Raw genomic sequence first — 50730 nt, 5'->3', positions numbered from 1 at the left:
GACCCCCATGCGGATCACCACAGGACAGCGATCACCATGTTGATCAGGGCGGATCCGCCCACGCCGTGGGCGATGCCGGCGGAGATCTCCTCGCCCTTGGCGATCTTGCGGCGCCCGATCAGGGCGGCGGCGAAGACCGCGATGGCGATGATCAGCTTCACGGTGAGCTTGACGTGATTGACGGGGCCGTCACCCATCTCGAGCAGGCCCATCAGGAGCAGGCCGGACAGCAGCATGGCCACGGAGGCCCAGAACTGCCAGCCGGTCACCGTGGGCGTGCGGAACGTGGCGATCCAGGTGCCGATGATCACGGCGGCGCCGAAGAGATGGACGAGGACCAGAAGAGAATGCACGAATACCATGGAGAACAGACTATCGGCCCTGTGGTGAGACCCTGTCACCGCTGTGGTGCGGCCCGCGGTGATCTCAGCCACCGGCGCAGCCACCCGTGCACCGCGCCAGCAGGTCCGCTCGCCTGGACATGAGCAGAGCGGACGGAGTGAGCGCAGCCCAGGGGAGAGGGCCAGCCGGCATGGGGAAGGCCCCGCACCGGCGTACGGTGCGGGGCCTTCGAAGCGGCGCCGACTCGGCCTGAAACCGAGCGGGGCAGCTCAGCTCACAGGCCGAGGGAGCCCTCGAAGCGGCCCTCCTCCAGGCGTGCCTTCAGGCCCTTGAGGAAACGACCGGCGTCGGCCCCGTCCACGATGCGGTGATCGTAGGTCAGCGACAGGTAGCACATGTGGCGGATGGCCACGACGTCATTGCCGTCGGCGTCCTGGATGACCATGGGGCGCTTCACGATCGTGCCCGTGCCCAGGATGGCGACCTGGGGCTGGTTGATGATCGGGGTGTCGAACAGGGCGCCGAAGGAGCCGATGTTCGTGATCGTGAACGTGCCGCCGGTCAGCTCGTCCGGGGAGATCGAGCCGTCGCGGCCGCGGGCGCCGAGGTCGGCGATGCCCTGAGCCAGGCCCGGCAGCTCCATATCGCCGGCCTCCTTGAGGACCGGGACCAGCAGACCGCGCGGGGTGTCCACGGCGATCGCCAGATTCTCGGAGCCGTTGTAGATGATCTCCTTCTCGTCCTCCTTGAACGTGGCGTTCAGGGCCGGGTTGGCCTTGAGCCCCTCGGCCACGGCCTGGGCGAAGAACGGGAGGAAGGTCAGCTTGGCGCCGTGCTTGTCCTGGAACTGGTTCTTGGCCTTGTTCCGCAGAGCGGCCACGCGGGTCATGTCGACCTCGGTGACCTGCGTGAGCTGGGCCGACTGCTGCAGCGACTCGCGCATGCGCTTGGCGATCGTCATGCGGATGCGCGGAGCCTTCTCCGTGGTGCCGCGCTTGTCCGAGACCGGCTGGATGGTGGTCGGCTCGCCGTTGTCGGCGATCGGCGCACCACCCTGCTGGGCCGAACCGGAGGAGGCCGGAGCCTCGGCCTTGGCGCCGGACTCAGCGGCAGCCACCACATCCTGCTTGCGGATGCGCCCGCCCACGCCGGTGCCCTTCACGGAGGAGAGGTCGACGCCCTTCTCGCGAGCGAGCTTGCGCACGAGCGGGGTGACGTAGCCGGAGGCCTCTGCCGAGCCGGAGGCGGACGAGGACTCCTGCTGGGGAGCCTTCTGCTGCGCCGACTCGGTCTTGGCCGACTGCGCCTTCTGAGACGTCGCGTCCTGCGCCGACTTCTGCTCCTGCTTGGCCTCGCCGGAGGTCTTGTCCTCGGCGGCCTCGTCCGTGGCCTCGGGGGTCGACGACGACGTGGCTGCGTCCTCGATCTCCTCGTCCGCGTCCTTCGCCGAGGAGTCTGCGGAGTCATCCGCGGAGTCGCTGGAGTCGTCGGAGGACTCGGCGGCGTCAGCGTCGCCGATCACGGCCAGGACCTGGCCGACCTCGGCGTCCTCGTCCTCCTGGACGCGGATCTCGAGCAGGGTGCCGGCCACCGGGGAGGGGACCTCGGTGTCGACCTTGTCGGTGGAGACCTCGAGCAGGGGCTCGTCGACGGAGATCTCCTCGCCGATCTCCTTGAGCCAGCGGGTCACGGTGCCCTCGGTCACCGACTCGCCCAGGGCGGGCAGGGTGACCTCGGTGCCGGAGCCGCCGGAGGACTTCTTGGTCTCGGCCTTCGGAGCCTCCTCGGCGGGCTTCTCCTCGGACTTCTCCTCGGACTTCTCCTCGGACTTCTCCTCAGCCTTCGGCTCCTCCTCCTCAGCGGAATCATCCGCGGAGTCGTCGGAGGAGTCGTCGGAGCTGCCGGAGCCGGAGCCGTCGCCGATGACGACCAGCGGGGCGCCGACCTCGACGTCCTCGTCCTCCTGGACCAGGATCTCCTCGATCACACCGGCGACCGGGGAGGGGACCTCGGTGTCCACCTTGTCGGTCGAGATCTCGACGATGGCCTCGTCGACGGCCACCTCGTCGCCGACCTCCTTGAGCCAGCGGGTCACGGTGCCTTCGGTGACGGACTCACCGAGTGCAGGAAGGTTCACGGTTTCAGACATGTTCAGATTCTCTTTCTGACGTCAGGTCGATGCAGTGCTGGTGATCGGCCGGCGACACTGTCAGCAGCGTCGCCGGCCGAGGTGGCCTGATCAGCCGTGCAGCGGGATGCCCGCCAGGCCCATGGCGGCCTCGCCGAGGGCCTCGTTCTGGGTGGGGTGCGCGTGGATGAACTGCGCGACGTCCTCCGGGTAGGCCTCCCAGTTGACGATGAGCTGGCCCTCGCCGATCTGCTCCGAGATGCGCTTGCCGATCGCGTGGAAGCCGACGATCGGGCCGTCCTTCTCGCGGACCAGCTTGATGATGCCGCCGGTGCCCAGGATCGAGGACTTGCCGTTGCCGAGCAGGTTGTACTCGAAGGTCTCGATGTTCTCCTTGCCGAACTTCTCCTCGGCCTTGGGCTGGGTGTAGCCCACCGACGAGATCTCCGGCTCGGTGAAAGTGACCTTGGGGACGTTGATGTCCTCGACGGGGATCGGGTTCAGGCCCGCGATCTCCTCGGCCACGAAGCGGCCCTGCTGGTAGCCGCGGTGGGCCAGCTGCACGCCCGGGACGATGTCGCCGATCGCGTAGATGCTGCCCACGCCGGTGTGCAGGCGCTCGTTCGGGGTGACGAAGCCGCGGTCCATGGGGATCCCGAGGTCCTCGTAGCCCATGTCCTCGGTGCGCGGGGCACGGCCCACGGCGACCAGGACGACGTCGGCCTCGAAGACCTTGCCGTCGGCGAGGGTGACCTTGGCGCCGTTGTCGTCCTGCTCGACCTTCTCGAAGAAGGTGCCCAGGTTGGTCTTGATGCCCTTCTTCTTGAACTCCTTCTCGAGGTTCTTGATGATGGCGGGGTCCTCGTTGGGGACCAGGTGATCCAGGCCCTCGATGACGGTGACGTCCACGCCGAAGGAGTTCCACATGGAGGCGAACTCGGAGCCGATGACGCCGCCGCCCAGCACGATCGCGGACTTGGGGGTCCAATCGATCTCGAGGGCCTCGGTGGAGGTCATGACCCGATCGCGGATCTCGATGCCCATGGTCTTCGAGTAGGAGCCCGAGGCCAGGATGATGTGCTTGCCGGTGTAGGTGGTGCCGTCGACGTCGATGGTGTTCTCACCGGTGAGCTTGCCGAAGCCGTCCACGACGGTGACCTTCTTGGACTTCATGAGTCCCTGCAGGCCCTTGAACTTGCCGGCGACGATGCTGTCCTTGTACTCGCGCACCTTGGCCATGTCCACGGAGACCTCGCCGATGCTCACGCCGTACTTCTCCGAGTTCTGGGCCTCGGTGGCCAGCTCGGCGGAGTGCAGGTACGCCTTGGTGGGGATGCAGCCCCAGTGCAGGCAGGTGCCGCCCAGCTTGGACTTCTCGATCAGCGCGACGCTGAAGCCCAGCTGGACTCCGCGAAGAGCTGCGGCGTAGCCGGCGGAGCCTCCGCCGAGCACCAGGATGTCGAATTCGTTGTCTGCCACGGATGACGCTCCCTTGCGATCTGTTCCACGTGCGCCCGGCGTCGTCGCCGTGCGTGCCCCTGATATGCCGTGCAGAGGCCTCGGTTCTGTTCGTCAGTCTAGCCCCGTCGCACGCGCGCGCCATGCGGGTGACGACCGTGCCGCACGGCCTGCCCGGAGGCCGGCCGTGCGGCATTGCTCACACGGCGAGCGTGCTCGAGTCTGCTCAGACCGGTCGTCCGGCCACGAGCTCGAGGGTCCGGAACAGGGTCAGGAGGCCCATGCCCGTGCCCTGGCGAGGGGTATAGCCCCACGGGGAGTCCTCGTTGAACGACGGTCCGGCGATGTCCAGGTGCGCCCAGGGGCCGGCAGGGCCCTCGGGGCGCAGATCATCGGCCGAGTCGGTGTGCTCGGCGCCGCCGAACTCCTGCAGGAACAGCCCGGCCACCAGCATCCCGCCCTCGCGGTCGCCGATGTTCTTCAGATCGGCCACGTGCGAGTCCAGCGAGGCGCGCAGGTGATGCGGCAGCGGCATGGGCCACAGGGACTCGCCCGAGTCGACCGAGGCCGACAGCAGCGCCTCGACGGCATCGTCATCGCCCATGACTCCCGCGGTGCGCTTGCCGAGGGCGATCATCTGAGCACCCGTCAGCGTGGCGACGTCGATGAGCAGGCCCGGATCCTCCTCGCGGGCGGCGACGAGGCCGTCGGCCAGCACCAGCCGGCCCTCGGCGTCGGTGTTCAGGACCTCGACGGTGCGCCCTCCGCGGATGCGCAGGACGTCGCCGGGGCGGGTTGCGGTGCCCGAGGGCATGTTCTCGGCCAGGCACAGCCAGCCCGTGGTGGCCACGGGAAGCCCTGCCTCGGCGGCGGCCAGCACCGTGGCCAGCACGGTGGCGGCCCCTGACATGTCCGACTTCATGGTCATCATGGACGCCCCGGGCTTCAGCGACAGGCCGCCGGAGTCGAACGTGATGCCCTTGCCCACCAGCGCCACGTGGTCCACCGGCTTGGCCGGCTCCCAGCCGATGCGCACCAGGCGCGGCGGGTGCGCCGCTCCCTGGCCCACGCCCATCAGGCCGCCGTAGCCGCCGGCGGCGAGCTCGTCCTCGGCCAGGACCTCGACCGAGAGCCGGCCCTTGGCCCCGGTGGAGGTCGCGGCCGCGAGATCGCGAGCCAGCTCGGCGAAGCTGTGCGGATACACCGTGTCCGGGGACAGATCGGTCAGTGTGCGCGACAGTGCCACGGCCCGCCCCAGGTTCTCCGCGCGGGTCAGAACGGGAGCGAGCTCGTCCGCGGGAAGGCTTGCCGCGGCGATCGTGGCTCGGCGCAGCGGGGCATCTCCGGGCGTGCGGGTCGAGTGCTTCTGCGCGGTGAAGGCGAACGCACCGAGAGCGGCGCCCTCGGCCACAGCGGCTGCTTCGGCGAGGTCCTGGGCGGGCAGGGCCAGCACGGCGTGCTCGCGCCCGGCCAGGGCGCGGGCGGCAGCACCGGCGGCGCGACGCAGCGACTCGGCGCGCGAGTCGGTCTCGCGGCCGTCGCCCAGTCCGCTCAGCACAATGACCGGCCAGGCGGAGCCCGATGGCGCGGGCAGGGTGCGGACCTCATCGGCGGCCCCGGAGATCCGCAGCGCCTCCGCCTGCAGCTGCAGATCGGCAGGAAGGCCCTTGGCCTCCAGCGGAAGGGCCACGACGGGGCCGTCGGGGGTCTTCTCCACGCCGAGCACGAGGGCGTCGGCGGACACGGAGGAGAGCTTCTTGGTGCTGCTGCTCAGGCTCAGCCCGCTCGTGGGCACGAGATCGATGAGCGCGGGCGGGGTCTCGGCGCCTACGCGGCGGCGAGCGGGGGAGCTGGACGGGGTGCGGGCCATGGGCTGTCCTCTTCCTCGGTGAGATGATCGGCGTCCTCGCGCGATCAGGGCGTGCATCGGTCCTGCAGCGGAGCCGCTGGCCGGTCGTGCTGAAGTCCCAGCGGCTCGCCGCGTCATGTGCTCGAGGGTAGCCGGGGTCTCGGACAGGGCACGGCGAGTCGGCACCGGCTAGGGGCGGGTGCGAGACTGAGGACCTGCCGCCGCTGCGGAGGCGGGCGCGGAATAGAACGCTGCCGTCGGGCCGTTGCCTTGAGCTGAGGCGTCGGCCCCGGAAGATCGGGGCGGCGCACGGCACGTCGATGGAGGAGCAACTGTGGCTGATGCATCCGAGCTGTACCTGGCGAACCGGAGCCTGCTCGATGACCCCCGGCTGCACGGCGCTCCCATGATCGTGGCCCTGTCCGGCTACGCCGATGCCGGTCATCTTGCGGAGCAGGTGCGCGAGACCCTGCTGGGGCAGCTGCCCTCGGAGGTCCTCGCCAGCTTCGACACCGATCAGCTGCACGACTACCGGGCCCGGCGGCCGCACGTGCGCTTCGTCGAGGACCACTTCGAGCGCGTCGAGAGTCCGGAGCTGGCCCTGCATCTGGTGACGGACCCTCTGGGCCAGCACTTCACGGTGCTGTGCGGGCCGGAGCCGGACCTGCTGTGGGAGCGCTTCCTGGATGCGGTCATGGAGCTGGTGCAGCGCTTGGACACCTCGATCGTCACCGATGTCACGGGATTCCCCATGCCCGTGCCGCACACCCGACCCTTCCTGGTGACCCCGCACGGCTCGCGCACGGATCTGGTGAGCTCGGGCTTCTCCAAGCTGCCGATCATCGAGATGAGCTCCTCGGTGGCCCAGCAGCTCGAGATCCGCCTGGCCGAGGCCGGGATCGATCACGTGGGCTTCTCCGTGCACGTTCCGCAGTACATGGCCGAGGCCACGCTGCCGCAGATCGCGGTGACCGCCTTCGAGCACTTCTCCGCCGCCACGGCCCTGACCCTGCCCACCGATGCTCTGCGCGATGACAGCCGCGAGGCCCTGCAGCGCATCGAGGAGCAGGTGGCGGAATCCCCGGAGATCCAGGCTGTGATCTCCCAGCTCGAGCAGCGCTATGACGAGGCGGTCGACGGGGCGCGGCCGCGCTCCCTGCTGGCCGGCGATGCCGACGAGCTGCCCGACGCCGATGAGATCGGCGCTGCCGCCGAGGCCTTCCTGGCGCAGCGCTCGGAGACCGACGACCTGTGACGGGGGCTGCATCTGGCCGTCCCGTCCCGTTGCGCGACTCGCCCACCGCCTTCCTCGTGATGGGGGTGGGCGTCTTCGCCTACATGATCGCGGTGGCCCAGCGCACGAGCTTCGGCGTGGCCTCGACCGAGGCGGCGGATCGCTTCGGCGCCGCGGCCTCCGAGCTGTCCCTGTTCACGATGCTGCAGGTACTGATCTACGCCGGCATGCAGATCCCCGTCGGCGTGCTGGTCGACCGGCTGGGGACCCGGCGGATGGTCTCCATCGGCGCCGGGCTGATGATCATCGGGCAGCTGATCCTGGCATTCGCGGAGTCGATCGGCGCGGGGGTCGCCGCCCGCGTGTTCGTCGGCGCCGGCGATGCCATGACCTTCGTGTGCGTGCTGAAGATCGTCCCGGCCTGGTTCTCCCTGCGCTATTCGCCCATGGTGACCATGGCGGTCGGCGCGGTCGGCAATCTGGGCCAGCTGCTGTCGGTCGTGCCCTTCAGCCTCCTGCTCTCGGCCGCCGGCTGGGTACCGTCCTTCCTGTCCATGGCCGGGCTGTCCGTGCTGACCCTGGTGCTCGTGCTGGCCTTCCTGCGCGACACGCCGCAGGGCTCTGCTCGCAGCGATCGGCCCACGACCCTGCGGCGAGTGCGCATCCAGGTGCAGCGCTGCCTGCGCGACCCCTCGATCGGACTGGCGTTCTGGCTGCACTTCACCATCCAGTTCACCGGCAACGTCTTCGGTCTGATGTGGGGCTACCCCTACCTGGAGTACGCACAGGGCCTCTCCTTGGGGGAGGCCTCGTTCGTGATGACGTTCTTCGTGCTGGCCAACATCGTGGTGGGCCTGGTGCTCGGGGGGATCGTCTCGCGCGCCCCGCAGCGTCGGATGCGCCTGTCGTTCACCATCATCGGACTGGGTGCGGCTGCATGGCTCGTGCTGCTGCTGTGGCCCGGCATGGCACCGCTGCCCGTGGTGGTCGCGGCCGTCGTGCTGATCGCGATCTCGCTGCCTGCCTCCATGCTCGCCTTCAACGTGATCCAGTCGTTCACGCCTGTGCGCCGGGCCGGCACCGCGACCGGGGTCGCCAATGTCGGAGGCTTTGTGGCCGCCCTGATCGCGATCTTCCTCATCGGCGCCGCGCTGGATCTGCAGCTGGGCCTGGGGTTGAGCGAGGAGCTGTATTCGCCGATGTCGTTCCGCGTGGCCATGGCCACGCAGCTGCTGGTCACGGCCGTGGGATCGGGCTTCTGCCTGGTCTTCGCCCGACGGGTTCGCAGCAAGTACGGCGCCAACGCAGTCTGAGGGCTCCACAGCCGCCGTCCCCGCCTCCGCCCGGGCAGAGGCCTCCACGGATCTGTGCCACCGACGGCGGCGGATGGCCGCGACGGCGAGGCTCCAGTGCATGAGCACCGATGCCGCGCACAGCGATTCCACCCACCCCGTCCGCACCGGCTCCGATCGGGAGCCCGACCATGACCCGTTCACACCCGTGGCACGCACAGCCGCAGACGTTCTGGCGATCATGCCGCACACGCTCGGGCAGTGGCCCAGGCGCTCCGTGGTGCTGCTGACCTGCACCGACACCGAGCCCGGCCCGTGCCTGCGCGTGGATCTGCCCACGGAGGCAGTGCTGGCCGATGAGCTGGCGCTGCTCGAGTGGATTGCCGAGCTGTGCGATCTGCTCGAGCGGGTTCCCGCGGGCGAGCTCGTCTACCTGGCCCTGTTCACCGACGGATCGCCGCTGAGCACGCTGCAGCACGATCAGGTCGTCGACGCCGTGGGGGAGGCCGCGGCGCTGTCCGGCTACGGCATGGCCGGATGCTGGGAGGTGGGGCAGGAGCAGTGGTCGGACCTGAGCGAAGCGCAGCCGCGGATCGCCCGAGACATGCAGGAGATCCGCTCGAGCGCGGTGTGGGCGGCGCTGGTGGTCACCGGCAGCAGCGTGGACGCATCGGCTGCGGAGGTGCGGCCCGCCCGCGCCGAGCCGGGGCGCAGCGAGCTGCGGGTCGAGGACTGCCGCGCACTGGTGCGCGAGTTCGAGCAGCGGTGGAGCCTTCGCCCCGGGGCGGCCGGGCCCCAGGCAGCCCACTGCCTCCACCGCGACGTCGCCGTCCCGGTGGCCGAGTCCCTGGAGGCCTGGCAGCGCCTGCTCAGCGCCTCCTCCTCGCGCTCGGCCGCCGAGCGGGTCGCCTCCTCGGACGCCGGCGCCCAGGCGCAGCTGCTGGTCTGCCTGACGGATCCGCTGGGTTCGGACGCGCTCGCGGTATCGGTGCTGAGCGGTGAGCACGACCGCTGCCTCCGGGCCTGGTGCCAGCTGCAGGCCATGGCACATGGTGCGGGGCATGGCGCGGATCTCGGCTGGATGCTCGAAGTCCTCAAGGGCGAATGGGAGGGCACGCCAGACTGGGAGCGGGTGCAGCAGTGCGAAGGCGTGCTCGAACTGCTGCTGGACCTGCTGCACGGCGCCGACGAGGAGGGACGGCGCTCGGCGCCCGGCGCAGATGCCGAGGCCTGGCTATGGGTGGCCACCGCGCACCTCGAGCGCTTCCGGGCCCGGGGGACACGGGCCACGCAGTGGCTCGAGCTGGCCGCTGATGCCGTGCCGGGGCATCTGGGCGTGGCGCGACTTCACGCGCTGGCGACTCGCTATCCGCTGCCGCGATGGGCGGGCGATCCGCAGCGCAGCTGGCATCGTCGCAGGTGAAGCAGGGGCTGCCGGCAGCGCCGCGGGAAGGCCGCGAGGTCCGGATCCGCACGGCTGAGAAAAAAGATCCGCGACATCGCAGAATCACGGAACAAATGGCGGCGGCCTCTGGTTGGATCCCTCAGTGGGCCCTTCAGGCCCCTCGGATGCGCGTGTGCGCAAGCTGAGGGCTTGACAGGGTCATAGGCGTTCTGACGGTGAGTCGGGCGCTTCGTCTAGTGAGGAAAGGTCAACAGTGTCACCTGCTGCCCAGAACAAGTCGGCTGCCGCTGCGAGCGCGAGCGACCCCGCTGAGGTCGCCACCGCAGGCGAGGAGTCCACGGGCGCAGCCCCGGCCAAGGCCGCCGCCAAGAAGACGACTGCGGCCAAGAAGACCACCGCCGCGCGCAAGTCGACCTCGTCCGCGGCCAAGACCACCGCGTCGAAGACCACCGCCGCCAAGTCAGCCGCGAGCAAGTCGACGGCGAGCAAGTCGGCCGTGACGAAGACTGCGGCCACCAAGTCGACTGCCACCAAGGCCTCGGTTCCGGAGACCGGCGCAGAGGCTGAGGCCAAGACCGAGGCGCTGGAGGAGGCCGAGAAGGCCCCGGCCAAGAAGACGCCGGCCAAGAAGACCGCCGCCAAGAAGCCGGCGTCCCGCAGGACGACCGCGAAGACCGCGGCGGCGGGCGATGCCGCCGAGACGGACGGGCCCGCGGCCAAGACCGCGCTCAAGACGACCCGTCGCAAGGCCGTCCAGGCCGAGCCGGAGGAGACCCCGGAGGACTTCGAGGACGCCTCGAGCGAGGATCTGGACTCGGCCGATGAGGCCGATGACTCGGCGGAGGAGATCGAGGAGGTCGTCGTCCAGGGCGACGACGCCGAGAAGGCTCGCTCTGGCACAGAGGTCATCGCCAAGCCCACGGGCAAGGAGACCGAGTCCAAGTCGGAGAAGGTCCGCGGCTTCGTGCTGTCGAACAACGACGATGACGACGCCCCCGCTCAGCAGGTCGTCTCCGCCGGCGCCACCGCCGACCCCGTCAAGGACTACCTGAAGCAGATCGGCAAGGTCGCGCTGCTCAACGCCGAGCAGGAGGTCGATCTCGCCCTGCGGATCGAGGCCGGTCTGTTCGCTGAGCACAAGTACAAGGGCGAGGACGCGGACAAGCTGTCCAAGGAGGACCGCAAGGCCCTGCGCTGGGTCATCCACGACGGCAAGCGCGCCAAGAACCACCTGCTCGAGGCCAACCTGCGCCTGGTGGTGTCCCTGGCCAAGCGCTACACGGGCCGCGGCATGCTCTTCCTGGATCTGATCCAGGAGGGCAACCTGGGTCTGATCCGTGCGGTCGAGAAGTTCGACTACACCAAGGGCTTCAAGTTCTCGACCTACGCCACCTGGTGGATCCGCCAGGCGATCACCCGCGCCATGGCCGATCAGGCCCGCACCATCCGCATCCCGGTGCACATGGTCGAGGTCATCAACAAGCTGGCCCGCGTCCAGCGCCAGATGCTCCAGGACCTGGGCCGCGAGCCCACCCCGGAGGAGCTGGCCAAGGAGCTGGACATGACGCCGGAGAAGGTCGTCGAGGTCCAGAAGTACGGCCGCGAGCCCATCTCCCTGCACACCCCGCTGGGCGAGGACGGAGACTCCGAGTTCGGCGACCTGATCGAGGACTCGGAGGCTGTGGTGCCCGCCGACGCCGTGAGCTTCACGCTGCTGCAGGAGCAGCTGCACTCGGTGCTCGACACCCTCTCCGAGCGAGAGGCAGGCGTGGTGGCCATGCGCTTCGGGCTCACCGACGGCCAGCCCAAGACCCTGGACGAGATCGGCAAGGTCTACGGCGTGACCCGCGAGCGCATCCGCCAGATAGAGTCCAAGACCATGTCCAAGCTGCGTCACCCGTCGCGTTCGCAGGTCCTGCGCGACTACCTGGACTGATCCGCAGCGCGCCTGCGCGCACCTCGAGCGACGGCCCCCGTCCCGACTGCCTGAACGGCAGCGGCGGGGGCCGTCGTCGTCGCGGGGGCTCCGGGCACGAGCCGCTGCACGCGGGGATGGTCGGGCGCGGCATGCTGGACGTGGCCGTTGCGGGCGCCGTGTTCACGAGCCCCACCGCGCTGCAGGTCCTGGAGGCCACGCGCGCCGCCGATTCGGGCCGCGGCGTCGTCCAGATCGTCAAGAACTACACCGGCGACGTCCTGAACTTCCGGATCGCGGACGAGATCACCGGCGACGATGACATCGAGACCGAGATCGTGCTGGTCGACGACGACCTGGCCACCGACTCCTCGGACGGCGGACCGGGCCGCCGGGGGACCGCCGCCACCCTGATCGTGGAGAAGCTGTGCGGGGCCGCAGCCGAGCAGGGAGCCGAGCTGAGCGAGGTCGCCGAGATCGGCCGCCGCGCCGCAGCCTCGGCGCGGACCATGAGCCTGGCGCTGTCCGCGGGCACCCCGCCGGGGGACGGGCGCCCCCAGTTCGAGCTCGAGGACCACGAGGTCGAGCTCGGCGTCGGCATCCACGGCGAGCGCGCGGCCCGCCGTGGCGAGTTCACCGACGCCGACGGGCTGACGGATCATCTGCTCGACCCGCTGCTCGAGCAGATGGGCCTGGAACAGGGGCAGGAGCTGCTCGTGGTGGTCAATGGCCTCGGCTCGGCCACGCAGCTCGAGCTGAGCCTCGTGGCGCGAGCGGCGCACCATCGCCTCCGCGGCGAAGGACTGTCCGTCGGGCGCTGGCTCGTGGGCTCGTACGTCACGAGCCTGGACATGCACGGCGTGTCGATCACGCTGATGCCGCTGGATCCGCAGACCCGTCAGCTGTGGGACGCCCCCGTGCGCACCCCCGCCCTGACCTGGTGAGGAGCAGAAGATGACCGAGCAGGAGAGTTCCGGGACGGCTCAGGGCCTGGGCGAGGACTTCGGGCGCCGATTCGTGCAGGGCGTGCAGCGGCTGCTGGGCGAGAACGCCGAAGCCCTGGGCGAGCTGGACCGTCGAGCAGGCGACGGTGACTTCGGCACCAGTGTGCGCACCGCGCTGTCGCAGCTGGACAGGGAGATCGAGCAGGAGCAGCCGAGCACCTACCGGCAGTGGCTGAGTGCGCTGTATCGCGGCTGGCTCGCCGTGGGCGGCACCAGCGGTCCGCTGTTCGGCGTGTTCTTCCGAGAGCTGGCCAAGGCTGGTGAGGCGGACGGCACTCTGCAGGTGGAGGAGCTCGTCGAGGCCCTGGCTGCGGGGCAGGCGATCGTGCAGCGCTACGGCGAGGCCGAGGTCGGGGACAAGACGATGGTCGATGCCCTGGCTCCCGCAGTGGAGGCCATGCGCCGGAGCCTGCACGACGGCGAGCCTTCGCAGCACATCCTCGAAGCCGGCGAGGCCGCAGCGGTCGAGGGCGCTCGCAGCAGTGCTGAGAGCCTCGCCCGACGCGGTCGAGCCAGCTATGTGGGAGAGGCTTCGCAGGGGGTGGTCGACCCGGGCGCCGCGGCCATGGCACTGGTGCTGGGCGCGGCTCGTGCCGCCGCTGACGCCGGTCGGGGCGAGCAGCACCCGCGGGAGGTCGACACCGCCTGGCTCGTCTGAGGGACGGGCCTTCCGGCGCAGACGCAGGGGGAGGGCCCTCTCCTGCGACACCGGGACGACGACCTAGCATGAGCCCAGAACCCCGCCGCGTCCGGGAGCCGCCTGCGCTGCGGGGGCACGAGATGCAGGAGAGACCCATGACGCAGGAATCCACCCCCTCCGGATCGCCCATGGGCCTGAGCCAGGAGCCCGTGAGCAGCCTCGAGGTCTTCGAGGCCCAGCAGGTCCCCACGCTGGTGCTGAAGGTCCACGGCCAGCCGATGGACCGGATGCCGGAGGTCTTCGACACCGCCTTCCGCGCGATCTTCCCGGCCATGGCGCAGCACGGGCTGACCCCCAGCGGACCGGCCTTCGCCCTGTACCACCGCGCCCCGGACGAGACCGCGGATTTCGAAGTCGGCATGCCCCTGACCGAGCCGAGCGAGTCCGTGATCGAGGCCGCGGACGGAGTACGGCTGGAGCCGTCGTGGCTGCCGGGAGGACGAGCGGCGCGGATCTCCCACCTGGGCGGGTTCGACCAGCTGTCGGCCGCCTGGGCCGGGTTCATGGGTCAGGTCGCCTCCGCCGGTGAGACCCCCGAGCTGCCGTTCTGGGAGGTCTACGTCACCGAGCCGAGCCCGGAGATGGATCCGGCGGACCTGCGCACCGACCTGTTCACGCGGCTGGGCTGAGCCCGAGGCCTCCGGCACAGCCGAGGGCCCCGTTCACCGATCGGTGAACGGGGCCCTCGTGCCGGCTCAGCGCCCGCGCTGCAGGGGATCCTGAGTGTTCAGGAGATGCGCTCGGTCTCGTCCTGCCACTGGGCGGCCATGGGGCGCAGCTTGTCCTCGTTGGCACGGGCGTGGTGAGCGCAGAAGAGCAGCTCGCCGCCGGTGGACTCGAGGACCACGCGGACGTAGGCCTGGGCGCCGCAGGCGTCGCAGCGGTGGGTGGCGTTCAGTTCTGGGGTCTCAAGTGTGGTGTTCACGATTCCTCCTCGTGCTCGGAGCCCGTCGGATCGTGCGATGTCCGCGACGGATTCGTCTGGTCCAGCATCGACGCTGGGCCGATACCGCGCATCCGATGCGCTCGGTCCTCCGAGGCAGGGGGTGCGGCGGTTCGGACTATAGAACCACGCCGAGCCCCCGGAAGCTTCCCCGCGGCACGCGATTTCGCCCACCGCGCATCCGGTGAGCGCCGCGTCACGGTGGGGACCCGTCGTCGATCGCAACGGGCTGCGGCCCGCGCGGTGTCGCCGAGCCGGTCTAGAGTGGTCTGGCCCGCGCGCCGCCGGGCGGCCGTGCCGCGTGCGGCCACCGCCGGCAGCCGCACGCACGATCGACATCAGCGAACCGCAGGAGCGCCCCCGCCGTGACCCCCTCGACCTCCGAGTACAACGCCCGCCACCTCTCGGTGCTGGAGGGCCTCGAGGCTGTGCGCAAGCGCCCCGGCATGTACATCGGCTCCACCGACGGCCGCGGGCTCATGCACTGCCTCTGGGAGATCATCGACAACTCGGTGGATGAGGCCCTGGCCGGCTACGGCCAGCAGATCACGGTGATCCTGCAAAAGGACGGCTGCGTGGAGGTCCACGACGACGGCCGCGGCGTGCCGATCGACAAGGAGCCGCGCACCGGGCTGTCCGGGGTGGAGGTCGTGTTCACCAAGCTGCATGCCGGCGGCAAGTTCGGCGGCGGGTCCTACACGGCCTCCGGCGGCCTGCACGGCGTGGGCGCCTCGGTGGTCAACGCTCTGTCCTCGCGCCTGGACGTCCAGGTGGATCGCGGCGGCAAGACCTACCAGATGTCCTTCCGCCACGGGGAGCCGGGCCGATTCGAGGACAAGGGCGCTCCGAGCCCGCGGGCGGCCTTCGAGCCGTTCGTCTCAGGATCGGAGCTCGACGTCGTCGGCAAGGCCAAGCGCGGCGTCACCGGCACCCGCGTGCGGTACTGGGCGGACCAGCAGATCTTCACCCCGGACGCGCAGTTCTCCTACCAGGAGCTGGTCCAGCGCGCCCGCACGACCGCTTTCCTGATCCCGGGGCTGCGCATCACCGTGCGCGACGAGCGGCGCCTGCCGGGCACCGCCGGCGAGCTGGGCCCCCACGAGGAGGTCTTCCAGCACGACGGCGGCATCTCCGAGTTCGCCGAGTTCCTGGCCTCGGACGAATCCGTGACCGATGTCTGGCGCTTCCAGGGCGAGGGCACCTTCACGGAGACGGTTCCCGTGCTCGATGACTCCGGGCAGTCGCGGCTGCAGGACGTCGAGCGCACGTGCGAGGTCGATGTGGCTCTGCGGTGGGGGATCGGCTACGACACCGAGATCCGCAGCTTCGTGAACATCATCGCCACGCCCAAGGGCGGAACCCACCTCAGCGGCTTCGAGCAGGCGCTGGTCAAGGTCTTCCGCAAGCAGGTCGCCGCGAATGCGCGCAAGCTCAAGGCCGGCAACGACAAGATCGAGAAGGACGACATCATGGCCGGGCTCACGGCCGTGCTGACCGTGCGCCTTGCGGAGCCGCAGTTCGAGGGCCAGACCAAGGAGGTGCTCGGCACGCCGGCGGTGCGCCAGATCGTCTCCAAGGTCGTGGAGAAGGAGCTCACGGCCGCGCTGACCTCGGGCAAGCGGGAGCAGAAGAACCAGGCCGGACAGGTCCTGGAGAAGGTCGTCGGCGAGATGAAGTCCCGGATCTCGGCGCGCCTGCACAAGGAGACCCAGCGGCGCAAGAACGCCCTGGAGACCTCGTCCATGCCGGCCAAGCTGGTCGAGTGCCGCTCGACCGACGTGCAGCGCTCCGAGGTCTTCATCGTGGAGGGCGATTCCGCGCTGGGCACCGCACGCTTGGCCCGCGATTCCGCCTATCAGGCGCTGTTCCCCATCCGCGGCAAGATCCTCAACGTCCAGAAAGCCTCGCTGCCGGACATGCTCGCCAACGCCGAGTGCGCCGCGCTCATCCAGGTCATCGGAGCGGGCTCGGGGCGCACCTTCGACCTCGACGCCGCCCGCTACGGCAAGGTCATCATGATGACGGATGCAGATGTGGACGGCGCACACATCCGCACCCTGCTGCTGACCCTGTTCTACCGCTACATGCGTCCCCTGGTGGAGGCGGGCAAGGTCTACGCCGCCGTGCCTCCGCTGCACCGCGTGGAGATCATCAACAGCGGCTCGAAGGCCAACGAGATGGTCTACACCTACTCGGAGGCCGAGCTGCATCGCCTGCTGACCCGCCTCGAATCCGAGGGCCGCTCCTACAAGGAGCCGATCCAGCGCTACAAGGGCCTGGGCGAGATGGACGCCGATCAGCTGGCCGAGACCACCATGGACATCCGCCACCGCCTGCTGCGCCGGGTGACCATGAGCCAGGCCGAGGACGCCGAGCGCGCCTTCGGGCTGCTCATGGGCTCGGAGGTGGCCCCGCGCCGCGACTTCATCATCGAAGGAGCCGCTCGACTGGACGCCGAGCAGATCGACGCCTGAGGCCTTCGGCCCGGGCTCGATGCCCATTTCGTGCAACGCCGTGCCTGCGGCAGCTCCTGCGACCTACGCTGAATCCACACCCGCCCGGCGCAGCGCAGGAGCACCCATGGACACCACCGCCGCCTCACAGGACCGCCGCCCGATCACCGTCACCGTCACGGGAGCCGCAGGGCAGATCGGCTACGCCGCGCTCTTCCGCGCCGGAGCCGGAGACCTGTTCGGTCCCCACCAGCCCGTGCGGCTGCGCCTTCTCGAGGTGCCGCAGGCGGCACGGGCGGCAGAGGGCGTGGCCATGGAGCTGTCGGACTGCGCCTTCGACCTCCTCGCCTCCGTGGACGTGTTCGACGACCCCGTCGCCGCCTTCGAGGGCAGCGAGCTCGGGCTGCTGATCGGAGCCCGGCCGCGCAGCAAGGGCATGGAGCGCGCCGATCTGCTCGAGGCCAACGCGGGGATCTTCTCCGAGCAGGGCCGGGCTATCGCCGCGGGGGCGGAGGAGAGCTTCCGGGCCGTCGTGGTGGGCAACCCGGCAAACACCAACGCGCTGATCGCGGCCTCCCACGCCCCCGAGCTGCCCGCCCAGCGCTTCACGGCGCTGACACGGCTGGATCATCTGCGGGCTCAGGCCCAGCTCGCCCTGGCCTGCGGCGGGGCGGCGCCGGACGTCGACGGCGTGGCGATCTGGGGCAATCACTCCGCGACCCAGTTCGTGGATCTCTCCCGAGCCACCGTGCTCGGCGTGCCGGCCGAGCAGGCGCTGGCCGAGCACGGACTGGGGCAGGACTGGATCGCCGAGACCTACATCCCGGCCGTGGCCCAGCGCGGCGCCGAGATCATCGAGGTGCGCGGCGGCTCCTCCGTGGGTTCCGCCGCCCACGCGCTGATCTCGCACGTCCGCCAGTGGAGCCAGGGCACGCCGGAGGGAGAATGGACCTCCATGGCGGTGGCCTCCGACGGCTCCTACGGCGTGCCGGAGGGGATCGTCAGCTCCTTCCCCGTGACCTGCTCGGACGGGCAGTGGTCCATCGCGGACGACTGGCGGATCGATGACTTCGCCCGCGAGCGCATCGATCGCTCGGTGGCTGAGCTTCTCGCCGAGCGCCAGGCGGTGGCCGACGCAGGGCTGCTGGGGCCCGGCCGCTGAGCCCACCGGCTCGGTGGCGCTGCGCCCTGCGCGCCGGGCCCGGGTTGCCAGGGATTGCCAGTGCCGCAGGGCACGAGAGGAGCTCGGCACGGCCCTGACCTGGTGCGCTGGGGCTGTGATCGACGAGACACCGCGCCGGCCCCGTCCGAGCCTCGAGGCGCTCGCGGGCGAGCCTAGACTGGAACGCGTCTGAGGCGAGGCCCGTGATCGTCCGGCGCACAGCCGGCAGGGCCCCGCGAGGAGTCGCATGGACATCGTCGAGATCGCTCGGTGGCAGTTCGGGATCACCACCGTCTACCACTTCATGATGGTTCCGCTGACGCTGGGACTGGGTGCCGTCGTCGTGTGGTTCAACCTGCGCTGGGTGCGGCTGCGCCGCCCGGAGGACCTGCGGCTGACCAAGTTCTGGGGAAAGCTCTTCCTGATCAACTTCATCATGGGCGTGGCCACGGGCCTGGTCCAGGAGTTCCAGTTCGGGATGGCGTGGTCGGAGTACTCGCGGTTCGTGGGCGATGTCTTCGGCGCGCCGCTGGCCATGGAGGGCCTGCTCGCGTTCTTCGTGGAGTCCACGTTCCTGGGGCTGTGGATCTTCGGCTGGGACCGGCTGCGTCCGGCGGTGCACGCCGCCTGTCTCACCATGGCGGTGATCGCCTCGTGGCTGTCGGCCTTCTTCATCATCGTGGCCAACTCCTGGATGCAGCACCCGGTCGGCTATCAGATCATCGACGGTCGCCCCATCCTCGATGACATCGGCGCGGTGCTGACCAACTCGACCGCCGTCGTGGCGATCATCCACACGCTGTTCGGCGCGATCGCCGTGGCCGGGTCCTTCCTGCTCGGCATCGCCTGGTACAAGCTGTGGCGTCGCCGCGCGGACGGCATCGACACCGTGGATGCCGACGGCGTCGTCGTCGTGGGGGAGCTGCCCACCGGGGGCCGCGACCGCACCGACTACACGGTGTGGTGGCGCTCCCTGCGCGTGGGGATCCTGATCGGGATCATCGGCTTCCTGGGCACCGCCTTCTCCGGTCACGCCCAGGCGCAGCTGATGATCCACCAGCAGCCGTTGAAGATGGCCTCCGCGGAGGCGGCCTGCCACGACGGCACCGCCTTCTCCGTGCTCACGATCGGCTCGCCCGGGGACACCACCTGCGACAACGCGCGTACGGTCCTGGAGCTGCCGGGGCTGCTGTCCTTCCTGGCCTACGAGGACTTCACGACCGACGTGGCGGGGCTGAACACGCTGCAGCCCGAGTACGAGCAGATGTACGGCACCAACCTGGCCGACGACGAGCTCTACGGGGACCGCGCCGGTGAGCCGATCGAGTACCAGCCGCTCATGGAGGTCACCTACTGGGGCTTCCGCCTGATGATCACCTTCGGCGGCCTCGCGGCGGCGGCCTGCGCCGGGGCCTGGTGGCTCACGCGCAAGGGCACGGTGCCGCTGTCCAAGCCGCTGATGCAGCTGGGCGTGGTGGGCATCCTGGCCCCGTTCGGCGCCAACGTGGCCGGCTGGGTCTTCACGGAGATGGGTCGCCAGCCCTTCGTCGTGGCGCCCAACCCGGACCTGCCCCTCGATCAGCGGGTCTACATGTTCACCGAGGCCGCGGTCTCGCCGAACGTCACGGCCGGGGAGCTGCTGTTCTCGCTGGGCAGCCTCCTGCTGCTCTACGGCGTGCTGATGGTCGTGGAGGTGGTGCTGATCGCCAAGTACGTGCGCACCGGAGTGGTCGCGGCCATGCCCGAGCTGGTGGAGCACGACGACCATGACGAGCACGGCGACGGCTCCCAGGACGACGTCCTGGCCTTCGCGTACTGAGGAGACGAGAGATGTTCGAGCAGTTCGCAGGACAGCCGGGCCTGGCCACGGCGTGGTTCCTCGTCATCGGGTTCTTCTGGATCGGCTACGTGGTCCTGGACGGCTTCGACCTGGGCGTGGGCATGCTCATGGGCCGGATCTTCGCCCGAGACGATCGTGAGCAGCGCGTGCTGCTCAACACCATCGGCCCGGTGTGGGACGGCAACGAGGTCTGGCTCGTGACCGCCGGGGCGGCCACCTTCGCGGCCTTCCCGCACTGGTACGCCGCCTTGTTCTCCGGGCTCTACCTGCCGATGACCCTTGCCCTGCTGGCGCTGATCCTGCGCGCCGTGTCGATCGAGTACCGCGGCAAGGGCTCCACGCAGGCGTGGTCGAGACGCTGGAACTCGGTCACCGCGTGGTCCTCGCTGGCCATCGCCTTCCTGATCGGCGCGCTGCTGAGCATCACCGCCACCGGCCTGCCGCTGAACGACAACGGCGACCGGGTGGGCGGGGTGGTCTCCTGGCTGAGCTGGCAGGCCGTGCTCGGCGGCCTGGGCATGGTCGGCTTCTGCCTCATCCACGGCCTGGCCTTCATCGCCCTGAAGACCGACGGCCCCGTGCGCCACCGCGCCGGTGCCGCCCTGGTGCGCTTCCTGCCGCTGGGCGTCGCCCCGCTGGCCGTGGTGGTGCTCGTGGTCCAGCTCGCCACCGGCACGGCCCTGTCCTGGGTCAGCACGGGCCTTGCCGTCGTGGCGGTGCTGGGCGCCTGGGCCGCCGGGATGCGCCGGCGCGAGGGCTGGAGCTTCGCGGGGATGGCCGGCTTCGGGGCCTTCGGGCTGCTGGCCGTCTTCCTGGCGATGTATCCGGCGGTGCTGCCCTCCACACTTGCCGGAGCCCCCGATCTGACGATCACCTCGGCCTCGTCCTCGCCGTACACGCTCACGGTCATGACCTGGGTGTCCGCGTTCGGCGTGCCGTTCCTGCTGGGGTATCAGAGCTGGACCTACTGGGTCTTCCGCCGCCGTCTGCGCGCCGAGCAGCTGCCCTCGGGCGGCGATCACGCGCAGCTGAGCTCCCAGCCCACCCGCGCCGGTGTCTGAGCGGGGGGCCTCGGGTCCTCCGCCGCTGGGCCCCGAGGCTCGATCGATCCTGCCGCTGCAGGGCCTGCTGAGCCTGGCCCGCACGGTGGGCATGATCGCCTTCGCCACCGGCTTGGGCGCTCTGCTGGCCCGGCTGGCCGCCGACGGCTTCGCCGCCCAGGCGGCCGCGGGCACGGACAGCCCGCAGGGCCTCGCCGAGTTCCTCGGCAGCGCGGCCGCTCACCTCGACGGCGTCCTGCCCGCCTCCTGGGTGCACGACGGGCCCTGGTGGGCCTGGCCCGCTGTCTGGCTGGCGGTGCTCGGAGCCGTGCTGCGGGCCGGCGCCCAGTGGGCAGCCTCCGCCGCCGCACGCCGGGGCGCGGCGCGTACGATCTCCCGGATCCGCTCGCAGCTGCTGCTGCGCCTGCTGGAATCCGGCCCGGGCCGCGCCGCCGCCGATGACGACGACCGCCCCGAGGACCATCCCGGTGCCGCCGCCGTGCTCGTGGCACGCGGTCTGGACGCCCTGGACGACTACTACGTCCGCGCGGTCTCGGCCATGGTCGCCACCGCGGTGGCCCCTGCCGTGCTGTGGCTGTGGATCCTGCGCCACGACGGGATCAGCGCGGCGATCATCGCCCTCACGCTGCCTCTTGTGCCCCTGTTCATGGTGCTGATCGGGCGCACCACCCAGGACCAGACCCGCCGGGCACAGGATGCGCAGCTGCGGCTGTCCCGGCACATCGTGGAGCTGGCCCGCGGTCTGCCCGTGCTCGTGGGGCTGCGCCGCGACCGCGCCCAGGCACGGGCTCTGGCTCAGCTGGACGACCAGCATCGCCGCCGCACCATGCAGACCCTGCGCTCGGCCTTCCTGTCCTCGCTGGCCCTCGAGCTGATCACGACCCTGTCCGTGGCGCTGGTGGCGGTGTTCATCGGCGTGCGGCTCGTCGATGGCAGCCTGGGCCTGGACACCGCCGTGATGGTCCTGCTGCTGGCTCCCGAGTGCTACCAGCCGCTGCGCGATGTCGGCACCGCCTACCACCAGTCGCAGGACGGCGTGGATGCGCTGCGCCGCTCCCAGCGCCTGCTCGAGGCACCGCGCGGCCGGGCTGTGCCCGAGGCCGCGGAGGGGACTGCTCGGCTGGAGATCCGGGGGCTGCGGGTGCGCCACGACGGACGCCGGGAGGTCATCGGGCCCCTCGACCTGTGCGCTGAGGCAGGGCAGATCACCGCGCTGTCCGGAGCCTCGGGAAGCGGCAAGACCACGGTGCTCAGCGCCGTCGCGGGCCTGATCGCCGGGGCCTCGAGCCTGCCGGGCCGCGACGCCGCGGAGCGTGAGGACGATGGCCCGGGTGCGGGAGTGCTCAGCGGGCGGATCCTGGTGCCGGGGCCGGTGCGCCTGGTCCCGCAGTCGCCGGCCTTCATGGCCGGCACCGCCGTCGAGGAGGTCGCCCTGGCCCTGGCTCCCGGCCTCGCCGACCTGCTCCTGGTCGCCGATGAGCCGATGGCGCCGGCACGACGGCAGCAGGTGTCCGAGGAGCTCTGCGATGCCCGCGCCCGAGCCGCTGATCACCTCGCCCGCCTCGGGCTGGCGGGTCTCGAGCAGACACCGCCGGAGGCGCTCAGCGCGGGGCAGGCCCGGCGACTGGCGCTGGCGCGCACGGCGGCCTCCCTCGAGGCCCTGAGAGGCAGCGATCCCGGTACGACGCCGACCGTTCTGGTCGATGAGCCCACCGCCCACCTCGATGGCGAGGCCGCGCACCTGGCCGTCGTCTGCCTGCGCGAGATGGCTCGAGCCGGTGCCGTGGTCCTGCTGGTGAGCCACGATCGCGATCTGATCGTCTCGGCGGATCGCCGCGTGGAGCTCACCACGGGCGGGAGCGCGACGGACGGAGCGCTCAGCGCCGCCGCGGGGGTACGCCGCGAGCCCAGCACGCAGAGCGAAGCGCCGCGGCACGAGCGTGAAGAGGGGCGTGCGCACGACAGCGAGCACGAGCACCCGGCGGCCGCTGCGGCCCGCGCCCCGGCCACGGCTCCGGCTCGGGCCCGAGCGGCGGCCCCGGCAGCAGAAGGCGCCGAGGTCATGGCCGCCCCGGCGAGATCCGCAGCCGCCGAGCAGCGCCGTCGCGTGAGCCCTCTGGGCACCGTGCGCACCGTGCTGCGTCTGAGCGGGATCTCCTGGCCGCAGGCCGGTCTGAGCGCGGCGCTGGCGGTGCTGACGATCGGCTTCGGTGCCGCGCTGACCGCGCTGTCCGGCTGGCTGATCGTCCGAGCCGGGCAGCAGCCCGGGATGATGTACCTGATGCTCGCCGTGACCGGCGTGCGCTTCTTCGGACTCGGCCGAGCGGTCGTGCGCTATCTGGAGCGGCTCGTGAGCCACGACCTGGCCCTGCGGGCAGCCGGACGGATGCGCCAGAGGGCCTGGAAGGCCACCGGAGGCACAGCGCTGGGGCTTCGGGCACTGCTGAGCGGAGAGGTCTTCCTGGACCGGCTGATCACCCGCGTCGAGGACCTGCGCGATGCCCTGCCGCGCATCCTGCTGCCGGCCGCAGCGCTGGGGCCCGTCCTGCTCGGCGCGGTGCTGGTGAGCCTGCTGACGGTGCCGGAGGCCTCGGCCCCCGTGGCGATCGCGGCCGTGCTCAGCGCCCTGGCCGGGCCCACGCTGGTCCGCGGCCTGGACTCCCGCGCGCAGTCTCGTCAGGCCGCCGCCCAGTCCGCCGCCCTGCGTCTGAGCGCCCGGGCCCTGCATGCCGCCGACGATCTGCGCGTGGCCGATCTGGGCCCCGCGGTGGCTGCTGCGGTGCGCGCCCAGGACGAGCGGGGGCGACGTGCCGCGCAGCGTGCGGCCTGGGCCAGCGGGCTGAGCGAGGCCCTGGCGGTGGCGATCTGGTTCCTGGCCGCGATCGTCGTCGCGGTGCTGTCCTGGGAGACCGTGGCCTCGGGACGGGTCTCGGCCGCCACCGCGGCGATCCCCGTCCTGCTGTGCACCGCCATGGTCGAGCCGACGGCCCAGGGCTTCGAGGCCGCGCGGCAGTGGCCCCGCTTCGCCGAGCTGGTGCGCTCGGTGGAGCAGGCCCAGCGCGGCAGCGCTGAGGACCAGGCCGAGCAGCCGAGGCGGATCAGCGAATTCGAGCGGATCGATCTCGAGCAGATCAGCGCGCGCTGGCCTGGGATGGACCGCGACGCCCTCCACCGCCTCAGCGGCAGCATCCGGCCGGGACGGTGGTGGGGGATCACGGGTCCGTCGGGTGCGGGCAAGTCGACCGCGCTCGCGGTCCTGCTGGGGTTCCTGCCGCCCACCGACGGGACCCTGCGCCTCGACGGCCGCCCCACGGATCCGCAGATGCTGCGCGGGGCCTCGGCTTGGTGCCCGCAGGAGGCCACGATCTTCGACTCGTCGCTGCGCGGGAACCTGGCGCTGGCCCGGGACCGGGAGCAGGCACCCTCCGGGCACGAGATGCTCGCCGCGCTGCAGCGGGTGGGACTCGGGCAGTTCGCGGCTTCGCTGCCCGACGGCCTGGACACCCGTGTGGGCGCCGGCGGTCAGCGGCTCTCCGGCGGTCAGCGCCAGCGCCTTGCGGTGGCCCGGGCGATGCTCACCCGCGCCCCGGTCCTGCTGCTCGATGAGCCCACAGCCCACCTGGACGCCCCGACTGCCGAGCAGGTCATGGCCGCTCTGCACGAGGGCCAGCACGCCGGCGCCCAGGACGGCGCGGTGCAGCAGGATCGGCAGGCGGTCGTCGTGATCTCGCACCGCCCCGAGGACGTGCGGCGCTGCGAGGACCTCACGCGCCTGGGCTGAAGGGACGAGCGCGCCACGCACCTGAGCCCGTCGCGGTGCGCGGGACGACGGCGGCCTGGACGCTGGGGCCTTCAGAGCCTCCGGGCGCGCAGGAAGTCGTGATGCAGCTGCGTGCCGAGCTGGAAGGAGGCCGTGCCCACCCGGACCAGCCCCAGGCGCTCGTAGAACGCGTTGGCCCGCTGGTTCTGGTCGTTGACCTGCAGCCACAGCACGTCGGCTCCGATCTGGCGGCCGGTCTGCAGGCACTGCTCCATCAGGGCGTCCGAGGCCCCGGTGCCGCGGGCCTGCGGCAGCAGGTAGAACTTGGAGAGGAACAGCCCTCGCCCGGTGAGGATCTCCTGCCCGGGATCGATCCCCTCGCCCTGGGGCAGGGGGCGGTCGAGCAGCAGCAGGGCGTAGCCGATCGCCTCGCCGTCGCGGCGCGCGATCAGCACGCGGCTGGCGGGGGAGTCGAGGTGGCCCCGGAAGGCCGCCTCGGACAGGCTCGTGGCCACGAATTCCTCGATCGAGGCGGGATCGGCCTCCGGGGGAGTCGCGTGCACGAAGGTTTGCCGCGCGATCTCGTGCAGCACGGCAGCATCCTGCAGCTGAGCCCGCTCGATCACCGCTTCAGTGGATCCGGCAGCGCTCATCGGGGCTCGCCGTCCGCGGCGGAATCGGAGTCCGAGCCCGCGGCCGGGGCGCTCGAGACCACCGGGGACCATGCCGGGCCGATCGCATCCGGCAGCTGCTCGACGCCCGCCCCGGAGCCGTCGCGCCGGCCGAACTCGGTGGGCAGTCTGCGGGCCACGCCCGCGGCCGAGACCGCCTTGGCGGGACCGTGCCCGGCCCAGGCGAGCACGAGGCCGGTCTCGCCGCTCAGCAGCCGCTGGCAGCGCACGCCGGCGGTCGCCCGGCCCTTGGACGGGTATTCAGACAGGGCAGTGACCTTCACGGAGTAGCCGCCCATCTCGGGCAGCGCCTCGGAGGAACGGGCGTAGGTGACCACCTGGGCATCGGGATCCTGGGAGGCCACGGGGCCGAAGAACAGCACGGTGTCGTCCTCGGCGAGCTTGATGCCCGCCACGCCTCCGGCGGTGCGGCCCTGAGCGCGGACCAGCTCGGCGGAGAACGTCAGCAGCTTGGCCTGGGCGGTGATGAACACGAGCTGCGCGGTCTCGGGAGCCGGGCCCATGCCGATGACCTCGTCGCCGTCCTTGAGGCTGATGACCTCCCAGTCGTCGCGGTTCAGCGGGTGATCCGGGTTCAGCCGCTTGACCACGCCCTGACGGGTGCCCATGGCCACGACCTCGTTCAGCGGCGCGAGTCCGATCAGCCGCTCGCCCTTGGCCAGGGACAGGAACTCCTTGGCCGCGGTGCCCTCCTCGAGCCGGGGGGCACCGTCGTAGGAGCTCAGCGCCGGCAGGTCCACGACGGGCACGCGAAGCATCCGCCCCCTGGAGGTCACGGCGCCGATCTCCCCCCGGGCGGAGGTCGCCACCACGGAGCTCAGGGCGTCGTGCTTGAGCCGGCGCCCCGGCTCGGCCAGCGGCGTGCGGTCCTCGGTGCGCGCCATGCGCCCGGTGCTCGAGAGGAAGACCCAGCAGGGGTCGTCGGCGATCTCCAGGGTTGGCCCGGCCGCTGCCCGGGCGGCGGGGGCGGCCGCCAGTGCGGGAACCTCATCGGCCTCCAGCAGGCGAGTGCGACGGTCGTCGCCGAGCAGCTCGGCGACCGCGGCGAGCTCGCCGGAGACCACCTCGCGCAGCCGGTCCTCGGAGGCCAGGATGGCCTCGAGCTCGGCGATCTCCGCCTCCAGCTGCTCCTTCTCGCGCTCGAGCTCGATCCGGGAGAACTTCGTGAGCTGGCGCAGCCGCAGCTCGAGGATGTGATCGGCCTGCAGCTGCGTGAGATCGAAGATCGTCATGAGGCGCTCGCGGGCCTCGGCGGTGCGATCGGAGCTGCGGATGATCTGGATGACCTCGTCGATGTCCACGATCGCGATCAGCAGGCCCTCGACCAGGTGCAGCCGGTCGCGGCGCTTGCCCAGGCGGTGGGCGGTGCGTCGGCGCACGACCGTGAGCCGGTGCTGGTTGTAGACCCCCAGCATCTCGAGCAGCCCCAGAGTCCGGGGGCGGCCGTCGACCAGGGCCACGTTGTTGATGCCGAAGGACTCTTCGAGCGGCGTGTGCTTGTACAGCGCCGCGAGCACCGCCTGCGGGTTGAAGCCGTTCTTGATCTCGATGACCAGGTTCAGCCCGTTGGCCCGGTCGGTCAGATCGACCACATCGGAGATGCCGGTGAGCTTCTTGGACTGCACCGCGGTCTTGATCCGGTCGATGACCTTCTCCGGGCCGACCATGTAGGGCAGCTCGGTGACCACGATGCCCTGCTTGCGGGCGGTGACCTGCTCGATCGAGACCGTGGCCCGCGTCTTGAAGGAGCCGCGGCCGGTGCGGTAGGCATCGCGGATCCCGTCGAGGCCCACGATCTGCCCGCCGGAGGGAAGATCCGGTCCGGGCAGGTGCTCCATGACGTCCTCGAGGGAGGCCTGGGGGTGCTCGAGCAGGTGCCGCGCCGCGGAGATGGCCTCGCGCAGGTTGTGCGGGGCCATGTTGGTGGCCATGCCCACCGCGATGCCGGTGGTCCCGTTGACCAGCAGGTTCGGGTAGGCCGCCGGCAGCACGGAGGGCTGCATGAACTGGTTGTCGTAGTTCGGCACGAAGTCGACGACGTCCTCGCCGAGATCCGCCGTCAGCTGCAGGGCGGCCGGGGCCAGCCTGGCCTCGGTGTAGCGCGAGGCGGCGGGGCCGTCGTCGAGCGAGCCGAAGTTGCCGTGCCCGTCCACCAGCGGCACGCGCTGGGCGAAGGGCAGGGCCATGCGCACCATGGCGTCGTAGATCGCGGAGTCGCCGTGGGGGTGCAGCTTGCCCATGACCTCGCCGACCACGCGCGCCGACTTCACATGGCCGCGATCCGGGCGCAGGCCCATCTCGTCCATCATGTAGAGGATGCGCCGCTGGACGGGCTTGAGGCCGTCGCGGGCGTCGGGCAGGGCCCGGGAGTAGATCACGGAGTAGGAGTACTCGAGGAACGAGTCCTCCATCTCGCGCGTGACGTCGATGTCGACGACATTGCCCTGGAAGTCCGCGGGCAGCTCGTCGAGCGCCGAGGTCCGGGCCTTGCTCCTGCGTGGGGCCATGGGGTGGTGCTTCTCCTCAACCGCGGGACGGCGCCGCGTCGACTCGCGCTCAGTGCGCGCAACTGTTGCCCGAGTCAGGCGCTCGGGACCGAATCCTCTGTAGCCTTCAGTCTATGGTCCCGGATACCGCACCCGCCGACGACAGCGCCCAGCCCACCAGCCTGCCCAGCGATCCCGGCCCGGGCTATCCCAAGCACTGGGAGGCGGATGTCGTGCTGCGCGACGGTGCCACGGCGCACCTGCGTCCCATCCGCCCGGAGGATCAGCAGCTGCTGCTGGACATGTTCCACCAGCAGTCCGAGAACACGATCTACCTGCGGTTCTTCTCCCACAAGACCACGCTGACCCGCCGCGAGCTGGCCCGCTACACCACGGTGGATCACCGCGACCGGGTGTGCTTCGTGATCCTGCTGGGCTCGCAGCTGATCGGCGTGGGTCGCTATGACCGCGCGGGCTCCGCCCCGGAGGCGGAGGTGGCCTTCCTGATCTCGGATGCGCACCAGGGCCGCGGGATCGGCTCCATCCTGCTCGAGCACCTGGCGGCCGCGGCCCGGGAGAACGGCATCGACCGCTTCACCGCGGAGGTGCTGCCGGAGAACCGCTCCATGCTGCACGTGTTCGTGGAGGCCGGCTACGACGTCGCCCGGCGCTTCGACGACGGCGTCGTAGCCCTCGACTTCTCGATCGATCCCACCGAGCGGTCCCTGTCCGTGATGGCCTCGCGCGAGCACCGCGCCGAGGCCCGCTCGACGGCCCGTCTGCTCACGCCGCGCTCGATCGCGGTCGTGGGCGCGTCATCGGATCCCAGCAACGGCGGGCACACGGTCGTGGCGAACCTGGTGGCCGGCGGCTACACGGGCAGCCTCTACGGCGTGAACCCCACGCCCTTCGAGCAGGAGGGCATGACGCACGCGACGAGCCTGGCGGAGATCGAGGGCGAGCTGGACCTGGCGATCGTCACGGTGCCCATGGACGCGGTGCTCGAGGTCGTCGAGGCCTGCGGCCGCGCGGGGGCCCACGCGGTCGTCGTGATGACCGGCGGCTGGGCGGAGTCCGGCCGCGAGGGCGCCCAGCGCCAGCAGCAGCTCGTGGCCGTGGCGCGCCGTCACGGCATGCGAGTCGTCGGACCGGCCTCGCTGGGGGTGCTCAACCACAGCGCGGAGATCTCCATGGACGCCACGGTGCTGCCTGTGGTCCCGGGGGAGGGCTCCCTGGGCCTGTTCAGCCAGTCCGGTGCCCTCGGCATGCTGCAGACCTCGGCGGCGGTGCGTCACCGGGTGGGCGTGTCCACCATGGTCTCGGCCGGCAACCGCGGCGACGTCTCCGGCAACGACATGATGCAGTTCTGGGAGGATGATCAGGCCACCTCGGTGTGCGGGCTGAACCTGCAGTCCTTCGGCAATCCCCGCAAGTTCTCGCGCATCGCCCGGCGCCTGGCGCTGACCAAGCCGGTCGTGGTCGCCAAGTCGGATGTCGCGGGGCTGCGTCTGCCCCCGGGCCACACCGGACGCACCACGGAGGCCCCGGCCGGTGCCCTGGATGCCATGCTCGATCAGGCGGGTGTCATCCGCGTGGCCACCTCCGACCTGCTCATGGACACCGCGGCCGTGGGCACCTCCCAGACGCTGCCGAGCGGTCAGCGCACCTCGCTGGTCTCCAACGCCATGGCCCTGGCCCGGCTCATGGAGGACACCGCCACCGGGCTGAACATGCCGCTGGCGCGCCTGCGCGACCGTGTGGACACCACCGGCGGCGGTCGTGAGGCCCTGCAGGCGCTGGTGCGCGAGGTCGCCGAGGCCGTGGCGGATCCGCGCAGCGACGCCGTCGTGGTGGCGGCCATGCCGATCCGCGGGATCGCCGGCGACGAGCTCGCCGACGCCGTGTGCGCCGCGATCGCCGACCAGGCCGAGGACGCCGAGCACCCCGGAAAGCCGGTCGTGCTGGCCGTCACCGGCGAGATCGCCGACGGCGCCTCCTCGCGGGTGCACACGGACCCGCAGGGCCGCACGCTGCCGGTCTTCCAGGCGCCGTCTGCGGCCGTCACCGCGCTGCACGGCCTGCAGCGCTGGGCCCGGTGGCGCGAGGAGGAGGACGACCTCGTCACCGTCCCCGAGGACATCGACGCCGAGGCCGCCGAGGCCATGATCGAGCGCTGGTCGCAGGAGGTCCGCGGCGAGATGCTGCTGCGCCTGGACCGCGAGCGCACCGCCCGGCTGCTGGAGGCCTACGGCATCTCGGTGCTGCCCACCGTGCGCTTCACCGAGGCCGACGACGGCCTGGCGGCCGCGGCCAGGCTGGGCTACCCGGTGGTGCTCAAGTCGGCCGATCAGCACCTGCGCCAGCGCCTGGACCTGGGCGGGGTGCGGCTGAGCATCGACACTCCCGAGCAGCTGCGCGAGGCCGTGGCCTCCATGCGCCGGGAGATCGGCGCGGCGGCCGAGCAGCTGGACGTCCAGGCCATGGCCCCCACCGGCCAGGCGGTGGTCCTCAGCGCCACGGAGGACCCGCTGATCGGCCCTGTGCTTTCCTTCGGGGTCTCCGGCGATGCCGTGTCGCTGCTCGAAGACCTGGCCCACCGTGTGCCGCCGCTGACCGATCTGGAGATCCGCCGCATGGTCCGCGAGCCCAAGGCCTCGCGCAAGCTCTTCGGGCACGAGGGCCAGCCCCCGCTGGATGTCACCGACCTCGAGGAGCTGGTCATGCGCGTCTCGCTGCTGAAGGACCGGCACCCGCAGATCGCCCGCCTGGAGCTGAACCCGGTACTGTTGTCGAGTCAGCGGCTGTCGGTGCTGGACGCAGACATCAGGCTGGGCAACGCCCAGGACCGAACGGACAGTGCACGACGAGCGATGCGGAGGTGAGCGGGGCATGAGCGATACCATCGCCGGACGGTACACGCTCATCGATCCCATCGCCCGCGGCGGCTCCGGAACGGTCTGGCGCTCCTGGGACCAGCGCCGCAGCCACGTGTGCGCAGCCAAGGTCCTGCGCCAGCGGGATTCCGCGGACCTCCTGCGCTTCGTGCGCGAGCAGTCCGTCAAGATCGATCATCCGCACGTGCTGGCTCCCTACGGCTGGGCGGCCGAGGACGAGCACGTGGTGATCGCCATGGACCTCAGCGATGGCGGCACCCTGGAGAACGTCATCCAGGACCACGGCGCCTTCTCGGACAAGGTCGCGGAGGAGATCCTGCGCCAGCTGCTCTCGGCCCTGCAGTTCGTGCATGCCGAAGGCTGGATCCACCGCGACGTCAAGCCCGCCAACCTCATGATGGATGCCACGGGCACGGGACGGCCGCTGGCTCGGCTGGCGGACTTCGGCATCGCCACGCAGGGCGAGGATGCCCGTTTGACTCGTGTGGGCACGGTCGTGGGAACGCCCGGCTACATCGCCCCGGAACTGCTCGAGGGAGCGGAGCCCGATCCGTCCCAGGACCTCTTCGCCGCCGGTGTGGTGGCCATGCGCATGGTCAGCCCGGAGGCCGAGCGCGGGGTCGCCCCCACCCCCGAGGACGCGCTCGAGACCTTCGGCGAGGACTCCCTGCTGGGCGCCGAGGTCGCGGCGCTGCTGGATCGCGATCCTGCGGTGCGCCACGACGGCGCCCTGTCGCTGATGGAGCGTCTCGGGGCGTCCGATCAGGAGGACTTCGGGCCGGCGACCACTCGCGACGGCGAGAGCCTCGAGATCTTCCAGACCCTGGACCCGCTGCCGGAGGCCTGGCAGGACATCGTCTCGGGATTCGCCGAGCCGCCCCAGCAGGAGCGCACCGGGCGGGGCATCACCCAGTCCGGTGAGGTGGGCGAGCGTGCCCCCGACTCCGCGATGATCCCGCAGCAGCCCACCGGCCCGCGCATTCAGCCACCCTCGGGCGGTCGGCTGCGCGGGGGCTCCGACACTCCTCCGCCGGGCGGCGAGCCGCTCGTGGGACCCAGCTCCGGCCCGGCCGGCACGGCACTGAGGGGCATGCCCTCGGGTCTGAGCGGCGATGGCGGGGAGGTCCCCGCCCAGGCGCCGCCCTTCACCGGCGGGATGCCCAGTGCTGCGGTGCAGGGACCGCTGCCGCAGGGCCAGCACAGCCGTGCGGCCCTGCTGGGCAGCGTCCCCGCAGGGGAGACGGCACGTGCGGCGTCCCCGCAGCGCAGCATCTCGTGGGCCGGTGCCCACACTCCTGCCTCGGTGCCGATGCAGCCGAAGAGCCCGCCGGTCCAGGAGCCGCACCCGGCCGAGGTCACCACCGGGTCGACCCTGCGCGAGCAGCCCGCGGGCCTCAGCGCCCCCCAGCGCCCGGCTGAGGGAGCCTCCCGCGTCGGGGCCGCGAGCGGTCCGCTGGCCTTCATCGGCGTGAACGGAGCCGGAGGCTGGGTCGTGATCGGCTGCCTGGCCGCCGTTGTGCTGGCGGTCGGCATCATCGTCGTGGTGCTGATGAACTCGGGAGGCGGCGAGGACCCGAGCCCGGTCGACCCCACCTCGAGCGCCACGGAGGAGTCCACCGGGGTGCCCACCACCTATGTCACCCAAGATCCCGAGGACTCCGGCCTGGGCGGCTCGCAGCTCGGCGGTCCGGGCAGCGGCGGAAACTCGCTGGGCGGTTGAGCCCGCTGAAGCACTGACAGCCCGCGCGCACGGCCCGGGCTGTTCCACGAACCTCGCAGACACGTCTCTTCAGGAGGGGATCCAGTCAGATGACGCAGTCAGGACCGCGCGGCGAGCAGCTGCGCCAGGACGTCGAGCGCGCCGGCTACTACCCGCAGCTGGTGATCGACGTGGTGGCCGACGCCCTGGATGGAGCGGCCCCCGAATCGCACCTGGTCCAATTGGAGACCACCTTCGACCGCGATGAGATCCACCGCCACATCACGGTGCTCGTGCTGGCCGAGGGCCTTCTGCACATCACGCACGTGGACGATCAGGAGTACGACCAGCAGGGCCAGGAGGTCCTGGCCCTGGCCTCGACCGAGTCGGTCGCGGCGTCCCGGGTCAATTCCGTGACACTCACGTATGCGTACTACAAGCCGCAGCAGTACCGCACGGGTCATCCCATCAGCGAGGTCAATCTCAACATCGCCTGGACCGGCACCCAGAACATCGATCTGCAGCCGGCCGGGTGCGAGGACCCCCAGTGCGAGGCCGATCACGGCTACACGGGGGTCAGCGCCGTGCAGGATGTGGCGCTGCGGATCAGCGCGGAGGCCGACGGCGTGGAGGCCGTCGAGGGCGCACGGGAGTTCGCCCGCAGCCTGCGCCGCAGCGCGGTGGAGCGGGTCGGACGATGACCGGTGCGGCCGAGGGCGCGGACTTCTGGGCCGTCCCGCCGCAGCAGGAGCCTCAGCAGGCGGCCGCGAGGCCGCCGCGCTACGGCGCGCGCAGCATCGCCGATGTCATGACCTCTGCGGCAGCCGCGATCGGGGCCGAGGGGTTCGACGACGTCCTGGGGATCTCGGTCTCGCAGCGCGTCGTCGTCGTTCTCGTCGACGGCCTGGGCCTGGAGCAGCTCGAGGCCCGCAGCTCGTACGCCCCGTTCCTGCGCGGTGCCGAGGACCTCGGCGAGCTCGATGCCGCCTTCCCCTCCACGACCGCCTCGTCGCTGGCGTCGCTGGGCACCGGGCTTCCGGTGGGTGTGCACGGACTGACCGGCTACGACTCCTACTCCCCGCAGCTGGGTGAGGCCGTGAACATGCTCGGCGGCTGGGATCCCCGCGTGGAGGCCCGTGCCTGGCAGCCGCATGACACCGTGCTGCAGCGCCTCGAGGCACAGGGCCTGGACGCCGTGACCGTCAGCCGCGGCAAGTTCCGGGATTCGGCGCTGACCCGCGCTGCGCTGCGCGGAGGGCGCTTCGTCTCGGCCGACGGCGTGTTCGCCCGCACCAAGGCCGCCCAGGAGAACCTGCGGGCCGGTCAGCGCGGAGTCATGTACTTCTACTGGGATGATCTCGACAAGACGGGACACCGCCACGGCTGGGGCTCCTCCGAGTGGATCCACGAGCTCGAGGAGCTCGACAGCTCCCTGCGGCGGCTGTGCTCGCGCCTTCCACAGGACACCTCCGTGGTGCTCACCGCAGATCACGGCATGGTCGACGTCCCACGGGAGGGCCGCGTGGATCTCATGGAGATCCCCGGTCTGCTGGACGACGTACGCACCAGTGCCGGTGAGCCCCGCTGCCTCCAGCTGCACCTGGAGCCCAGCGGGACCCCGGAGCAGCGGCTGGAGCGGCAGGAGCGGGTCCGGCAGCGCTGGGAGGCCTCGGTGCTGGGGGAGCGCGTGCGCGTGCAGACCCGCGAGCAGCTGCTGGAGGCCGGCTGGTTCGGGCCCGTCGAGGCCCTGCGTCCTGAGGTCATCGGGCGGATCGGCGATGTGGTGATCACCCCGCTGGAGGACGGCCTGGCGCTGCACGACCTCTCGCGCATCGGCGCGCAGACCCTGGGGATGGTCGGCCAGCACGGCGCCATGACGCCGGCGGAGACCCGGGTCCCGCTGCTGCGCCTGAGCTGAGTCCAGGGTCGGCACCGCACCATCAGATCGGCCCCCCCTGCCTCGGTGAGGCAGGGGGCCGACTCGCTGAGCGGAGGCGTCAGTCGTTCTTGGCGCCGAAGACGATGTCATCCCAGCTGGGCACCGAGGAGCGTGTGCGCTTGGCGCCGCCGACCCGCCCGCGCGGTCGGGGACGACGGTGTCCGTCCTCCCGATCGTCCTGCCCCGCGTCCTCGGAGGTCTCCTGCTGGGAGGGTTCCGCTGCGGGCAGATCCTGCTGCTCATCGTCCTGCTGGGGCGTCTCCGGCGCGGAGCCCTCGGGCGTCTCGTGCGCGGAGGGCTCGGGCGAGGGCACCGCGTTCAGCCGGGGCGCGACCGGCTCGGGTGCGGTGTCCTCGTCGGTGATCTCCACGATGTCGGCGTGGTCCTGCCGGGCGCCGGCATCGGCGCGGCCCAGGTGGTGGATCGTGGCCTCGTGGTGGTGGGTGGGATCCGAGTCCTCGGCCTCGGCGGCCTCCGGGGCGCGGTCCTGATCGACCGGCCGCTGGGGCTGCTCGGGCTCCTGGGACGACGCGCCGGTGCCCTCGGCCGCCGAGGCTGCAGCGCTGTCCGCGGACTGGGCGGTCTCGGACGATTCGGCGCCGGAGGAGGAGCCCTGCTGGGATCGGCGGCCCGGCTGGATCGTCTGATCGAAGAGCTGGGCGTCGTCCGGGGCGGAGATCGGGCGCGGACGGGAGTCCATGTGGCCCATGGAACGGCCCAGGATCTCGGCGAGCTGGTCGTCGGAGACCTCGTCGGAGCCCAGGCGCTGCCCGCGCCGGGAGTTCAGGACCTCGAGCAGCTGCTCGGTGGTGCGGGTGTCATCCTCCCGGTGCAGGCGGGCAGCCTCCGCCTCCGCCGCGGGCCGGAGCGCAGGAGCCTGCGGCTGTGCCTGCGCGCCGGGCTGCGCGGTGTCATGGGCCGCGCCCGAGGAGGCGTCGTCCTCCGGGGCGGCCGTGGCGCTCGAAGCAACGTCCGAGGACCCGGCATCGGCGGCGGGGCGGCGCTGGCCGAAGACATCGTCGCGCGGAGCCTCGGGCTCGTCGTCCTGGGTGAGGTGACGGGCCCAGCCCGGCTCGGGGCTCACCGAGAGGTTGGCGGGATTGAACACCCACTGGGCCAGCGACTGCTGATCGACCAGGTCCTGCGGGGCCTTGGAAGGATCGACCACGCGGAAGCGCACGGCCACGGTCCACAGCAGATCGGGGCGCTGCCAGGCATCCCAGTCGAAGGAGGTCGCCGCGATCCCGAGCTGCGGGGCCCGGGCCTGCAGGGTCTGGGCCAGGCTCAGCGGTGCGCTGTCGAAGGCCGAGCGGTAGCCCTCGGTGCGTCGGGCTCCGAGCTCGACCTTCTGGGCCTCGTGGGCCATGTGCGAGCGCTCGGCGAGGATCGGCCACTCGTAGCGGCGCACGCGCTCGGGCTCCCAGCCGGACTCCTCGACGATCTCGTCCAGGGTGGCGCCCGAGCGGAAGCGGGCCTGGATGTCGCGGGGGCCGAACCCCGCTCCCTGGGGCTGGCGGCGGGCGGGGGCGCGACGGGCCCGCTGGACCGCCTGGCGCAGCTGCTGATCGACGGCCAGGAGGTTGCGGCGTCCCGAGGAGTCGCTGAGCACCAGGTGCTCGCCGTCGTCGTGGACGCCTTCCAGGCGCAGCTCGTCCATCCTTCTCCAGCCTTCCGCAGGTGTCGTGGTCCGGGGGACGCCGTCCCTGGACCGCCTCTCGGCGGTTGCGGTGCCGGCCCAGCCGGCGGACGCGTCCCGGTCCGCATCTGCGCAGAGTCTAGTGGTCGTGGGCTCGCCGCGCGCATCGGAGGCAGGCACGGCGCGCTGCGCTGGGGTGCTGCAGCACCGCCGCAGGCCGTACAGGAGAGGGTCTCGGCGGCAACACCTCGGCAACTTTTCCGTCGTGAGCGGACGTATTGGTCTTTCCGGAGCCCATAGTGAACAATCCTCCACACGTGAGGCTGGTGCACGCTGGCGAGCCCGCCCTCCACGGGCCGCGGACAGCGGCAGCCGGGCCTCATGTCGACGTCTTCACTGCAAGGATTAGGGATCACATATGGCAACTGATTACGACGCTCCCCGCAAGCAGGAGGAGGAGCTCAAGGAAGACTCGATCGAGGAGCTGCAGACTCGACGCAACGAGACCCAGCACCCCAGCGCGGATGAGGACGATGAGGCCACGGCAGCCGACAGCTACGAGCTGCCCGGTGCCGACCTCTCCCACGAGGAGCTCTCCGTCGTCGTGCTTCCCGCGCAGGAGGACGAGTTCACCTGCGGGTCCTGCTTCCTGGTGCGGCACCGCTCCCAGATCGCCGAGGAGAAGGACGGGATGAAGATCTGCGTGGAGTGCGCAGGCTGAATCCGCCGGCATCTGATCGCGGGCCCGCAGCGCACTGCGCCTGAGGCTCGCACGTCGTGCACGAAGCCCTCGACCGCTGCGGCGGTCGAGGGCTGTTCCGTTCCTGCGCTGCTGTCCGGAAGCCTCAGCTCACCAGGGCCTCGGCCAGCTCGTGCGGGCGTCGCGTGGCGGTGAGCCAGTACGGCGTGGGATCCACGGGGTCGGTGATCTCGATGCGGCACATGCCGGAGGCCGAGGCCGAGAAGTTCATGTAGGACCGGGCGTCCAGCTCGGGACCGCGGACCCGGCGGACGTCCTCGGCATCGGTGAAGGCCTCTACCTCGCCCACGAAGCGGCGCTCGATGCTCGCCCGCCCCACGCGCAGGGAGTCCTCGGTGACCACGATCGATGAGGCGCGGGCGTAGGCGATGACCGGGGCTAGGATCAGGACGATGACGGCGCCGAGGATCCCGAGCCAGGTCGCGATGGGAACCAGCGCGATCAGCACGGAGCCGGCCAGGCCCAGGAACAGCAGCCACATCCACCACGCCGGGTTCAGCTTCTCCCGGAACAGCACTTCATCCTCAGTCATGGCAGACATCATCCCACGCGCGCAGCGCCCCAGCCGACGCCCCGGGCCGTCGGCGGGTGTCTGCCGCCGATGCTGCGTCTACAGTGGGGCACTGTGCTGACCGACCCCTCACGACCCCAGGACCACGACGGCCCCGAGCCGCTGCGGATGCAGGTGCGCCGACTGGACGCCGAGCTGCCGCTGCCGACCTACGCGAAGCCCGGCGACGCCGGGATGGACCTGCGCGCCAGCGCAGACGCGGTGCTCGAGCCCGGTGGCCGGGCCCTGATCGGCACCGGTCTGGCCGTGGCCGTTCCGCCCGGATGGGTGGGACTCGTCCATCCGCGCTCCGGGATGGCCGCCAAGCACGGCATCACGGTCCTCAACGCCCCCGGCACGGTGGACTCCGGATACCGCGGCGAGATCATGGTCACGCTGCTGAACACGGATCCGCAGGAGCCCTTCCGCATCGGGCGCGGCGAGCGCATCGCCCAGCTGCTGCTGCAGCGCGTCGCCCAGGTCGAGCTGGTCGAGGTCGACGAGCTCGAGGGGTCCGACCGCGGCGAGACCGGATTCGGATCCTCCGGGACCCGCTGAGACCCCGCCGCGCACCGCGCGGCTCGTGACGAGCACCGGGCCGAGCCCGGGCAGCGCCGCCGTCTGGGGCGGCGCACAACGCTTCAAGGAGGCACCGACGTGTTCGGACGCAAGAAGAAGGCGGCCGCCGAGACCGCGGCCCCGGTCGAGCAGACGCCCGAGCAGGAGCAGGACGAGGCCCCTGCCGACCTGCGCGCTCGCGGGCCGTGGGACATCTCGCAGATCGAGGATCGCGAGGGCCGCATGGACTTCGGCTCCCTGCTGATCCAGCAGCGCAAGGGGCTCGGCATCCGGCTGGAGGTCAATGAGAAGGGCAACCGCCCGCGGGCGGTCAACCTGGATCATCAGGGCTCGACCGTGCAGCTGCAGGCCTTCGCCGCCCCGCGCACGACCGGGATCTGGGAGGAGATCCGCAAGGACCTCGTGGACTCGCTCCAGCGCAGCGACGGGGCCCCCCAGGCGGTCGAGGGCCCGTTCGGTACGGAGCTGCGAGCCCGCTTCCCAGCGACCTCCAGCGACGGCACCAGGGGATACCGGCCCGCGCGCTTCATCGGCATCGACGGCCCCCGCTGGTTCCTGCGCGCTGTGATCTCCGGACCCGCGGCCATCGAGCCCACGGCCTCGGCCGAGTTCGACGAGCTGATCCGCACCGTGATCGTGCGCCGCGGCGCAGATCCCATGCCCCCGCGCGACCTGCTGCCGCTGCAGGTCCCCGAGGGCGTGGACGCCAAGCCGGTGGCCAAGCGGCGCGCCGTGCGCCGTCAGGGCCAGGGCCCGTCGCAGCCCGCCGGAGGCAGCGGCTCGGCCTCTGGCGGCCCCGCCCCGAAGGCCCCGCCGCAGCGCGGCCCGGAGATCACCGAGACCCGATGAGCACGCAGAACACGACTTCCGCCTCCTCCGGGCACGAGACGCAGCGAGAGGACCAGGCCGAGGACTGCCTGCACCCGGGTCCGGCACCGGTCACGGCCTCGCACCCGCGCATCGTCGCGCTCGAGGAGCCGGCGGCCTCGCTGGCCGAGGCGCGGGCGGCCTGCGGCGAGGACCGCGGCTCGCGCGGCGGGGCCCGTCGACGTGTGCGCGCCACCGGGAGGGTCGCCGAGATCCGGGTGGCCGCGGCCACCGAGCGTCCCGCCTGCGAGGCCCTGCTGCTGGTGCAGGAGGACAGCGACCCGGAGGCCCGGGCCACGGCCCTGCGCCTGGTCTGGCAGGGCCAGCGCACCGTGCCGGGGGTCCGCGCCGGCACGGAGCTGTCGTGCTCCGGGCTGCTGTGCAGCGCAGGGGACCAGCCCACCATCTTCAACCCGCGCTTCGAGATCATCGCCCGGAAGGCCTTGACATGACCACGCCCGCCTCGGGACCCGAGCAGGAGCCGCAGCAGGATCGGGACGAGAGCCAGAGCCAGGCTCCGGCGCCCGAGCAGCGCGCCACGATGGCGCAGTCCATGACGGCCTATGCCCGCAGCTCTCGGGTGCGCCGCAGCGAGTCGGGTCAGCTCGATCTCCTGCACGCCGTCGGCGGCTGGCGAGGGCTCGCCGAGGCGATCGTCCCCGGCGGTGTCTTCCTGAGCGTCTACATCCTGAGCCAGTCACTGGGCATCGCCCTGGTCTGCGCGCTGGCCGCCGCCGGTCTGTTCGCGCTCACCCGGCTGATGCAGCGTCAGAGCCTGCTCCAGGCGCTGGCGGGACTGATCGGCGTGCTGGTCTGCGCGTTCTTCGCCTGGCGCAGCGGCGAGGCGATCGACTACTACGTGACCGGCCTGTGGATCAATCTGGCGTACTTCCTGGCCCTGGCGCTGTCGATCGTCGTGGGGTGGCCGCTGCTCGGAGTGCTGTTCGGCTTCGTGCGGGGCGAGGGGATGGACTGGCGGCAGGACCCGCACCGCATGCGCGGCTACCGGATCGCCACCGGCCTGCTCGTGGCCATGTTCGCTGCCCGCCTGATCGTGCAGTGGCCGCTGTACCTGGCCGATCAGGTGACGGGCCTGGGCATCGCCCGGCTGGCCATGGGCGTGCCGCTCTACGCGGCCGTGCTGTGGATCGCGTGGCTGATCTCGCGTCCGGCGGCCGTCGACCCGGAGGTCCCGGAGGACGCGCTGCAGCGCAGCGACCGGCAGGAGCCTCGCGAGCCCCGCTGAGGCCGACCACCCCGGCGCGTCACTGCAGTGCGGAGCCGGTGGGCTCGCCGGCGATCGACTCCCCGAAGGCATCGTCCTGCACATCCTCGGCCCAGGGCAGCTGCTTCTCGCCGCGTGCCGAGGCCGAGCCCAGCAGCTCGCGCAGCTCGTCCTCGCCGTCGCCAGAGACCAGGAAGAACAGCTCGTCATCGGCCTCGATCACGTCGTCGCGGCTGGGCGCCAGCGGCTGCCCGTCGCGCAGGATCGCCACGGGAACGGCCTCGGCCGGCCAGGTCACGGTGCCCACGCGCGAGCCGATCGCGGCATGGTCCGAGGGCACCGTGAAGGCGCTGATCGAGGCAGCGGCCTGCTGCATGGTCAGCACGCGCACGACGTCGCCGATCTCCACGGCCTCCTCCACGAGCGCGGTCATCAGCCGCGGGGTGGACACCGCGACATCGACGCCCCACGAGTCGTCGAACAGCCACTCGTTGCGGGGGTTGTTCACACGCCCGACCGTGCGGGGCACGCCGAACTCCGAGCGCGCCATCAGCGACACGACCAGGTTCACCCGGTCATCTCCGGTCGCGGCCACGACGACCTCGGTCTCATCGAGCCCGGCATCGGCCAGCACGCGCAGTTCGCAGGCATCGCCCACGCTCCAGCTGGCGCCGGGAGCATCGACCCGGCCCACGGCCTCCGGCTTCTCGTCGATGATCAGGACCTCGTGACCGCTGCGCGCCAGCTCGCGGGCGATCGAGGAGCCCACGGCGCCTGCTCCGATGACGGCGACCTTCATCGTCGTGCCTCCGCTGAATCGACGGGTCCGAGCAGGCCCTCCTGGCCGGCATCGCGGATCTCGGGGGAGGGCTGCGCGGCCAGGACGCGCACGATGTCGTCGATCTCATCGACTCGCATCATCGCGTGGACCAGATCGCCCTTCTGATAGGTGGTGCGGGCGCCGGGCAGAATGCCCTCGCCGAAGCGGGTGATGAACGCGACGCGGACGTCTGCGGCCTTCTCGATGGCCGCCAGCCGCAGACCGGCCCAGCTCTCGTGCAGGGTCAGCTCACCGAGCTGCAGGCGGCCCGAGGCCTCCTGGAAGTCCCCGGAGATCGACTGCTCGGGCAGCAGGCGGCGCAGCACCTGATCGGCGGTCCAGCGCACGGCGGCCACGGTGGGCACTCCCAGCCGCTGATAGAACTCGGCCCGGGCGGGGTCGTAGATGCGGGCGACCACATGGGCGACGTCGAAGGTCTCGCGGGCCACCCGGGCGGCCAGGATGTTCGAGTTGTCCTCCGAGGACACCGCTGCGAAGGCGTAGGCGCGCTCGATCCCGGCCCGGCGCAGGACGTCGCGGTCGAAGCCGTGGCCGGTGATGCGCTCGCCGTCGAAGGAGCCGTGCAGCTTGCGGAAGGCCTGCTCGTCCTGGTCGATCAGGGCGACGGTGTGCCCGGAGTCCTCGAGGGCGCGGGCGGTCATGGCCCCGACGCGCCCGGCTCCCATGATCACGAAATGCGGCATGGGGCCAAGGGTAGGTCACGCGAAGCCCTAAGCCGTGCGCGAGCCACTAGCCTGTCCCCGTGATGAAACTGAGCGCCCTGCGGACCGCTCTGGTGGGCAGGCCCTACCGCAATGAGCTCTACGAGGACACAGCCCTGTCCAAGCGCGCGGGGCTTCCGGTGTTCTCGGCCGACGCGCTGTCCTCGGTGGCCTACGCCCCGGACGAGATCGTGCTGACCCTCGCCCTGGCCGGGGCCTCGGCCGTCCTGATCTCGCCGTGGGTGGGCCTGGCCGTCGTGGTCGTCACCGTGATCATCGTGCTGGCCTACCGGCAGAACCTGCGGGCCTACCCCTCCGGTCAGGGCGATTACGAGATCGCGACCGCGAACCTCGGCGATCGCGCCGGCGTGGTGGTCGGGGCCTCGCTGATGATCGACTTCACCCTGGTGGTCGCGGTGTCCATGTCGGCGGCCTCGCAGTACCTGGCCGCCGCCTTCCCGCGGCTGATCGACCTGCGGCTCGAGCTCGCGCTGGCGGGGATCCTCGTGGCGGGGCTCGTCAACCTGCGCGGTCTGCGCTTCATGGGCCGCGCCGCGGCCGTGCCGACCTACCTGTTCGTGGCCGTGCTGCTGGCGATGATCGGCACCGGCCTGTACCAGTCCGCCGCCGGGACCCTGGACCGTGCGGCCTCGGCGCACTGGGAGGTGCTGCCGGTGGAGGCCCCCGACGGCGGCTGGACCGGAATGGCCCTGGCGATCCTGGTGCTGCGGGCGTTCTCCTCCGGCGCGGTGGCGGTGACCGGCGTGGAGTCGGTGGCCGGGTCCGTGCCGTTCCTGCGCCGCCCGCGCGCCGCCAACGCCCGGATCATCCTGACCGTCATGGGCGTGATCTCCGTCGTGCTGCTGCTGGGCACCGTGTACCTCGCACGCGCCACGGGGGTCCAGCTCGTGCTGGATCCCGAGCGCCAGCTGCGCATGGACGGCCACGCCCCGGAGGCGGACTTCTATCAGAACCCCGTGCTCGGGCAGCTCGCCCGGGCGATCTTCGGCCTGGACACGCCGCTGTACTACGTCGTGATCCTGGCAACCGTGCTCGTGCTCGTGCTGGCCGCCTCGACCGCGTTCACGGGCTTCCCGGCGCTGGCCTCCCGACTTGCCCGCGATTCCTCGCTGCCTCGGCAGTTCGCCGCCCGCGGCGATCGCTTCGCGTTCACGAACGGGATCGTGGTGCTGCTGGTGGTCGCGGCGGTGCTCACCGCGATCTTCGGCGCCAACGTCAACGCCCTCGTGCAGCTCTACGTGGTGGGCGTGTTCTTGTCCTTCACGCTCACCCAGTTCGGCATGGTCCGGCACTGGCGGCGCCACCGGCGCGCCGAGCCCACGGTCTCCGGGCGGCGCCGGATCGTGGCCTTGCTGGGGCTGGCCGTGCTGGCCGCGGTGATCTCGGCCGCCGTGCTGGTGGTGGTCATGACCACGCGGTTCACCCAGGGCGCCTGGATCACCGTGGTGTGCATCGTGGCGCTGTCGCTGTTCATGAGCGGCATCCGACGGCACTACGACGCCGTCGACGACGCCCTCCAGCTGGCTCCCGACTCACCCGTGCTGGCGCTGCCCTCGCGGGTGCACGCCATGCTGATCGTGCCGTCGGTGCGCAAGCCGGACATGCGCGCCCTGGCCTATGCCCGGGCCTCGCGCCCCTCCACGCTCGAGGCCCTCGTGGTGGACGTCTCCAGCGCGCGCACCGCGCGGATCCTGGAGGAGTGGCAGCGCCTGGAGATCCCCGTGCCGCTGCGGGTGCTGGATGCGCCCTACCGCAGCTCGACGCAGCCGGTGATCGACCACCTGCGCCGGGTCCGCAGGCGCTCGCCGCGCGACCTGGTGGTGGTCTATCTGCCGGAGTACGTGGTCTCGACCTCCTGGGAGCGCTTCCTGCACAACCAGGCCACGGGAGCGCTGCGCAGCCGGCTGCGCCATGAGCGAGGTGTCATGATCGCCTCCGTGCCCTGGCACCTGAACACCCTGGGCGCCCAGGTCTCCTCGGCCGAGGAGGCCCCGCATGAGGACGCCCCGCACGCGCAGGCTCCACCCGAGCAGACCTCCGTCGAGGAGTCGACGCTCGAGCAGGCCCCGCAGCCGGGACCCGTCGAGGTGCCGGCCCAGGTCACCGGGCGCGCCGCCCGTCGGCGACGCCGCCGCCGGGCCGAGCGCGAAGCGCTGGCCGCCCGCTCCCGCACCGCACCGAGAGATGGACACGACGCATGACGCAGACCCCTCACGACCTCGAGCTCGAGCTCGGCCCGCCGGCCCACGGCGGGCACGTCGTGGCGCGCACCGAGGAGGGCAGGGTGGTCTTCGTGCGCCACGGAGCTCCGGCCGAGCGCGTGCGCGTCCGACTCACGGAGGCCCAGCACGAGGCGCGGTTCTGGCGCGGCGACGTGATCGAGGTCCTCGGCGCCGCGCAGGGGCGCCGCCGGAGCCACCCCTGGGAGCCGGCTGATTCCCTGCTGAGCTGGGCCTCCGGGCGCGCTCCGGTCGGGGGAGCGGAGCTCGGGCACCTGGAGCTGGGGCTGCAGCGGAGGCTGAAGACCGAGGTCCTGCGGGAGCTGCTCGGCGGGATCGGGGGCTTCAGCGCGGACCAGCTCGAGGCCCTGGACCCGCGGGTCGAGGCGCTGCCAGGGGAGTCGGACGAGGGCCTGGGCTGGCGCACCCGCGCCCGCTTCGCGGTCGATGACCAGGGCCGAACCGCCATGCACCCTCACCGCAGCGAGCAGCTGGTGCCGGTGGAGGACTTCGCGCTGATGAGCCCTGCGCTGCGCAGCCTGCAGGTGGGGCGGATCGACTGGTCGGGGGCCAGCCGGCTGGAGCTGGCGGATCCCTCCGACGATGCCCCCATGGTGCTCGTCACGGCTGTCCACCCGTGGTCCGAGGACCTCGTGCGGCGGCTGCGCGAGCACGCCCTGCCGACGCTGCAGAGCGCTCATGACCGAGCCGGGGGAGACGGCGAGGTCGGCCTCGTGCTCCAGGCCGACACCTCCGGCAGCGCGCCGCGGCGCGAGCCGCTGGTGCTCAGCGGCACGGGTGTCTCCCGCGAGCGGATCGGCCGGCGCGGCTGGGAGGTCTCTGCCGGCGGCTTCTGGCAGATCCACCGCGGCGCCGCCTCGCATCTGCTCGGGCTCGTCGAGCAGGCCTCCGGGCTGCAGGAGGGCGAGGCCGCGCTCGATCTCTACTCCGGTGCGGGACTGCTCACGGCTGCGCTCGCAGACGCCGTGGGGGAGGCCGGCTCGGTGCTGGCGGTCGAGGGCTCACCGCTGACCTCGGCCGATGCCGCCCGCCGCTTCGCCGCCGAGCCGCAGGTCGAGACGGTCACCGGCTCCGTGGAGGACGTCCTGGCCCGACGCTGGCCGCAGCGGGTGCGCAGCCCGCAGCGGTGGCGCCGCGGCGCCCGGGGCTCGCGGGCTCGGCGCGCGCCGTCGTCGGCACCGGCGCGGCGCCCGGACGTCGTCGTCCTGGATCCGCCGCGCGCGGGTGCGGGGAAGGCGGTGGTGGATGCGATCGCGGCCCTGGAGCCCCGGCGGATCGTGAGCGTGTCGTGCGATCCGGCCACCGCCGCGCGCGATCTGGCCCGCTTCCGCCATCGCGGCTGGGAGGCGCGCAGCCTGCGCGGGCTGGACCTGTATCCGAACACGCATCACCTCGAGACGGTGACGGTCCTGGAGCGCAGCTGAGGGTCGCCTTATTTATCATAGATGAAGCCGGGGCGGGAGATTCGGCGAGAAATCCGCGTCCGGATGGGGATATATTGGCAGGAGTCCGCCGAACCCGCGCTGCTGCTGTCCGGCCCTCCACCGAGGTTCCGACAGCGTCCCGCGCTCGGCGATCCACTACCGCGGCGAGAGGAGTTCCGGGCAGATGAGCACCCTGGACAGCTTCGGGGCCAAGGACGTCCTGGACGTCAATGGCACCCAGTACGAGATTTACCGCCTCAAGGCGCTGAAGGGCGCCGAGACCCTTCCCTACAGCCTCAAGATCCTGCTGGAGAACCTGCTGCGCACCGAGGACGGTGCCAACGTGACCCAGGAGCACATCGAGGCCCTGGCCCAGTGGGACTCGGAGGCGCAGCCGAACACCGAGATCCAGTTCACGCCCGGTCGCGTGATCATGCAGGACTTCACCGGCGTGCCCTGCATCGTGGACCTGGCGACCATGCGCGAGGCCATCGAGGACCTCGGCGGAGACGCCTCCCGCGTCAACCCGCTGTCTCCGGCCGAGCTGGTCATCGACCACTCCGTGCAGATCGACTCCTTCGGCAATGCCGATGCGATCGAGCGCAACATGGACATCGAGTACCAGCGCAACGGCGAGCGCTACCAGTTCCTGCGCTGGGGCCAGACCGCCTTCGACGACTTCAAGGTCGTGCCCCCGGGCATGGGCATCGTGCACCAGGTCAACATCGAGAACCTGGCCCGCGTCGTGATGACCCGCGAGGTCGACGGCGTGAACCGCGCTTACCCGGACACCTGCGTGGGCACCGATTCGCACACCACCATGGAGAACGGCATCGGCGTCCTGGGCTGGGGCGTGGGCGGCATCGAGGCAGAGGCGGCCATGCTCGGCCAGCCGATCTCCATGCTGATCCCGCGCGTGGTGGGCTTCAAGCTCACCGGCGAGATCCCGGCCGGGGCCACCGCCACGGACGTCGTGCTCACGATCACCGAGATGCTGCGAAAGCACGGCGTGGTCGGCAAGTTCGTCGAGTTCTACGGCGAGGGCGTGGCTGCCGTGCCGCTGGCCAACCGCGCCACCATCGGCAACATGTCCCCGGAGTTCGGCTCGACCGCCGCGATCTTCCCGATCGACGACGTCACCATGGACTACCTGCGTCTGACCGGCCGCCCCCAGGAGCAGATCGACCTGGTCGAGGCCTACGCCAAGGAGCAGGGCCTGTGGCACGACCCGCAGGAGGAGATCCGCTTCTCCGAGTACCTCGAGCTGGACCTTTCCACCGTCGTGCCGTCGATCTCCGGGCCCAAGCGCCCGCAGGACCGCATCGAGCTGGACAAGGCCAAGGGCACTTTCGAGCGCGACGTCCAGAACTACGTCTCGGACAAGACCCCTGAGTCGGCCAGCGTCTCGATGGAGGACGGCCGCGAGTTCGAGCTGGAGAACGGCGCGGTCTCGATCGCCTCGATCACCTCCTGCACGAACACCTCGAACCCGTCGGTGATGATGGCCGCGGCCGTGCTGGCCCGCAACGCCGTCGACAAGGGCCTGGCCTCCAAGCCCTGGGTCAAGACCTCGATCGCCCCGGGCTCCAAGGTCGTGACCGACTACTACGAGAAGTCCGGCCTGATCCCGTCGCTGGAGGCCCTGGGCTTCTACATCGTGGGCTACGGCTGCACCACCTGCATCGGCAACTCGGGTCCGCTCGAGTCCGAGATCTCGCAGGCGGTCCAGGACAACGACCTGGCCGTGACCTCGGTGCTGTCGGGCAACCGCAACTTCGAGGGCCGCATCAACCCGGACGTCAAGATGAACTACCTGGCCTCCCCGCCGCTGGTCGTCGCCTACGCCCTGGCCGGGAACATGGACTTCGACTTCCAGAACGAGCCGCTGGGCCAGGACTCCGAGGGCAACGACGTCTTCCTCAAGGACATCTGGCCGGATCCCACGGAGGTCCAGCAGATCATCGACGACTCCATCGAGACGGACATGTTCACCGACTCGTACGGCACGATCTTCGACGGCGATGAGCGCTGGCAGTCCCTGGACACCCCCACCGGCAAGACCTTCGAGTGGGATGAGCAGTCCACCTACGTGCGCAAGCCCCCGTACTTCGAGGGCATGACCATGGAGACCTCCCCGGTCACCGACATCGAGGGTGCGCGCGTGCTGCTCAAGCTGGGCGATTCGGTCACGACCGACCACATCTCCCCGGCCGGCTCCTTCAAGTCGGACACGCCCGCGGGCAAGTACCTCATCGAGAACGGGGTCGAGCGCAAGGACTTCAACTCCTACGGCTCGCGCCGCGGCAACCACGAGGTCATGATCCGCGGCACCTTCGCCAACATCCGCATCAAGAACCAGCTCCTGGACGGCGTGGAGGGTGGTTTCACCCGCGACTTCACCCAGGAGGGCGGCCCGCAGGCCGCTGTCTACGATGCCGCGATGAACTACCAGGAGGCCGGCACCCCGCTGGTCGTGCTGGGCGGCAAGGAGTACGGCTCGGGATCCTCGCGCGACTGGGCCGCCAAGGGCACCAGCCTGCTGGGCGTCCGCGCGGTCATCACCGAGTCCTACGAGCGCATCCACCGCTCGAACCTGATCGGCATGGGCGTGCTGCCGCTGCAGTTCCCGCAGGGCGAGTCGGCGGACTCGCTGGGGCTGGACGGCACCGAGACCTTCTCGATCTCGGGCGTCACCGAGCTCAACGAGGGCCGCACCCCCGAGACCGTGAAGGTCACCGCGGCCAAGGAGGACGGCTCCACCGTCGAGTTCGATGCCGACGTGCGCATCGATACCCCCGGCGAGGCGGACTACTACCGCAACGGCGGCATCCTGCAGTACGTGCTGCGACAGATGGCCAGCAGGTGATCTGAGGATCGCACCGCGCACGAGCGCCCCGTCAGGCTCCGGCCCGGCGGGGCGCTCGTGCGTGCGAACGTCCTCGCGGCAGGTCCCGGCCTGGTGCGTCGGATGCCGGCGGTAGCATCAGCTGATACGAAGATTCGCTGTGCGCGGCCTCGTCGAGGAGGCCGCGCTGCAAGGAGAAGCATGTCGATCTTGGAGGGCATCCGCGGCCCGGAGGACCTCAAGGCCCTGGCGCCCGAGCAGTTGGGAGAGCTGGCGGAGGAGATCCGCAGGTTCCTGGTCACGAACGTCTCGGCCACCGGAGGGCATCTGGGCCCCAACCTGGGCGTCGTCGAGCTCACGCTGGCGCTGCACCGCGTCTTCGACTCGCCCCAGGACCCGATCGTCTACGACACGGGCCACCAGTCCTACGTGCACAAGCTGCTGACGGGGCGCCAGGACTTCTCCACGCTGCGCCAGCAGGGCGGCCTGGCGGGCTACCCGGATCGCGGGGAGTCCGTCCACGACGTCGTCGAGTCCTCGCACGCCTCATCGTCGCTGTCCTGGGCGGACGGCATCTCGCGGGCCTTCGCGCTGACCGGGCAGAAGGACCGCACCGCGGTCGTGGTCGTCGGCGACGGCGCCATGACCGGCGGCATGACCTGGGAGGCGGCCAACAACATCGCCTCCGATCCGGATCGCCGCGTGGTCATAGTCGTCAACGACAACGGACGCTCCTATGCCCCCACGGTCGGCGGGCTGGCGCGGCAGCTGCAGGAGCTCAAGGCGGACGTCCAGCAGTCGGTGGACACCGTGCGCACCGACCGGCGCTACGAGCGCGTACTCACCTCCGTGAAGGAGTCGCTGCAGAACTCCGGGCCCGTGGGCCAGGCGACCTACCGCGGGCTGCACGGCATGAAGGCCGGGCTCAAGGACGTGGTGGTCCACAACGGACTGTTCGCAGACCTCGGCATGAAGTACGTGGGCCCCATCGACGGCCACGACCAGGAAGCCCTGGAGCACGCGCTGCGCCGGGCCCGCGACTTCGGCGGGCCGGTGCTCGTGCACACGATCACCGAGAAGGGCCACGGCTACGCCCCCGCCGTCGCCGATGCGGACGACATGTTCCACGCGGTCGGCACGATCAACCCGGAGACCGGCCAGCCCACCAGCGCCAGCTCCGGGCGGTCCTGGACCTCCGTGTTCGCCGAGGCCATGGCCGAGGCTGCGGATGAGCGCGAGGATGTCGTGGGCATCACCGGGGCCATGACCATCCCCGTGGGCCTGAACCTCATGCAGGCCAAGCACCCGCAGCGGGTCTTCGACGTCGGGATCGCCGAGCAGCACGCCCTGACCATGGCCGCGGGCATGGCCTACGGGGGACTGCACCCGGTGGTCGCGCTGTACGCCACGTTCCTCAACCGCGGCTTCGACCAGCTGCTCATGGACGTGGCGCTGCACAAGGCCGGCGTGACCCTCGTGCTCGATCGCGCCGGGGTCACCGGCCCGGACGGCCCCAGCCACCACGGCATGTGGGACCTGGCGCTGCTGCAGATCGTGCCCGGACTGCACCTGGCGGCCCCGCGCGATGAGCCCAGCATGCGCGAGGAGTTCCGCGAGGCCCTGGACATCGACGACGCTCCCACCGTGCTGCGCTACCCCAAGGGCTCCGTCTCCGAGCCGATCCCCGCCCTGCAGCGGCTCGAGGACGGCGTGGAGATCCTCCTGCGCACCACGGGCGCCGTGGAGCCGGAGGCCGAGCCGGAGACCGAGCAGCCGGCGGACGGCGAGGACTCGGCCCGCGAGAAGCGCGCAGAGCAGACGACGGGAAGCGGGGAGGACACCGACGTCCTGCTGGTCTCGGTCGGCGCCATGGCCCCGCTGTGCCTGGAGGTGGCCCGGCGCCTGGGCGATCACGGGATCTCGGCCACCGTCGTGGACCCGCGCTGGGTGCTGCCCGTGCCGGCATCGCTGTCACAGCTGGCCGCGGGGCACCGCTTCGTGGTAGTGGTCGAGGACGGCGTGCGCTCCGGCGGTATCGGCAGCCTCATCCGCCAGTCCGTGCGCCGGGCCGGTGTGGACACCGCGCTGAACGAGGTCGGGCTGCCCACCGAGTTCCTCACGCACGGCTCCCGCGCCCAGGTGCTCGAGCGGGTGGGCCTGACCGCCCAGCAGATCACCCGCGACACCGTCGACTCCGTGCTCGGCACCCGCGTGCCCTACGCACGTCCGGTCGGGGAGGACACGTCTGCGATCCGCTTCGGGGACCGTACCGGCGCCTGAGCCGGCGGCCGGGAGCTCGACTGAGAGATCACGGGGCCGCCGCGCCGACGACTGCGTTGTCCGGCGCGTGCCTCGTCAGTAGGCTGAGCGGCGGAACGCGGGTGACGAGACCCGTGACACGACGAGAGGCAAGAGACATGTTCAAGAAGGCCATCTTCGTGGCGGGCCTGGCCATCGGCTTCGTCGCCGGCTCGGCCGCAGGCCGCGAGCCGTTCGAGCAGATCAAGTCGCAGGTCCTGGGCGCCACCAACGACCCCGAGGTCCGCCGCAAGGTCTCCGAAGGCGCCGACAAGGCCAAGGCCACCGTGCAGGAGCAGGCTCCGGTCGTGGCCGAGAAGGCCAAGGAGACCGCTGCGAACGCCGCCGACAAGGCCAAGCACACCGCCTCCAGCGCTGCTGAGAAGGCCAAGGGCTCCACCGAGGGCGACGCCACCGGCGACCTGAGCGCCTCCACGAACTCCCCGGAGACCAAGCACCTCTGAGCGGACGGAGCTTCCTGACCGGA

The 50730-nt window shown here is 71.3% G+C and carries 37 protein-coding genes; 26 read left to right on the top strand and 11 right to left on the bottom strand.

Features of this window, described 5'->3' with window-relative positions:
* Positions 1 to 14: 14 nt before the first annotated feature.
* From M3E84_RS05345 to M3E84_RS05330, 4 genes are all read right to left on the bottom strand, one after another.
* On the bottom strand, positions 15 to 362 hold the full coding sequence (locus tag M3E84_RS05345) for a hypothetical protein (RefSeq protein WP_259895082.1): 348 nt from the start codon (positions 360 to 362) through the stop codon (positions 15 to 17).
* A gap of 254 nt (positions 363 to 616) precedes the next feature.
* Entirely contained in the window at positions 617 to 2491 is a 1875-nt protein-coding gene (gene sucB / locus M3E84_RS05340; RefSeq protein WP_259895080.1) for a 2-oxoglutarate dehydrogenase, E2 component, dihydrolipoamide succinyltransferase, read from the bottom strand.
* A 90-nt stretch (positions 2492 to 2581) separates the two neighbouring features.
* Positions 2582 to 3949 carry a dihydrolipoyl dehydrogenase gene (gene lpdA / locus M3E84_RS05335; RefSeq protein WP_259895079.1) on the bottom strand — a complete coding sequence of 456 codons (1368 nt, stop codon included), beginning with the start codon at positions 3947 to 3949 and terminating at the stop codon, positions 2582 to 2584.
* A gap of 205 nt (positions 3950 to 4154) precedes the next feature.
* Positions 4155 to 5798, bottom strand: coding sequence for a leucyl aminopeptidase (locus M3E84_RS05330; protein ID WP_259895077.1), 1644 nt, complete (start codon positions 5796 to 5798; stop codon positions 4155 to 4157).
* Positions 5799 to 6111: 313 nt separating this feature from the next.
* Here M3E84_RS05330 and M3E84_RS05325 point away from each other — a divergent pair, with 313 nt between their 5' ends.
* The 7 genes from M3E84_RS05325 to M3E84_RS05295 all read left to right on the top strand — a co-directional run bounded on the left by M3E84_RS05325 (position 6112) and on the right by M3E84_RS05295 (position 13956).
* Entirely contained in the window at positions 6112 to 7032 is a 921-nt protein-coding gene (locus tag M3E84_RS05325) for a PAC2 family protein (protein WP_259895076.1), read from the top strand.
* Between the two features lie 29 nt (positions 7033 to 7061).
* Positions 7062 to 8324 (top strand): nitrate/nitrite transporter, encoded by a 1263-nt coding sequence (locus M3E84_RS05320; RefSeq protein ID WP_259895074.1) that lies wholly within the window; start codon positions 7062 to 7064, stop codon positions 8322 to 8324.
* A gap of 100 nt (positions 8325 to 8424) precedes the next feature.
* Positions 8425 to 9726 (top strand): DUF4192 domain-containing protein, encoded by a 1302-nt coding sequence (locus M3E84_RS05315; protein ID WP_259895072.1) that lies wholly within the window; start codon positions 8425 to 8427, stop codon positions 9724 to 9726.
* A 235-nt stretch (positions 9727 to 9961) separates the two neighbouring features.
* Positions 9962 to 11644 (top strand): RNA polymerase sigma factor, encoded by a 1683-nt coding sequence (locus M3E84_RS05310; protein ID WP_259895070.1) that lies wholly within the window; start codon positions 9962 to 9964, stop codon positions 11642 to 11644.
* Positions 11641 to 12567 (top strand): dihydroxyacetone kinase subunit DhaK, encoded by a 927-nt coding sequence (locus M3E84_RS05305; protein WP_259895084.1) that lies wholly within the window; start codon positions 11641 to 11643, stop codon positions 12565 to 12567. Before M3E84_RS05310 ends, M3E84_RS05305 begins: the two co-directional genes overlap by 4 nt.
* Positions 12568 to 12577: 10 nt before the next feature.
* Complete coding sequence (gene dhaL / locus M3E84_RS05300; protein WP_259895069.1) at positions 12578 to 13285, top strand: dihydroxyacetone kinase subunit DhaL; 708 nt, start codon at positions 12578 to 12580, stop codon at positions 13283 to 13285.
* A 137-nt stretch (positions 13286 to 13422) separates the two neighbouring features.
* On the top strand, positions 13423 to 13956 hold the full coding sequence (locus M3E84_RS05295; RefSeq protein WP_259895067.1) for a GyrI-like domain-containing protein: 534 nt from the start codon (positions 13423 to 13425) through the stop codon (positions 13954 to 13956).
* Positions 13957 to 14054: 98 nt separating this feature from the next.
* On the opposite strand, the gene M3E84_RS05290 is transcribed toward M3E84_RS05295, so the two are convergent.
* A complete protein-coding gene (locus M3E84_RS05290) occupies positions 14055 to 14252 on the bottom strand; it encodes a hypothetical protein (protein ID WP_006214873.1) in 198 nt (65 codons plus the stop codon).
* 383 nt (positions 14253 to 14635) lie between these two features.
* Here M3E84_RS05290 and M3E84_RS05285 point away from each other — a divergent pair, with 383 nt between their 5' ends.
* The 5 genes from M3E84_RS05285 to cydC all read left to right on the top strand — a co-directional run bounded on the left by M3E84_RS05285 (position 14636) and on the right by cydC (position 24567).
* The gene (locus M3E84_RS05285) at positions 14636 to 16744 is read left to right on the top strand and encodes a type IIA DNA topoisomerase subunit B (protein WP_259895066.1); all 2109 of its coding nucleotides are present in this window, start codon (positions 14636 to 14638) and stop codon (positions 16742 to 16744) included.
* Positions 16745 to 16850: 106 nt separating this feature from the next.
* Positions 16851 to 17885: a malate dehydrogenase gene (locus M3E84_RS05280; protein ID WP_259895064.1), complete on the top strand. Its 1035-nt coding sequence runs from the start codon at positions 16851 to 16853 to the stop codon at positions 17883 to 17885.
* A 247-nt stretch (positions 17886 to 18132) separates the two neighbouring features.
* On the top strand, positions 18133 to 19704 hold the full coding sequence (locus M3E84_RS05275) for a cytochrome ubiquinol oxidase subunit I (RefSeq protein WP_259895062.1): 1572 nt from the start codon (positions 18133 to 18135) through the stop codon (positions 19702 to 19704).
* An 11-nt stretch (positions 19705 to 19715) separates the two neighbouring features.
* A complete protein-coding gene (gene cydB / locus M3E84_RS05270; protein WP_259895060.1) occupies positions 19716 to 20786 on the top strand; it encodes a cytochrome d ubiquinol oxidase subunit II in 1071 nt (356 codons plus the stop codon).
* Complete coding sequence (gene cydC, locus M3E84_RS05265) at positions 20779 to 24567, top strand: thiol reductant ABC exporter subunit CydC (protein ID WP_259895058.1); 3789 nt, start codon at positions 20779 to 20781, stop codon at positions 24565 to 24567. The genes cydB and cydC overlap by 8 nt, the downstream gene beginning before the upstream one ends.
* A gap of 71 nt (positions 24568 to 24638) precedes the next feature.
* On the opposite strand, the gene M3E84_RS05260 is transcribed toward cydC, so the two are convergent.
* Positions 24639 to 25199 (bottom strand): GNAT family N-acetyltransferase, encoded by a 561-nt coding sequence (locus M3E84_RS05260; RefSeq protein WP_259895056.1) that lies wholly within the window; start codon positions 25197 to 25199, stop codon positions 24639 to 24641.
* Positions 25196 to 27745, bottom strand: a complete 2550-nt coding sequence (locus tag M3E84_RS05255) for a DNA topoisomerase (ATP-hydrolyzing) subunit A (protein WP_259895055.1) — start codon at positions 27743 to 27745, stop codon at positions 25196 to 25198. The genes M3E84_RS05260 and M3E84_RS05255 overlap by 4 nt, the downstream gene beginning before the upstream one ends.
* Before the next feature lie 113 nt (positions 27746 to 27858).
* Between M3E84_RS05255 and M3E84_RS05250 the strand changes: the two genes are divergently transcribed.
* The 4 genes from M3E84_RS05250 to M3E84_RS05235 all read left to right on the top strand — a co-directional run bounded on the left by M3E84_RS05250 (position 27859) and on the right by M3E84_RS05235 (position 34235).
* On the top strand, positions 27859 to 30606 hold the full coding sequence (locus M3E84_RS05250) for a GNAT family N-acetyltransferase (RefSeq protein WP_259895052.1): 2748 nt from the start codon (positions 27859 to 27861) through the stop codon (positions 30604 to 30606).
* 7 nt (positions 30607 to 30613) lie between these two features.
* The gene (locus M3E84_RS05245) at positions 30614 to 32338 is read left to right on the top strand and encodes a serine/threonine protein kinase (RefSeq protein WP_259895051.1); all 1725 of its coding nucleotides are present in this window, start codon (positions 30614 to 30616) and stop codon (positions 32336 to 32338) included.
* Positions 32339 to 32427: 89 nt separating this feature from the next.
* Entirely contained in the window at positions 32428 to 33018 is a 591-nt protein-coding gene (locus tag M3E84_RS05240) for a DUF5998 family protein (RefSeq protein ID WP_259895049.1), read from the top strand.
* Positions 33015 to 34235 carry an alkaline phosphatase family protein gene (locus tag M3E84_RS05235; RefSeq protein ID WP_259895047.1) on the top strand — a complete coding sequence of 407 codons (1221 nt, stop codon included), beginning with the start codon at positions 33015 to 33017 and terminating at the stop codon, positions 34233 to 34235. The genes M3E84_RS05240 and M3E84_RS05235 overlap by 4 nt, the downstream gene beginning before the upstream one ends.
* 79 nt (positions 34236 to 34314) lie before the next feature.
* Here M3E84_RS05235 and sepH read toward each other — a convergent pair whose 3' ends face one another.
* Entirely contained in the window at positions 34315 to 35913 is a 1599-nt protein-coding gene (gene sepH / locus M3E84_RS05230; RefSeq protein ID WP_259895045.1) for a septation protein SepH, read from the bottom strand.
* Between the two features lie 397 nt (positions 35914 to 36310).
* Between sepH and M3E84_RS05225 the strand changes: the two genes are divergently transcribed.
* Complete coding sequence (locus M3E84_RS05225; protein ID WP_259895043.1) at positions 36311 to 36613, top strand: DUF4193 domain-containing protein; 303 nt, start codon at positions 36311 to 36313, stop codon at positions 36611 to 36613.
* A gap of 124 nt (positions 36614 to 36737) precedes the next feature.
* On the opposite strand, the gene M3E84_RS05220 is transcribed toward M3E84_RS05225, so the two are convergent.
* Complete coding sequence (locus M3E84_RS05220) at positions 36738 to 37184, bottom strand: DUF3093 domain-containing protein (RefSeq protein ID WP_259895042.1); 447 nt, start codon at positions 37182 to 37184, stop codon at positions 36738 to 36740.
* A 147-nt stretch (positions 37185 to 37331) separates the two neighbouring features.
* Here M3E84_RS05220 and dut point away from each other — a divergent pair, with 147 nt between their 5' ends.
* The 4 genes from dut (at position 37332) to M3E84_RS05200 (ending at position 39894) form a co-directional block, all read left to right on the top strand.
* A complete protein-coding gene (gene dut, locus M3E84_RS05215) occupies positions 37332 to 37760 on the top strand; it encodes a dUTP diphosphatase (RefSeq protein ID WP_396415567.1) in 429 nt (142 codons plus the stop codon).
* A 99-nt stretch (positions 37761 to 37859) separates the two neighbouring features.
* Complete coding sequence (locus tag M3E84_RS05210) at positions 37860 to 38630, top strand: DUF3710 domain-containing protein (protein ID WP_259895039.1); 771 nt, start codon at positions 37860 to 37862, stop codon at positions 38628 to 38630.
* A complete protein-coding gene (locus M3E84_RS05205; protein WP_259895038.1) occupies positions 38627 to 39100 on the top strand; it encodes a hypothetical protein in 474 nt (157 codons plus the stop codon). Before M3E84_RS05210 ends, M3E84_RS05205 begins: the two co-directional genes overlap by 4 nt.
* Complete coding sequence (locus M3E84_RS05200) at positions 39097 to 39894, top strand: DUF3159 domain-containing protein (protein WP_259895036.1); 798 nt, start codon at positions 39097 to 39099, stop codon at positions 39892 to 39894. Before M3E84_RS05205 ends, M3E84_RS05200 begins: the two co-directional genes overlap by 4 nt.
* A gap of 19 nt (positions 39895 to 39913) precedes the next feature.
* On the opposite strand, the gene M3E84_RS05195 is transcribed toward M3E84_RS05200, so the two are convergent.
* The gene (locus M3E84_RS05195) at positions 39914 to 40672 is read right to left on the bottom strand and encodes a TrkA family potassium uptake protein (protein ID WP_259895035.1); all 759 of its coding nucleotides are present in this window, start codon (positions 40670 to 40672) and stop codon (positions 39914 to 39916) included.
* On the bottom strand, positions 40669 to 41397 hold the full coding sequence (locus M3E84_RS05190) for a TrkA family potassium uptake protein (protein ID WP_259895033.1): 729 nt from the start codon (positions 41395 to 41397) through the stop codon (positions 40669 to 40671). The genes M3E84_RS05195 and M3E84_RS05190 overlap by 4 nt, the downstream gene beginning before the upstream one ends.
* A gap of 62 nt (positions 41398 to 41459) precedes the next feature.
* On the opposite strand from M3E84_RS05190, the gene M3E84_RS05185 reads away from it, so the two are divergent.
* The 5 genes from M3E84_RS05185 to M3E84_RS05165 all read left to right on the top strand — a co-directional run bounded on the left by M3E84_RS05185 (position 41460) and on the right by M3E84_RS05165 (position 50707).
* Complete coding sequence (locus M3E84_RS05185) at positions 41460 to 43637, top strand: APC family permease (protein WP_259895083.1); 2178 nt, start codon at positions 41460 to 41462, stop codon at positions 43635 to 43637.
* Complete coding sequence (locus M3E84_RS05180) at positions 43634 to 45100, top strand: class I SAM-dependent RNA methyltransferase (RefSeq protein WP_259895031.1); 1467 nt, start codon at positions 43634 to 43636, stop codon at positions 45098 to 45100. The genes M3E84_RS05185 and M3E84_RS05180 overlap by 4 nt, the downstream gene beginning before the upstream one ends.
* A gap of 184 nt (positions 45101 to 45284) precedes the next feature.
* Positions 45285 to 47966: an aconitate hydratase AcnA gene (gene acnA / locus M3E84_RS05175; protein WP_259895030.1), complete on the top strand. Its 2682-nt coding sequence runs from the start codon at positions 45285 to 45287 to the stop codon at positions 47964 to 47966.
* Between the two features lie 180 nt (positions 47967 to 48146).
* Positions 48147 to 50225, top strand: coding sequence for a 1-deoxy-D-xylulose-5-phosphate synthase (gene dxs, locus M3E84_RS05170; RefSeq protein WP_259895028.1), 2079 nt, complete (start codon positions 48147 to 48149; stop codon positions 50223 to 50225).
* A 137-nt stretch (positions 50226 to 50362) separates the two neighbouring features.
* On the top strand, positions 50363 to 50707 hold the full coding sequence (locus tag M3E84_RS05165; RefSeq protein WP_259895027.1) for a YtxH domain-containing protein: 345 nt from the start codon (positions 50363 to 50365) through the stop codon (positions 50705 to 50707).
* Positions 50708 to 50730 lie beyond the last annotated feature (23 nt).

The sequence above is a fragment of the Kocuria sp. p3-SID1428 genome, assembly GCF_025149945.1.
GTDB lineage: Bacteria > Actinomycetota > Actinomycetes > Actinomycetales > Micrococcaceae > Kocuria.
This window is presented reverse-complemented; position numbering and strand designations above follow the sequence as displayed.

What these genes read in the sequence shown, in the direction of transcription:
- M3E84_RS05275 (WP_259895062.1), top strand. Translation starts at nt 18,133, where the DNA reads ATGGACATCGTCGAGATCGCTCGGTGGCAGTTCGGGATCACCACCGTC.
- cydB (WP_259895060.1), top strand. Translation starts at nt 19,716, where the DNA reads ATGTTCGAGCAGTTCGCAGGACAGCCGGGCCTGGCCACGGCGTGGTTC.
- M3E84_RS05295 (WP_259895067.1), top strand. Translation starts at nt 13,423, where the DNA reads ATGACGCAGGAATCCACCCCCTCCGGATCGCCCATGGGCCTGAGCCAG.
- M3E84_RS05245 (WP_259895051.1), top strand. Translation starts at nt 30,614, where the DNA reads ATGAGCGATACCATCGCCGGACGGTACACGCTCATCGATCCCATCGCC.
- M3E84_RS05165 (WP_259895027.1), top strand. Translation starts at nt 50,363, where the DNA reads ATGTTCAAGAAGGCCATCTTCGTGGCGGGCCTGGCCATCGGCTTCGTC.
- M3E84_RS05225 (WP_259895043.1), top strand. Translation starts at nt 36,311, where the DNA reads ATGGCAACTGATTACGACGCTCCCCGCAAGCAGGAGGAGGAGCTCAAG.
- M3E84_RS05180 (WP_259895031.1), top strand. Translation starts at nt 43,634, where the DNA reads ATGACGCAGACCCCTCACGACCTCGAGCTCGAGCTCGGCCCGCCGGCC.
- M3E84_RS05240 (WP_259895049.1), top strand. Translation starts at nt 32,428, where the DNA reads ATGACGCAGTCAGGACCGCGCGGCGAGCAGCTGCGCCAGGACGTCGAG.
- M3E84_RS05250 (WP_259895052.1), top strand. Translation starts at nt 27,859, where the DNA reads ATGGTCCCGGATACCGCACCCGCCGACGACAGCGCCCAGCCCACCAGC.
- M3E84_RS05345 (WP_259895082.1), bottom strand. Translation starts at nt 362, where the DNA reads ATGGTATTCGTGCATTCTCTTCTGGTCCTCGTCCATCTCTTCGGCGCC.
- dxs (WP_259895028.1), top strand. Translation starts at nt 48,147, where the DNA reads ATGTCGATCTTGGAGGGCATCCGCGGCCCGGAGGACCTCAAGGCCCTG.
- M3E84_RS05205 (WP_259895038.1), top strand. Translation starts at nt 38,627, where the DNA reads ATGAGCACGCAGAACACGACTTCCGCCTCCTCCGGGCACGAGACGCAG.
- M3E84_RS05235 (WP_259895047.1), top strand. Translation starts at nt 33,015, where the DNA reads ATGACCGGTGCGGCCGAGGGCGCGGACTTCTGGGCCGTCCCGCCGCAG.
- M3E84_RS05260 (WP_259895056.1), bottom strand. Translation starts at nt 25,199, where the DNA reads ATGAGCGCTGCCGGATCCACTGAAGCGGTGATCGAGCGGGCTCAGCTG.
- M3E84_RS05195 (WP_259895035.1), bottom strand. Translation starts at nt 40,672, where the DNA reads ATGAAGGTCGCCGTCATCGGAGCAGGCGCCGTGGGCTCCTCGATCGCC.
- dhaL (WP_259895069.1), top strand. Translation starts at nt 12,578, where the DNA reads ATGACCGAGCAGGAGAGTTCCGGGACGGCTCAGGGCCTGGGCGAGGAC.
- sepH (WP_259895045.1), bottom strand. Translation starts at nt 35,913, where the DNA reads ATGGACGAGCTGCGCCTGGAAGGCGTCCACGACGACGGCGAGCACCTG.
- M3E84_RS05255 (WP_259895055.1), bottom strand. Translation starts at nt 27,745, where the DNA reads ATGGCCCCACGCAGGAGCAAGGCCCGGACCTCGGCGCTCGACGAGCTG.
- M3E84_RS05330 (WP_259895077.1), bottom strand. Translation starts at nt 5,798, where the DNA reads ATGGCCCGCACCCCGTCCAGCTCCCCCGCTCGCCGCCGCGTAGGCGCC.
- acnA (WP_259895030.1), top strand. Translation starts at nt 45,285, where the DNA reads ATGAGCACCCTGGACAGCTTCGGGGCCAAGGACGTCCTGGACGTCAAT.
- M3E84_RS05315 (WP_259895072.1), top strand. Translation starts at nt 8,425, where the DNA reads ATGAGCACCGATGCCGCGCACAGCGATTCCACCCACCCCGTCCGCACC.
- sucB (WP_259895080.1), bottom strand. Translation starts at nt 2,491, where the DNA reads ATGTCTGAAACCGTGAACCTTCCTGCACTCGGTGAGTCCGTCACCGAA.
- M3E84_RS05220 (WP_259895042.1), bottom strand. Translation starts at nt 37,184, where the DNA reads ATGACTGAGGATGAAGTGCTGTTCCGGGAGAAGCTGAACCCGGCGTGG.
- M3E84_RS05190 (WP_259895033.1), bottom strand. Translation starts at nt 41,397, where the DNA reads ATGCCGCATTTCGTGATCATGGGAGCCGGGCGCGTCGGGGCCATGACC.
- M3E84_RS05200 (WP_259895036.1), top strand. Translation starts at nt 39,097, where the DNA reads ATGACCACGCCCGCCTCGGGACCCGAGCAGGAGCCGCAGCAGGATCGG.
- M3E84_RS05280 (WP_259895064.1), top strand. Translation starts at nt 16,851, where the DNA reads ATGGACACCACCGCCGCCTCACAGGACCGCCGCCCGATCACCGTCACC.
- dut (WP_396415567.1), top strand. Translation starts at nt 37,332, where the DNA reads ATGCAGGTGCGCCGACTGGACGCCGAGCTGCCGCTGCCGACCTACGCG.
- M3E84_RS05185 (WP_259895083.1), top strand. Translation starts at nt 41,460, where the DNA reads ATGAAACTGAGCGCCCTGCGGACCGCTCTGGTGGGCAGGCCCTACCGC.